Origin of the sequence: Mesorhizobium sp. L48C026A00, assembly GCF_000502375.1 — a bacterium.
Taxonomy (GTDB): Bacteria; Pseudomonadota; Alphaproteobacteria; order Rhizobiales; family Rhizobiaceae; genus Mesorhizobium; species Mesorhizobium muleiense.
In genome coordinates, this window is sequence record NZ_AYWU01000034.1 from 1 (window position 1) to 57,149 (window position 57,149).

54 protein-coding genes and 1 pseudogene (1 of these 55 running past the window's edge) are annotated in these 57,149 nt (G+C 59.7%); 27 read left to right on the plus strand and 28 right to left on the minus strand.

Annotation, left to right across the window (positions count from 1 at the left end; all coding sequences use genetic code 11):
• Positions 1-73 precede the first annotated feature (73 nt).
• The 8 genes from X738_RS75175 to X738_RS75210 all read left to right on the plus strand — a co-directional run bounded on the left by X738_RS75175 (position 74) and on the right by X738_RS75210 (position 4,823).
• Complete coding sequence (locus tag X738_RS75175; protein WP_031256592.1) at positions 74-1,015, plus strand: DUF2493 domain-containing protein; 942 nt, start codon at positions 74-76, stop codon at positions 1,013-1,015.
• A 61-nt stretch (positions 1,016-1,076) separates the two neighbouring features.
• Positions 1,077-1,337 (plus strand): type II toxin-antitoxin system prevent-host-death family antitoxin, encoded by a 261-nt coding sequence (locus X738_RS75180; protein WP_023802997.1) that lies wholly within the window; start codon positions 1,077-1,079, stop codon positions 1,335-1,337.
• Positions 1,327-1,746: a hypothetical protein gene (locus X738_RS75185; RefSeq protein ID WP_031256594.1), complete on the plus strand. Its 420-nt coding sequence runs from the start codon at positions 1,327-1,329 to the stop codon at positions 1,744-1,746. The genes X738_RS75180 and X738_RS75185 overlap by 11 nt, the downstream gene beginning before the upstream one ends.
• A gap of 157 nt (positions 1,747-1,903) precedes the next feature.
• Positions 1,904-2,080: a plasmid mobilization protein gene (locus X738_RS75190; protein ID WP_023802999.1), complete on the plus strand. Its 177-nt coding sequence runs from the start codon at positions 1,904-1,906 to the stop codon at positions 2,078-2,080.
• A 91-nt stretch (positions 2,081-2,171) separates the two neighbouring features.
• Complete coding sequence (locus X738_RS81265) at positions 2,172-2,798, plus strand: hypothetical protein (protein ID WP_023803000.1); 627 nt, start codon at positions 2,172-2,174, stop codon at positions 2,796-2,798.
• Between the two features lie 75 nt (positions 2,799-2,873).
• Entirely contained in the window at positions 2,874-3,407 is a 534-nt protein-coding gene (locus X738_RS75200) for a hypothetical protein (protein WP_023803001.1), read from the plus strand.
• Positions 3,408-4,099: 692 nt separating this feature from the next.
• Positions 4,100-4,423: a DUF736 domain-containing protein gene (locus X738_RS75205; RefSeq protein WP_023803002.1), complete on the plus strand. Its 324-nt coding sequence runs from the start codon at positions 4,100-4,102 to the stop codon at positions 4,421-4,423.
• A gap of 58 nt (positions 4,424-4,481) precedes the next feature.
• On the plus strand, positions 4,482-4,823 hold the full coding sequence (locus X738_RS75210) for a hypothetical protein (RefSeq protein WP_023803003.1): 342 nt from the start codon (positions 4,482-4,484) through the stop codon (positions 4,821-4,823).
• A gap of 80 nt (positions 4,824-4,903) precedes the next feature.
• Here the strand turns inward: X738_RS75210 and X738_RS75215 are convergent, their stop codons facing one another.
• A complete protein-coding gene (locus tag X738_RS75215; RefSeq protein ID WP_156942713.1) occupies positions 4,904-5,266 on the minus strand; it encodes a hypothetical protein in 363 nt (120 codons plus the stop codon).
• 44 nt (positions 5,267-5,310) lie between these two features.
• Positions 5,311-5,991, minus strand: a complete 681-nt coding sequence (locus X738_RS75220; RefSeq protein WP_023803005.1) for a ParA family protein — start codon at positions 5,989-5,991, stop codon at positions 5,311-5,313.
• A gap of 484 nt (positions 5,992-6,475) precedes the next feature.
• On the opposite strand from X738_RS75220, the gene X738_RS75225 reads away from it, so the two are divergent.
• The 4 genes from X738_RS75225 to X738_RS75235 all read left to right on the plus strand — a co-directional run bounded on the left by X738_RS75225 (position 6,476) and on the right by X738_RS75235 (position 12,163).
• Positions 6,476-6,883: a plasmid mobilization relaxosome protein MobC gene (locus tag X738_RS75225; RefSeq protein ID WP_023803006.1), complete on the plus strand. Its 408-nt coding sequence runs from the start codon at positions 6,476-6,478 to the stop codon at positions 6,881-6,883.
• A 323-nt stretch (positions 6,884-7,206) separates the two neighbouring features.
• Positions 7,207-9,120 (plus strand): relaxase/mobilization nuclease domain-containing protein, encoded by a 1,914-nt coding sequence (locus tag X738_RS75230; RefSeq protein ID WP_198032918.1) that lies wholly within the window; start codon positions 7,207-7,209, stop codon positions 9,118-9,120.
• A gap of 327 nt (positions 9,121-9,447) precedes the next feature.
• Complete coding sequence (locus tag X738_RS89355; RefSeq protein WP_031256599.1) at positions 9,448-10,203, plus strand: ribonuclease E inhibitor RraB; 756 nt, start codon at positions 9,448-9,450, stop codon at positions 10,201-10,203.
• A gap of 82 nt (positions 10,204-10,285) precedes the next feature.
• Positions 10,286-12,163 (plus strand): ATP-binding protein, encoded by a 1,878-nt coding sequence (locus tag X738_RS75235; protein ID WP_023803009.1) that lies wholly within the window; start codon positions 10,286-10,288, stop codon positions 12,161-12,163.
• A gap of 490 nt (positions 12,164-12,653) precedes the next feature.
• Here the strand turns inward: X738_RS75235 and X738_RS75240 are convergent, their stop codons facing one another.
• Positions 12,654-15,362 (minus strand): ATP-binding domain-containing protein, encoded by a 2,709-nt coding sequence (locus tag X738_RS75240; RefSeq protein WP_023803010.1) that lies wholly within the window; start codon positions 15,360-15,362, stop codon positions 12,654-12,656.
• Positions 15,363-15,922: 560 nt separating this feature from the next.
• Between X738_RS75240 and X738_RS75245 the strand changes: the two genes are divergently transcribed.
• Positions 15,923-20,044: a hypothetical protein gene (locus tag X738_RS75245; RefSeq protein WP_023803012.1), complete on the plus strand. Its 4,122-nt coding sequence runs from the start codon at positions 15,923-15,925 to the stop codon at positions 20,042-20,044.
• Here X738_RS75245 and X738_RS75250 read toward each other — a convergent pair.
• Together X738_RS75250 and X738_RS83605 are read right to left on the minus strand one after the other, a co-directional pair.
• Entirely contained in the window at positions 20,029-20,562 is a 534-nt protein-coding gene (locus tag X738_RS75250) for an ATP-dependent DNA ligase (protein WP_023803013.1), read from the minus strand. The two genes, X738_RS75245 and X738_RS75250, sit on opposite strands and share 16 nt — an antisense overlap.
• Positions 20,563-20,584: 22 nt before the next feature.
• A complete protein-coding gene (locus X738_RS83605; protein ID WP_245277825.1) occupies positions 20,585-21,007 on the minus strand; it encodes an ATP-dependent DNA ligase in 423 nt (140 codons plus the stop codon).
• A 632-nt stretch (positions 21,008-21,639) separates the two neighbouring features.
• Between X738_RS83605 and X738_RS75260 the strand changes: the two genes are divergently transcribed.
• On the plus strand, positions 21,640-22,341 hold the full coding sequence (locus X738_RS75260) for a Crp/Fnr family transcriptional regulator (RefSeq protein ID WP_031256604.1): 702 nt from the start codon (positions 21,640-21,642) through the stop codon (positions 22,339-22,341).
• Between the two features lie 81 nt (positions 22,342-22,422).
• Positions 22,423-22,782 carry a hypothetical protein gene (locus tag X738_RS83610; protein WP_245277826.1) on the plus strand — a complete coding sequence of 120 codons (360 nt, stop codon included), beginning with the start codon at positions 22,423-22,425 and terminating at the stop codon, positions 22,780-22,782.
• 208 nt (positions 22,783-22,990) lie between these two features.
• On the opposite strand, the gene X738_RS75270 is transcribed toward X738_RS83610, so the two are convergent.
• The 12 genes from X738_RS75270 to X738_RS81270 form a co-directional block, all read right to left on the minus strand.
• Positions 22,991-25,141 (minus strand): type IV secretory system conjugative DNA transfer family protein, encoded by a 2,151-nt coding sequence (locus tag X738_RS75270; protein WP_023803018.1) that lies wholly within the window; start codon positions 25,139-25,141, stop codon positions 22,991-22,993.
• 12 nt (positions 25,142-25,153) lie between these two features.
• Positions 25,154-26,179 carry a P-type DNA transfer ATPase VirB11 gene (gene virB11 / locus X738_RS75275; protein ID WP_023803019.1) on the minus strand — a complete coding sequence of 342 codons (1,026 nt, stop codon included), beginning with the start codon at positions 26,177-26,179 and terminating at the stop codon, positions 25,154-25,156.
• Positions 26,176-27,639 (minus strand): type IV secretion system protein VirB10, encoded by a 1,464-nt coding sequence (gene virB10 / locus X738_RS75280; RefSeq protein ID WP_023803020.1) that lies wholly within the window; start codon positions 27,637-27,639, stop codon positions 26,176-26,178. Before virB10 ends, virB11 begins: the two co-directional genes overlap by 4 nt.
• Entirely contained in the window at positions 27,636-28,436 is an 801-nt protein-coding gene (locus tag X738_RS75285) for a TrbG/VirB9 family P-type conjugative transfer protein (protein WP_023803021.1), read from the minus strand. The genes virB10 and X738_RS75285 overlap by 4 nt, the downstream gene beginning before the upstream one ends.
• The gene (locus tag X738_RS75290; protein ID WP_084833919.1) at positions 28,433-29,152 is read right to left on the minus strand and encodes a virB8 family protein; all 720 of its coding nucleotides are present in this window, start codon (positions 29,150-29,152) and stop codon (positions 28,433-28,435) included. The genes X738_RS75285 and X738_RS75290 overlap by 4 nt, the downstream gene beginning before the upstream one ends.
• A gap of 66 nt (positions 29,153-29,218) precedes the next feature.
• Positions 29,219-30,262, minus strand: coding sequence for a type IV secretion system protein (locus X738_RS75295; protein ID WP_023803023.1), 1,044 nt, complete (start codon positions 30,260-30,262; stop codon positions 29,219-29,221).
• A gap of 182 nt (positions 30,263-30,444) precedes the next feature.
• Positions 30,445-31,179, minus strand: coding sequence for a type IV secretion system protein (locus tag X738_RS75300; protein ID WP_023803025.1), 735 nt, complete (start codon positions 31,177-31,179; stop codon positions 30,445-30,447).
• A 9-nt stretch (positions 31,180-31,188) separates the two neighbouring features.
• On the minus strand, positions 31,189-32,343 hold the full coding sequence (locus X738_RS75305) for a transglycosylase SLT domain-containing protein (protein ID WP_023803026.1): 1,155 nt from the start codon (positions 32,341-32,343) through the stop codon (positions 31,189-31,191).
• Complete coding sequence (locus X738_RS75310) at positions 32,327-34,729, minus strand: VirB4 family type IV secretion system protein (protein WP_023803027.1); 2,403 nt, start codon at positions 34,727-34,729, stop codon at positions 32,327-32,329. Before X738_RS75310 ends, X738_RS75305 begins: the two co-directional genes overlap by 17 nt.
• Positions 34,726-35,019, minus strand: coding sequence for a type IV secretion system protein VirB3 (locus X738_RS75315; protein WP_023803028.1), 294 nt, complete (start codon positions 35,017-35,019; stop codon positions 34,726-34,728). The genes X738_RS75310 and X738_RS75315 overlap by 4 nt, the downstream gene beginning before the upstream one ends.
• Positions 35,020-35,022: 3 nt before the next feature.
• Positions 35,023-35,337, minus strand: a complete 315-nt coding sequence (locus X738_RS75320; RefSeq protein ID WP_023803029.1) for a TrbC/VirB2 family protein — start codon at positions 35,335-35,337, stop codon at positions 35,023-35,025.
• Positions 35,338-35,349: 12 nt separating this feature from the next.
• Positions 35,350-35,931 carry a lytic transglycosylase domain-containing protein gene (locus X738_RS81270; protein WP_051407960.1) on the minus strand — a complete coding sequence of 194 codons (582 nt, stop codon included), beginning with the start codon at positions 35,929-35,931 and terminating at the stop codon, positions 35,350-35,352.
• A gap of 156 nt (positions 35,932-36,087) precedes the next feature.
• On the opposite strand from X738_RS81270, the gene X738_RS75325 reads away from it, so the two are divergent.
• Together X738_RS75325 and X738_RS75330 are read left to right on the plus strand one after the other, a co-directional pair.
• Positions 36,088-36,687 carry a hypothetical protein gene (locus X738_RS75325; RefSeq protein ID WP_023803031.1) on the plus strand — a complete coding sequence of 200 codons (600 nt, stop codon included), beginning with the start codon at positions 36,088-36,090 and terminating at the stop codon, positions 36,685-36,687.
• Positions 36,684-37,223, plus strand: coding sequence for a thermonuclease family protein (locus tag X738_RS75330; RefSeq protein WP_023803032.1), 540 nt, complete (start codon positions 36,684-36,686; stop codon positions 37,221-37,223). Before X738_RS75325 ends, X738_RS75330 begins: the two co-directional genes overlap by 4 nt.
• A 169-nt stretch (positions 37,224-37,392) precedes the next feature.
• Here the strand turns inward: X738_RS75330 and X738_RS75335 are convergent, their stop codons facing one another.
• Positions 37,393-37,737 (minus strand): hypothetical protein, encoded by a 345-nt coding sequence (locus X738_RS75335; RefSeq protein ID WP_023803034.1) that lies wholly within the window; start codon positions 37,735-37,737, stop codon positions 37,393-37,395.
• A 136-nt stretch (positions 37,738-37,873) separates the two neighbouring features.
• Here X738_RS75335 and X738_RS75340 point away from each other — a divergent pair, with 136 nt between their 5' ends.
• The 4 genes from X738_RS75340 to X738_RS75355 are packed head-to-tail and all read left to right on the plus strand — an operon-like array spanning position 37,874 to position 41,058.
• The gene (locus tag X738_RS75340) at positions 37,874-38,503 is read left to right on the plus strand and encodes a response regulator transcription factor (RefSeq protein WP_084833920.1); all 630 of its coding nucleotides are present in this window, start codon (positions 37,874-37,876) and stop codon (positions 38,501-38,503) included.
• A 5-nt stretch (positions 38,504-38,508) separates the two neighbouring features.
• Positions 38,509-39,210 (plus strand): FkbM family methyltransferase, encoded by a 702-nt coding sequence (locus tag X738_RS75345; RefSeq protein ID WP_031256620.1) that lies wholly within the window; start codon positions 38,509-38,511, stop codon positions 39,208-39,210.
• Positions 39,191-39,745 carry a hypothetical protein gene (locus tag X738_RS75350; protein ID WP_031256621.1) on the plus strand — a complete coding sequence of 185 codons (555 nt, stop codon included), beginning with the start codon at positions 39,191-39,193 and terminating at the stop codon, positions 39,743-39,745. Before X738_RS75345 ends, X738_RS75350 begins: the two co-directional genes overlap by 20 nt.
• Complete coding sequence (locus X738_RS75355) at positions 39,742-41,058, plus strand: sensor histidine kinase (protein WP_023803038.1); 1,317 nt, start codon at positions 39,742-39,744, stop codon at positions 41,056-41,058. The genes X738_RS75350 and X738_RS75355 overlap by 4 nt, the downstream gene beginning before the upstream one ends.
• 119 nt (positions 41,059-41,177) lie before the next feature.
• Here the strand turns inward: X738_RS75355 and X738_RS0143895 are convergent, their stop codons facing one another.
• Entirely contained in the window at positions 41,178-41,648 is a 471-nt protein-coding gene (locus tag X738_RS0143895; protein ID WP_023803039.1) for a helix-turn-helix domain-containing protein, read from the minus strand.
• A gap of 199 nt (positions 41,649-41,847) precedes the next feature.
• Here X738_RS0143895 and X738_RS75360 point away from each other — a divergent pair, with 199 nt between their 5' ends.
• The 3 genes from X738_RS75360 (at position 41,848) to X738_RS75365 (ending at position 43,825) form a co-directional block, all read left to right on the plus strand.
• Positions 41,848-42,450: a hypothetical protein gene (locus tag X738_RS75360; protein WP_023803040.1), complete on the plus strand. Its 603-nt coding sequence runs from the start codon at positions 41,848-41,850 to the stop codon at positions 42,448-42,450.
• Positions 42,451-42,678: 228 nt separating this feature from the next.
• Positions 42,679-43,035: a hypothetical protein gene (locus X738_RS0143900; RefSeq protein WP_023803041.1), complete on the plus strand. Its 357-nt coding sequence runs from the start codon at positions 42,679-42,681 to the stop codon at positions 43,033-43,035.
• Between the two features lie 580 nt (positions 43,036-43,615).
• Positions 43,616-43,825: a hypothetical protein gene (locus tag X738_RS75365; protein WP_023803042.1), complete on the plus strand. Its 210-nt coding sequence runs from the start codon at positions 43,616-43,618 to the stop codon at positions 43,823-43,825.
• Positions 43,826-44,145: 320 nt separating this feature from the next.
• On the opposite strand, the gene X738_RS0143905 is transcribed toward X738_RS75365, so the two are convergent.
• Complete coding sequence (locus tag X738_RS0143905; RefSeq protein WP_023803044.1) at positions 44,146-44,445, minus strand: hypothetical protein; 300 nt, start codon at positions 44,443-44,445, stop codon at positions 44,146-44,148.
• A gap of 1,084 nt (positions 44,446-45,529) precedes the next feature.
• On the opposite strand from X738_RS0143905, the gene X738_RS87700 reads away from it, so the two are divergent.
• Positions 45,530-45,718, plus strand: a complete 189-nt coding sequence (locus tag X738_RS87700; RefSeq protein WP_031256625.1) for a hypothetical protein — start codon at positions 45,530-45,532, stop codon at positions 45,716-45,718.
• A 427-nt stretch (positions 45,719-46,145) separates the two neighbouring features.
• Here X738_RS87700 and X738_RS75370 read toward each other — a convergent pair.
• Positions 46,146-46,330: pseudogene (locus tag X738_RS75370) on the minus strand (IS481 family transposase); the annotation flags it as partial.
• 298 nt (positions 46,331-46,628) lie between these two features.
• On the opposite strand from X738_RS75370, the gene X738_RS75375 reads away from it, so the two are divergent.
• Together X738_RS75375 and X738_RS87710 are read left to right on the plus strand one after the other, a co-directional pair.
• Positions 46,629-47,654, plus strand: coding sequence for an IS110 family transposase (locus X738_RS75375; RefSeq protein ID WP_023803048.1), 1,026 nt, complete (start codon positions 46,629-46,631; stop codon positions 47,652-47,654).
• Between the two features lie 804 nt (positions 47,655-48,458).
• Positions 48,459-48,752: a hypothetical protein gene (locus X738_RS87710; protein ID WP_023803049.1), complete on the plus strand. Its 294-nt coding sequence runs from the start codon at positions 48,459-48,461 to the stop codon at positions 48,750-48,752.
• Positions 48,753-49,989: 1,237 nt separating this feature from the next.
• On the opposite strand, the gene X738_RS75385 is transcribed toward X738_RS87710, so the two are convergent.
• From X738_RS75385 to X738_RS75405, 7 genes are all read right to left on the minus strand, one after another.
• Positions 49,990-50,619 (minus strand): LysE family transporter, encoded by a 630-nt coding sequence (locus X738_RS75385; protein WP_023803051.1) that lies wholly within the window; start codon positions 50,617-50,619, stop codon positions 49,990-49,992.
• A 102-nt stretch (positions 50,620-50,721) separates the two neighbouring features.
• Positions 50,722-52,056 (minus strand): chorismate-binding protein, encoded by a 1,335-nt coding sequence (locus tag X738_RS0143945; RefSeq protein WP_023803052.1) that lies wholly within the window; start codon positions 52,054-52,056, stop codon positions 50,722-50,724.
• Complete coding sequence (locus X738_RS81275; protein ID WP_051407961.1) at positions 52,034-52,861, minus strand: ankyrin repeat domain-containing protein; 828 nt, start codon at positions 52,859-52,861, stop codon at positions 52,034-52,036. Before X738_RS81275 ends, X738_RS0143945 begins: the two co-directional genes overlap by 23 nt.
• A gap of 1 nt (position 52,862) precedes the next feature.
• Positions 52,863-54,179, minus strand: a complete 1,317-nt coding sequence (locus X738_RS75390; protein WP_156942716.1) for a ferritin-like domain-containing protein — start codon at positions 54,177-54,179, stop codon at positions 52,863-52,865.
• 11 nt (positions 54,180-54,190) lie between these two features.
• Positions 54,191-55,435: a fatty acid desaturase gene (locus X738_RS75395; protein ID WP_156942717.1), complete on the minus strand. Its 1,245-nt coding sequence runs from the start codon at positions 55,433-55,435 to the stop codon at positions 54,191-54,193.
• A 1-nt stretch (position 55,436) separates the two neighbouring features.
• Positions 55,437-56,780, minus strand: coding sequence for a PLP-dependent transferase (locus tag X738_RS75400; protein ID WP_023803056.1), 1,344 nt, complete (start codon positions 56,778-56,780; stop codon positions 55,437-55,439).
• 67 nt (positions 56,781-56,847) lie between these two features.
• Positions 56,848-57,149: the end of a hypothetical protein gene (locus tag X738_RS75405; RefSeq protein WP_023803057.1), read on the minus strand. 508 nt of this gene lie beyond the right edge of the window; the window shows 302 of its 810 coding nt (coding positions 509-810); its start codon lies off the right edge, out of view; the stop codon is at positions 56,848-56,850.

Genomic DNA, 57,149 nt, shown 5'->3' on the forward strand with positions numbered 1-57,149 from the left:
CCGCGCCCGGGGCGCGGCCGGGATGCGCTGTCAGGCCGCGATGGGCGCGGCCGAAACCGACGGAGACACCGCCATGACTTACGAGCTTCCTTTCGACGATGCCTACGAGCCCTACCACGCCTCTTCGCCGACCGACCGCGTCATCCTCGAACTACAGATGTACGGCCATCGCCCGCAGCAGGACGAACCTGATCCCCGCCCGCTGCCCGATGACGAGGCGATCCGGGCTGGCCTCGCCGGCATCGTCGAGACCTTCGCCGGCATGCTCGGCGACACCAGGCTCGAACCCGATCTCGACGACCTGCTCTGGTCCTTCGCAAACGTCTTCCACCGTGCCGCCGAGCGCGTCGCCCGCAGCCTCGACCGCAACGAGGAGGCGCAGCGTTCGAGCCAACAGGAGCAGGACGGTTCCGAGGTGAAGTCGGTCGAGCTGGAACGGCTCACGGCCGAGGGCATCACCTATATCGAGCGCCGCAACGTGCTCGAAATCATGCGCAATGAGGCCGCCGACCTCTACGAGGCGCAGACCGGATCGGCATGGCGGCCGCGCACCGGCTCCAAGGTTTCCCACCAGGCGATGACCGCGTCGGTAATCGACTCCAGAGACTTCCTCGCCGCCCGCCGTCGCGCCGAAACCGAGGTGCTTGTTCCAGCTGGCACCAAGATTGCCTTCGCAGGCGGCCTCGACTGCAACGATCACGATCGGATCTGGGACGCGCTCGACAAGGCGCGCGAAAAGCATCCCGACATGGTCCTGCTGCACGGCGGCAGCCCGCGCGGCGCCGAACGTATCGCCGCCTGCTGGGCCGAAAACCGGAAGGTCACGCAGATCGCCTTCAAGCCGGATTGGACCCGGCACGCCAAGGCGGCTCCGTTCCGCCGCAACGACCAGCTTCTCTCGGTGGTGCCCTACGGCCTGATCGTCTTTCCCGGTTCCGGCATCACCGAGAACCTGGCCGACAAGGCGCGTCGGCTCGGCATCCCCGTGTGGCGGTTCGCGGAGGACGGCGCGTGAGGCCGTTTTCTTGCAAATCAGGAAAATCCAGATAATATGGAGATCGATAAGGAGTCCAGCCATGCGCCAGTTCACGACGGGGGATCTCAACAAGCAGGTTGGCGACGTCACCGACGTTGCCAGCCGCGAACCCGTTATTCTTACCAAGCACCGCAAACCCCGGTTCGTGTTAATGAGTTACGAGCACTACGAACGGATGCGCATCGGCGGCGATCCCCGCCGCGCATACCATGTTTCCGAGATGCCGGAGGAACACACGGAACTCTTCGTCGCCGAGATCGACCGACTGGCGCGCGGGGAAGGATACGATGATGAGCGGTAGATTTCTGCCTGGTCAGGTGATCTCCTACCCGTATCTTTGGGCATGGCAACACGAGCGCGGCGAAACGGAAGGCCGCAAGAGCCGGCCGACCTGCGTGGTCATCGCTGTCCGCGGCGCAAGAGATGGCCTGACCCATCTCGGGCTCCTGGCGATAACCACCCAGCCACCGCCCGGCGATCGGGTCGGTTTGGAAGTCTCCGCTATCGAGTGCCGCCGCGCCGGTCTGACCGATCTCAAACGCTGCTGGATCGTGGTTGACGAATACAACTACGATATTGCCGAACGCTCCTGGTACATCGAATCCGACGGTAAGCCCCTCGGTCGTTTCAGCAAGGCATTCATGATGAAGATCGCAGGCGCCTTTATCGAAGCGCGCAGCGAGGGCCGCCGCGTCAGCCGTCTGGATTGACGTTCTCTTTTCGCGGCGGGGAGCATACCTCGGATCGAATCAGTCCGTATTTCCGCATGCCTGTACGCCGGTCGCAGGAACAGGAATGGCTTCGTCACGCAAATCCGGTGTCATGCTGCATTGCCCCGACCTATGTCCATCCAGCACGGAACGCACCATGGCCGCCGCCGCAAATAGGAAGATATCCGTCTCGATGCGGTTTCGCGAGAATGATCTCACCATCATCGACCGCGGCGCGCAGCTGCTCGGCCTGTCGCGCACGGAGTTCATGCGACGCGCAGCACTCCACGAGGCCCTCAGCGAAACCGTCATTCGCCTCCCCGCAAACCTATGACGCCTTAGTGCAGGCGATCTCACCCCCCGCCGCTGCGCCCCCGCCGAAGGCGGCCGAGCGGCTGCGCTGGTCCCCGCCCTGGGACCGCTAGGTGGCGCTTTCAGGCATCGAACTCCTCGACGACGCGCACCGCCTCGGCAGCTTCGATTGCAGCAAGGCCGCGCTCGACGCCTGGCTGGCCGGCTTCGCGCGAACGAACCAGGCCCGCGGGTTTACCCGCGTCCTGATCGTTCACGACCAGGACGCAGTCGTCGGCTATTACGGCCTCGCGCCAGGCGTGATCCAGCCAAACAGCGCACCGCGCGCCATCCGCACCGGCCGGCGGCCGCCGCAGGATTCATTCCCGCGCGCGACAATCCGTCGTCCCCGCGCGCGACAATCCGTCATCGATCGCCCGCACCACCACCGCGCGGCCCACCGCGATGTCGGCGCCGGCGACGCAGCGATGCAGCGCGTCCTTGACCGGGCCGCTGCCGACGCCTTGCCCGGCATGGCGGTGGTCGAGGGCGAGTTGTCCGATCAACAGGGTCGATCGTGCCGGAGGCGTTACGCGCGTGGAGCTAGTGGCTTTTGTCGGCCAGCCAGAAGCTCACTCCTGGATCGAGCGCATGAGCACCAGCGGCAGGGTCCGGGCGCGCCGGCCTACGGCCGGCCGGGCTCTAGTCGCGGCGCCTCGCCGCTCCCCGAGCCGGCTTTCGCCGTCTCGGCCTTCGGGTGACGATCCCTCTCGCAGGGGCGAGGGAGAGGGCGGCCGGCGCGGGGCGGGGGGCGCTAGAGAGAAGGGAAAGTCACGATGTCGATGATATTCATAGATGGATCACGCGAGATATTCGAGCTGCCGGAACCTGCCATCGCTCGCATCGGCGCGATCGTCGCTGCAGAGCACGGCGTGCTGATTGGCGACGCGTCTGGAGCCGACGCCGAGGCGCAGGCCCTGCTCGCTGGCTACGGCTACGAACATGTCGGGGTCTTCCATGCGGGCAAGGAACCTCGCAACAATCTGGGCGACTGGGCTGCCTACCATGTCCCGTCTCCTGAAGGCGCTGACGGGGATTGGTTCCACGCTGCCAAAGACCGGGAGATGGCGCGGCGCGCCGACTTTGGGATGATGGTCTGGGACGGCGCATCGCCCGGGACGGCCGTCAACGTGCTTCGGCTCGCCATCGCGAACAAGCCGTGCGTCATTTACGATCTGGCCAAGGGCAGCATGGCGACGACGTACAATGTGCAAGACTGGTGCGCCATGCTCCGCCATGCCGGTCCGGACATTCGCCGCGAAGCCGAAGCCCGAATGATGCCGGACGAGCGTCTGGCCTTGCCAGGATGATGTCGGCGCGGTCCCCCCGACAGCCCGGCGATCCGGCCCCGCGCTACCAACTCCACTTTTATGGACGGCCGGAGCCGGCCCCTTTCGAAACCGCCCCACGCGCGCAGAGCCGCGGGGCGTTGTGCAGAATGATCCTCCTGACCCGTCTCGCATCTGACGCGGGTGCAAGATTGCCGAACATCCTGGATTCTTGGTCATCCAACCTGGTTGCGAGGCATCGCCCAGAGGGCGTGAAGTTCGCTGCCAATCGGCTCCGATCTCGAAATCGATGTGCCGCCATACCGAATGCGCTAGGCGGTTCAAGCGCCATGCTGCTGTTCGATCTGTTGGCGATGCCGACGACATGACCCGAGAGGCCGCAGCCTGTTCCCGCGATCCGGCAGCGTTTCATGGGCGGCCAAGCGATGGCGGCCTGAGTTCTTGTCCATCTGCCGCATCCGGGGCCATTCCCGTTTCATGTCGCCTTTGTAGACGACCGCCTGCTTTGTGCGGTCAACCCCCGTTGGGGGTACACTCGGCGAATATTCAGGAAAATTCGATTTCTGTTTTTGTCCGCGGACAGGCGAAGGGCCTGCCCGCTGTTTTTTCGGCGAATAGAATTTTCCAGAATTTTCGCCGAGATGACCGCAGCAGGACGGCCCTCTCCTTTGGCGCCATCGGGAATGGTCCCGATGCAACCGAGGAGAACTACCATGGCCACCACGATCGCAAACCTCACCACCAAGGCCGACGGCTCGATGGAAGGCGTCTTTGCCACGCTTCGGGTCAACGCCCCGATCACCCTGATCCCGAACACCAACAAGTCGCGCGAGGACGCGCCCGACTACCGGATCGTCAACAAGCGCACGGGCTTCGAGATCGGAGCCGGCTGGCACCGCACCTCCCAGCGTTCGGGCGAGGAATACCTCTCGGTCAAGCTGGAAGCGCCTGAGATCGGCGTCATCTTCGGCAACCTCGCACCCGCCCCGGGCGGCGAGGAGAACAAGAAGGTCATCCTCTGGAACAACCCCCAGTGAGGCATCGGTGGCCGGCTCCGCAAGGGGCCGGCTTCCCCACCGGCAAAAGGAGGTTGCAATGAGCCGCTACACCATCACTGTCACTGGCACCGCCCCCGGACAGGTCCGCTCGGATCCAGACGCTGTCATCGGCTACGACCCACCGCTTCGGACCTACTTCCTCCAGGCGTTCCCCCACCAGGAAACCGACGAGCCCGCGCTCTGGCTTGGCACCCACGATCGCGCGTTCGAAGCGCTTGACGATCTTCGCCATGCAGCCATCTCACACGGCTACGACTTCATGCCGTTGTCGCCCAAACTGGCGGCAAAGCTGGTCGGCGACAAAGCGGCAGCCAGTGCGCTTCCGGATCGGGACGACTTCCTTGGTCAACTGCTGAAACACCTCAACCAACCCGAGTAGCCAAATACATCAAAGGGCCCGCAACGGAACACTCCGTCGCGGGCCCTTTTTTTCGCGTCGCAAAGAGCCACGACCGCCGATTATTCCTTCGGCAATTTGTGCTTATGGATGCGAATGTAATCCTGCACAGCCCTTCGCAGCAGTTCGGTCATGCTGTGCCCGTTGCTGATCGCCAGCAGCTTGAACTGGCGCTGCTCCGCAGCCGTCAGGTAGTAACCGCAGCGGATCATCTCCTCCTCGCGAATCTTCTTCCCGGCGACGGGATCCTTTTTCTGGCCCTGCCGCAGCAGCTTGCGAAAGTCAGGCGTTGCACCCGATGCCGGCTCGAGCGTCTGCGGCATGGCCGATCCGGCATTTGGCTCCAGCTTCTGCCCCTCGTTTTTCGGTGATGAAATGAACATGCTCGGCAGTGCCGGCGGCTGCGTGGAAATCGCCTTCATCATGCGGGCTTTCTTGTCGTCACCGGGTTTCGGTGCGGGTTCTTCGCTCATGCCGCGTTCCTTGTGGCTTCGATGAAGGTTTGCAGAAGGTCGTCAAAGACCCCTTCGCTCTCGGCAACCGCCTTCGCGTCAGGCACCGCCGGGCTGTAAAGGGTCTGCCCGGTCTGAAGGTCGCGGTAGGCAACGCGATTGTGCAGGACGTGTTCTGCAATCGGCGTGCCGTTGGCCTGGATGATGGCGCGCAGTTCGGTCAGGGCTCGCGCCCTGCCATCGATGATGGTCTGCTTGGTCAGCACGAATATCGCAGGCAGCGGTTTACCCCGGCTCTCGACCGCCAGCGGGATGTAGTGGTCAGTGATCTGGATGGCGGCGGTCACATCGTCGAGGGCAAAATAGACCGGCACGACAATAATATCGGCTGCGAAGAGCCCGGCCATGAGGTTGTCATTTGTGGTGCCTTCCGTATCGATCAAGACGACGGAGCGCTCACAGTTGTGAATGGCTGCGGCGTCAAGGATTTCCTGCGGGGTCATCGCGCTCACCAGCTGCAGCCTGTCAGGACGATTGCCAGCTTCACCCAGCATCTGGAACCAGCGGTTCATGTTCTGCCGCCGGTCGCCGTCGACAAGAGTGACCGAATAGCCCCGATGCAGCGCGACGGATGCAAGGGCGCGCAGCATCGTCGATTTGCCAGTGCCGCCCTTGGGGATCGCAGCGGAGATGATCATTGGGGGCCTCCTTCCGGCGTGGGCTCCTTGTGTCCATGTAAACATGGGAACATGGGAACAAGTCATCATGGACACATGGACCAATATTACATCCAAACATGGGTGGCATAGTCAACGGGGCAGACCGGTTTGGCAACCCAGGCGCGCATCGATAAAGGCCCGCTCAGGGTGCAGTCACTAACGCGGCGGTTGCCATCTTCATGCGAGAAATGATCTGCCGGGCTGACCGGAGTGCGGACCGCCCTGATGTTTCCATGTTAACATGGAAACAAGTCTTCAACGCCACATCACAACAAATCACGATGGAGACATTGCGACGCTGCAGTCGGGCTGTGCCGTCGACAACTGCGCTGGTGAGAAGACGCGCCCCCAAACATTTCTACTTCTCCACGTCTTTTATTGGCAGGATAGCCTATTTTGTGATACACACAAAATAAGCGGCGCGGCCCTGGCGGGCCTTAGCGCCCGCAAGCGGGCTTGAGAGATGGATGCAGACGCCCAGAAAGCAGCGGTGAAGAGCGCGTCGCGACGCTATGGCGAGGTGACGCACATCCGGTTTTCGGCTAACGAGCTGGCCAGCCTCAAAGCCATTGCGGAGCGGGACGGCGTAACCGTCAGCGAGGTCGTCCGCCGTCTCGTGAGGGCAGAGGCCGGGCACCTGCCTGTCGCATCAGAGGCGTTGCGGCCGGCGATCGTGGACATGACCGATCAGCTGCGGCGCGTCGGCGTCAATTTCAATCAGGCCGCGCGCGCGATGAATGACGGGCGAGTTGCCCATGATGAGGATCTTGAGCAGGCGCTGATCGCCGTGGGTAACCTCGTGCGGCAGTTCCGCGAGGAACTTAAGGCGATGACCGTCGGGCCCCGCAAGGTGAGGGAGGCCAGGCCATGAGCGGTCGTCTTGCTGGCTACGCCGCCGAAATCGAACGCTATCTGCGGGGCGTGTCCGGAGCGAAGCGTGAGGAGCTAGAAGACGACAAGTCTCTGACGGGCGCCCGACGCACGGCCGCCGAATTCCAGGCGATGAAGAGTCATGAGTGGACCGGTGCCGGCGGACGCCTCGGGCAAGGACAAGCCGGCTCGACGGTTGGTGGCGGCAGGAACGCCCCTCGCTCGTCGCCGGGAGGGACAGGAGTGGCGGGGAGCTCCATGTCCAGCAGGGCACTGAAGTTCGCTGCCGCTGCAAGCTCGCCCAACGCTCCTAGCGCGCCGATCATGGTCTATGGCGCCACGCTCGCCGGTTTCCGGCCGGAAGAGGAGGAGGAAGACTGGAAGCGGCGGGGCGGCGGCGGCGCCCGTGGTGCTGGCCGCTCTGGCGGTACAGGACGAGCGGCGCGGGCGGGCTATCAGGCGCGGGCCGTGGCGGCGCGGGCAGGCTATGCGGCGGGCGCGCAGCCTGCTGTGTTCAAGGTCATGCCCAACCCGCCATCGACCAAAGAAGCCGCCGCTCGGCTGCTCAATTACATCGGGAAGCGCGAGGACGAAAAAGGCGAGAAACACGACATCGAGATTTTCGACGAGGATGGACAGGTCCTTGCGACAGGCGCCGCACGAAAGGCGTTCCTGGAGACGTTTTGCGAGACGTTCGAACCGCCCTTGGAGAATACCAATTTTCTGGAGGTTCGTTTCGAGCTCGCCGGCGAGGTCGCCGATGCCGCCTTGAGCGAGGCGCTGAACGAGGCATTCGGTGCAAAACCGTTCATCTATGCGCAGGACGGACAGGCGGTGCAGGTTTACGCGCACACCGATGAGCGGGCGGGACCGCTTGCGAGAGTCCTGGCCGGCGGCCGGGAAAAGTCGCGCAGCAAGGCACTCGACAAGATCGAGGCACGTTTGTCTGAGGCGATGGGCGCGGCCGGGGTGGTAGCCAATGCAGAGGTGACGGCGGCGGTGAGCCGTGAACCCAAAGCGAAATATTTCCTGCAGAAGTTCATCCGCACCCACAGCCAAGTCCGCCACGCAAATGGCGAGGCTGTGCCCGGGGTGAAGAATTCCACGAAGGCGGCGGCTTCGGTCTATGAACAATGGCGCCCGCAGTTTTCGGGGCGTGAGCGGCGCAATGCCTATCACCTGCTTTTCTCGGCAAGGGCCGGCACCGATGCCAACGCCGTCATGGCCGCGGCGCGCGACGTGCTCGAGGAGCGAGCGGCGGGATACAAGTTCGTCCTGGCGCATCACAAGGACACAAAGCACGTCCATATCCATGCGATGGTGCAAGCAAGGTCAGCCGACGGCGAGCGCCTGAAATTCTATAAGCCGGATCTCGCAGCCTGGCGCGAAGCCTTCGCGGAAAAGGCACGCGAGAACGGTATTGCGATGGTGGCGACGCGGCGCATGGACCATGCGATGACGCGGCCATTCACGAGGGAGCATGCGGGGGCTTATAGCCGCGCCCAGAGCGATCCGCGCTACCAGGTCAGTGCCAGAACGATCGAGCGGGTAGAAGCCAAACAGCAGCGCCGTATAGACGGGCAGTCCCTTGTCGTGAACGGCGATGCAATTGCTGCCGCGTGGCAAAAGACTGTGACGACAATGCGGACCGCGGGCGTAGTCGGTCAGGCTCTCACGGCAGCGGAGTCGATCGGCAACAATTTTCTGCAGTTCCGTCGCGAGCGGGCAGGGGATGGGCAGCCAGGTCCTGCCGCGGATCGCGGAGCTGATCAGGCGGGACAGAAGTCTTTCCTGTCCCATCCCGGTATGAGAGAATTGAATGCACTGATAGGAGATTTGAACATGGCGCAAACCCCCTTGGAAATGCGGCGTCAGATGGCCCGCGTCAATCAGGCTCTAGACAACATGCGCGAGACGCTGCCGCCGGCGCATCAAGGACAGTTCGAACAATATCGTGAAGAGGTGAACGACAAGATGCACGACCGTCTGGCGCGGCTGCAATTCGAGCGGCAGCAGCAGCGTCGTGGCGGTGTCGGCGAGCCGATCCCCGAGCGCGAGGCGCGAGGGCGCGACCTTCCAACTCGGGACGATCCCCGCGAGCCGGAGCAGCCGCGCACAGGCACCGAGCAGGAGCAGGTGAGAGCCAAGCAAAAGGACGCCAACAAACAGAAGGCACGGCAGTCGGAAGAGCAGGACCGTAAGACCCAGCGCTCGAATGATAACGATTACGAGCGCTGAGCAAGGGCCGACCTAGCGTCCTCCCACGGAGGTAGGTCTGCGACGCATTCGTCATACAATGATCAGGAATGGCAGCAATGCGCCCCATGTCGGCCATAGAGACAAACCTTGCCGCGCCCGGAAGCAGACATTACGGCTGACCATGATGGACGTCGCGGTCGCGCCAGCTGCCGACGCTCAGCGCCAGATAATGAGCGTCTTGTTTTGAGGCCGATTGCGGAACGTCGCCATGTGAAGTTATTGATCGGGTGGCATCGGCGTGCGCCCTTGCGCTTCTTCCAGACATGACCTTTTCTGTCGGCGCACTAATTGAGCGAATTCCCCAGCATGCGCTTTCCACCAAGCTCTGAGTCGCCAGACGAACGAAACGCTAGACAACTAGTAGAGCTCGAGGACGAGTGGGGCGAATTAGGCCCGAAAAGGCAAATAGACTTTCATTGCACATTCCCCAATTTCGATCGGAGAAAGACGTTTTCCGGCAAGGCGCAAGACGCCGGTTTCCAGCTTCGTAACTCCAACGAAGAACACGGCTCTCGTTGTTACTTGATAGCCTCTGTGCGGATTGAGCCGACAGCATCGACGATAACTGCCCTTCAGGCGAAGCTTGAGTCGTTTCTCGAGGATGCGGACGATACGTACGGCGAGGGCGATCCGCCCGATGGCCCCTCAAGCGTAGATGGATGGCAGTATCCGCCGAAGACGGAGGTTTCCTTTTGGCCTAATGAGTCGAGCAAGCGGGCGGCTCTTTCAGCGCAAGTTCAGGCAGCTCAAGCCCGGGCGGCGGTCTTGTTCGGAGGTGAACTGGTCAAAGACCTGCTGCTCGATAGACGGTTCTGGTTGCCGCCGAGCGTACGTGATCGCATTGACCAGCCTCGCTCGTCGTTCAACCTTGTGCCCTCGGAGTTCTTGCGGAAAGCCCTGACTATGCAGCCGAAGGCTCCCGAACCCACCGCATCCGCGTTTTCGTGGCTGTCTTCGGGCTGCACCGCAGCGTATCCCCCAGCGCCTGCCGCCCGACGATGGGAGCGACGCCTTCGCACCGCGCCCCTCTCGTGTGGTTGGCATATCGACTCCCTGCCTTAGAGAGTGAAAAGGTGGTTTTCTAGGCCATTGCAGCAATAGCGGCCCACTTGCTTGCCAAGGGCCGCCTCATTAGACAGTCGTCATGGCACGGATTAATCTCAAGAAGTTCATCGCCGAGCATTACAAAGGCGGCGTGACGGCGCGGGACGTGATCCGTGAGGGGATCACCAATTCGATCCACGCCGGTGCGAACGAGATTTCCATCGATCTCTGGTTCGAGAAGCAGCCGGACCTGTTGGGCGATGAGGTGCGCAACGTCCTCGACCGGATCACTGTTTCCGACAATGGCGAGGGGTTCACCCAGGACAATCTCAACTATTTCGATGAGATCTGCACAGGCCACAAAGACGATATCGGTGGTAAGGGTGTCGGCCGCCTCTCCTTTCTGAAATATGCCAACCGCGTCGAGGTTCGCAGCCAACTACCCGTACATCTGGTCGAATTCCGTTACACTCCTGACTTTAAGCCGGAAGATATTAAGCGGACGGCGACTTCGGGAAAGCTGGAGACAACGATAACGATTTCCGAGCTCAGGGAGAAAATCAACACGCAAGTTACCAAGCTCGTCAATTCGATGTGCGACGACCTGCGTCTATTGCTGTTTCTGAACAAGCAGGCCGGACAGACGATCTCGATTACCTTCACCCACAATTCGAAGCAGCCCTTTCCGGATACATTCGTGTTGTCAGGCGAGCAGATCGAGGCGCTGAAGACTCGGTCGTTCGAGGTCAGCGGCGAGACGTTCGACTGCTATCTGTTCCGCGAGGAGGCCCCGCACAAAGGGATCGTCGCGATGCTCTGTGCCGACCAGCTATGCGTCGAGGAGTATCAGATCAGCAAGCGGTTCGACATCTGCCGCTATCTCATCTCGATCACTTCGACCTATCTGAACCGCAGCTCCAATATCGAGCGCCAGAAGCTCGAAATTCCAAAGACGACCTCCGACGCCGATCTCGTGTCGCCGATCAGCCGCGACATGCTCATGCCGCGCATCCACGAAGAATGCCTGGCCATGATCAACGAGACGGCGGAAGGCGACATCGATGCGTTCAAGGCCGCCAATATTGAGAAGCTTCAGAAATATTATCCGTTCATCACCGTTGAATCCCTGAACGGAGATGCTGCTATGTTGGACGCTGACGAGATCGTCAAAACCTATCGGGCGCAGCAGGCGCGGCGAGAAGACCAACTCGTGGAAGACATGGTCGAAGGCCGCAAGGTTGACTTCGACGATATCTCTCATCTCGCCAGCGACGATCTGGCCCGCTTCATCGTCCATCGGGCGCTAGTCATCGACTCACTAGCCAAGATGCCGCGTGAATCTGCGGAGCACGTCCTTCACGACGCGATCCTGAAAAAACACAGCGATGGCAGCAATATCCGCGAGAACAATGTCTGGCTAGTGGACGACAAATTCCTGTCCTACTCCAGCATCTACAGCGACGCGACCCTAGCGAAGATCGTCCGCGAGGTCGGCATCGAGACAGAGTCGAAGCAGCAGCGCAAGCCCGACGTCGCGGCCTTCTTTTCCAAGGATAACGAGGGGCATCCCAACAGGCTAGTCATCATCGAATTCAAGAAGCCTGGCGCCGACATCTTCGACAACAACAAGGCGCTCCTACAGTGCCGCCTCTATGCCAGCGAGCTCGTCGACCGGATCGAGACGGTGCGGGAAGTGTTCGCCTTCTCGGTCGTTGAGATTGATGACGAATTCTATAAAGACTTGAAGCGTACCGGGTTCAAGGACGTGTTCTCGCTAAGCGAACGGGTGGTCTATGACGACTTCGTCATCGGCACAGACGACGATATTCCGCTGCACCTCTATGTAATGCCGGCCGCCTCGCTTATTACCGACGCCAAGGCGCGCAACCGAGTTTTCGAGGAGGTGCTGCGGTTCAACATGGCCCAGGCCTCGTCGGCGGTCGTGGTCCCTGCGCCGGATCCTGTGCCAGCCGAATAGTCGCGCGGCGGCAGTTGCATGATTTCTAGTTACTTCAAAATTTTGGTAGCGGAAGAGCCGTAGCAACGGCCCGAGACGGCGGTCTGTTGTTTCAATGCCTCGAATTTGCCTCTGGACCGGCCGCGGCGGCGACAGTTATTTCGTGATGTCGCGGGTCGGCCGTGAACCGCGGATCACTCGTCGCTGTAGCTGGAAGACAGCAGGATTCCCAATGACAACCAACGACGTGGTTCCCAGAGCCCAAACCTAGAAGCGTTCGAGATTTCGCGAGAAGACCTATACGAGCAGGTCTGGGAAACACCGATCAACCATCTGGCTGAAAACTTCGGAGTGTCAGGCTCCTAGCCCCGTCATTCGAAGGCAAGGTGACGCCGGCACCGCCGTCTAGCCGTGAGAGCACACTCCGGCACGAAGTCCGCAAAGTCAGCTGCGACTGGACGAACGCGGAAGACCGACCAGTCAGGCGGTCCAACACGTCCTGCGCCCAATTCTAAAGCCATTGCTTGCCAAACCGTCCCTCAAGCATAGCCACTTTGGTCGGAAGATGGTCATCGCCAGTGGTGAGACCGAGATACATCGCCGCCCGCGTCGCCCCTACATAAAGGTACTTTTCGAATAGATCGGGTTGGCGCTGTGCGAGTCGGTCGATGCCGAGGAAAAAGACCGCCTCAAATTCCAAACCCTTGATGTGACGCACGTCGAACACGCGCACATCGTTTTCCTGGCCGGCCATTTCACCGAATGGACAAGGGACAGCACGAATGTTGCTCGACATGAGCGCATCGTTCAGCGCCACAGCCATCGGGATAACCTCCTCTTCATCACTCACTAGGATTGCGATACTCGGCACTTCGTCGCTCAGGCGCTCGATCTCGACTATTCGGTCCTTCAGCCAAGACGCGCAGGCGAGGCGATCTCCCAATTTGACACCGAGAACGGGATCGAATCCGTCATTGTTGACGCGCTGCGGCAACTGCGCCTCAGGGACATCGGGCGATGAAAGTAGTGCAATAGCCCGTGCCAACTCATTCAACTGGCGGCTATGGCGATAAGTAATATTGACGGAACGAACGTCGAAATCCGGGAAGACCCACTTCAGTTCCTCATCCGAACGGGTCCCCCATTCGGTGATGCGTTGATTGAAATCGCCGCAGGCAACAAAAGAACGGGCTGCCGGATCGCACAATGCCGCCATGCAGGCGAGTTGTACCGGCGAGAAATCTGTCGCTTCATCCACTAGGATTTGCGTGCGATTCAGCGACGCGATGGGCGCCAAAGCGACATGGCGGCCTTGGGCGTATCCGCGTGCGATCCGCCGATCCGCAAGCAATGTGCGGGCGGAGTTGAGGATAGCGAGCAAAATCAGATCGACCTCCAGCGGGTGCAGGTCGGTCGCCGCAATCGGGTCACGTCGGTACCAGTGGCCTTCCGTCTGACGTTCGCGGCGAAAGCGTCGATACCTTGTACCGACCCCGTCAACAAGACGCCGTTCGGCATTCAGGAAACGCCGCGCTGCAGTTTGCAGAAGGAGATCGGTCCCGATTGTGCGCAAAGCGTTTTGCGTTAGGCTTCGGTCGCCAAACCAATCGGCAAGTCGGCCGTTGCGCGATTGCTTTCCGAGCGATCGTCCGCTGGCCACTGCGCGAGCTTTGGCACGCAAGGCGCGGTACAATGCTTCCACAGCAGCTTCGCGGCCAACCTTGATCTGCCGGCTCTCTTCCTCATCCTCATCATCGAGATCTTCGTTATCATCGCTTTCTGTCAGCGTTCCGATGAACGAGACAAGTGCATCGAGGAAACCAGCGTCTGCCCTAAGCGCCTGTCTCGCCGCCGAGCTTACCGCCTCATCGGTTTTCCTCTTCAATCCGCCGATCAGCGCCTGAAGCTCGTCCGCTAGAGCCGCTATGGAAATCAAGGCGCCCGGATGGGGGCCAGAAACGGAAGACGGTAGTGCTTCCCGGAGACGCGTGCCAAGACGCTTTGTATCTGCCGCACCATCGGCTGCCAGAATATCGGCGTTCGTTTTCAGGTCCCCCCAAAACAGGCCGAGCTGCCAAGCCTCAAAATCCTCGAACCACGCCCGCTGCGCCGCTACCGTTTCCGGCAACAGCGACGACAACGCATCCTTCATTACGAACGAGCCGCCCCCGGCAGCGGAGCGCAAGACACGGAAGCGGTTCCGGGCAAGCTCACGCCGATAGTCGTCCCAAGTCTGAATACGCTCATCAGGTGCCGGGATAAGCTCCTTCGCGAAGGCTTCCTTCACATACCGCCGCAACAACGTGGTCGGTGTGAACATCAGCCAGCTAGTCTCGTGCTGGGCTTCGCCCGACGTTGTCGCGCCGATCACATCCCGCTCTTCCTCAGGAAGGCTTTCCAGATTGATCTTCTGTCCAAGACGCTTGATAAGCGTGGTCGTTTTCCCAGTGCCGGGCGGCCCAAGGATCACAAGGCGCGTATCAATAGGGAGACGGAATATCTCATCCTGATACTCGTCCAGAACCTTAAGATCACGGAGTGCCATCCTGGTAATGACATCGCGTTTGCGGCCCTCAAAAACGACGGCCGCAGCCCTGTCGCTCGCCAACGCGGCCTCAAGAATATCAAGCTCCTCTTCAGTGACACCCAGGCCCCGCAGCAGCTCGCGAAGCGAAACGACCGTAAACGCCGCGAAATCCTCGCCTTCAACGAAGGTGTTGAGCGAGTCCCAGATGCCGCCCGCTTCCTTGGCGTACAGCGTTGACTTCTCGAGCACAGTGAATGTCTGAGATCCAGGACCTAGGATGGTTCCTCCGATGGGAAGCGCGGCGATTCGACCAAAGGGAAGATGATAGCCGACGGCAATACTTCCGTCCGAAGGCGTCCGGTGCGGGATCGCCCGGGAAACAAAGACGAACCTGCGCGCGCCATCTTCGTCCTGTGCCACCACACGGGAAAAAGCTGGCTCTGCCAGCAGCGCAACAAGCGCGCGCCGCAATTGATCAGAGTTCTCACCGACGCGGCGAACAGCAGCGCCGTCTGTAAAGGCGTTTAATGAGGCCAAGGCGTTGGCGGGGGACGGACTTCCCTCAGCAAGTTTCTCCCGAACCCGGAGTGCCGTCTCTTCGAAATGCCGCAGCGTATGTTCTGCAATCGGCACAGCGCGCTCCAACTGGGTGGGCGGTGCCGTTGCCACGGAAACTGTTTTCTTCTTGTTCAAGATCTTGTGCCCCTCATCCAGTCCGTCTTCTTTCCGGACGTGAAAGCATCTTAGACAAATATTGCCCACTCCATGAAGGGAATTTGAAGGTATTTTAGAGTGCAAGCGTTGGCGGGCCGCATCGGCTTTGCCGACCAGGCTGTCGTGAACCGAGGCCGCTTCGCGTTTTTCCCCGCGAAGGCAACCAGTGGCTGCTTTCTCACGAGCAAGCACCGAAGCAGATCGTCAACCTGCGGCCCAAAAATCGACCTCAATGGCTAAGTGTGAGGGAAAGCGGGATTGCGGATTTAGGCAGGCCGGCCTTTGCAGGCCGACCCGCATTTTGATCGACATGATGACCATGTGACGTTGGGTCCCCGGCGTGACGGCCAAAGACCCAGCCCTTTCACATTCAGGCTCAGCGCAAACTCCGCAAGCGCGGACGCACCGCGAAAACCGCCTGAAACATCGAGCCGGCACATCGGAGCCATCGAGCTTCAAAAGATGTACGAAAATCGTGCATGAAACATCCCGGCGCAGTCTCACTAGGACTTCGACTTGATTTCGTGAGATGAAGAAGAATGGCGGATCCGGAATTCAATGACGATGGTTATGACACCAAGACCGACATGGTCCCGGAGTTCTTCAATTTCATCCGAAGCTTACGCGCAGATGATCTTGTGGCCGAGCTCTTGCAGAACGAGATCGACGCGGGCAGCACGCATACGATCCTAGACTTCGGTGCCGACCGGCTCATCGGCAGCGGCAATGGCGCATCGGTCGATGCGGACGGCTGGAAGCGCCTCACTTATCTCCGCGGTGCGGGCGATGAGGTGCCTCAGAAAAAAGGGCTCATCGGCATCAAGAATCACGGCCTCAAGGCGTGCTTCACGATCGGCGATTCGATCCACATCCGCTCGGGCAAGCTTAGGACCGATCAGACGCTCTACAGATATGGGGAGAACAAACCGCCCAAACCCGGTGCGCGCCGCGTGCCAGTTGCGGATCCCGACGGACCGGACGTAGGTTGCGCCATCGAGATTCCATACCGGCGGCGGCAACTGGTTTCGAAATCGGGCGAGCGGACAATCCTCGAAGTGCCGAGCGAGGCGGATATCGACGCCTTGTTCACTGACGCGGCTTCGTCCCTGGCACGGCGGTTCATCGGCACCTTGCGCCCGGACATCCGGCCGCACTATGTCATCGAGCTCAGGCATCACCGGCTCGGCACGAAGCGCTTCTTCTTCTCGACCACCAGGGCGCTCGACAAGGGCAAGTTCCAGGTCTTTTCCCGTAGCTGCGAGATAAGCGGACCTGATGGCGATAGCGTCCTTCGAGAGCGGGTCGCCACGCGCACGATCGGACGCCCCCAAGGGGCCCAGCATGACGTTCCGGCTTTCTATGCCCGCAAGGCGCGCCTCGCCATCGAGGTGGCCTGGGCGGAGACCCTGCGGGGGCGGATTGTTGTCGGCCGGGGCGAGCTCAGATATCCGATCGGCTATGTGCTGGGCGGCCCCTCCTCCTCAAGCGGCTTTGCGGCCCATTATTCCGCGCCGTTCGCCTCCGATACGGAGCGGCATGGCCTCGCCGACCAGTCGAAGGTCTGGAACACACATCTCGTCAATGGCTGCGACGCGCTTCTCGTCGAGGCCATTTCGTGGCTGCTCAGCCGTGCGGATTTGCTGCCACTCGATCTCCTGGGCGCCGATTTCGCGCCGGACGAGCGGCTCGCCCCGCTGGTCGTGGCGCTCGCGCAAAGCCGCGCGCTCCCGAGCATCGCGCCGCGCGCAAGACAGGGCGCAGCCACGAACAAGACGCGCCGCCGCTGGACGCGGATAGTGATCCCGAGCACGCAGACGCGTCCCGGCGTACATTCAGACGCCCTGGCGGATGTGGCGCCTCCCGAAGAATGGCTGCTGGCGGCCGCGACGCCGGAGCGGATCCGCTCGCTCCTGCTCGACCGGAATCTTGCCGGCTGGCTAGAAAACCGGATCAGCTTCGACGAGACCGACGCTGCCGAGCGATTGAGGCCATTTGATGCGGAAGACGGAGGCTATTTTCCTTGGGCGAGCGACGCCGAACGCCGGTGGGGTTTGTCGAACCTTCCTCTGGTGCGGCGCCATCTCGACGCCTTGCTCCAAGGCGATCCGATCCCTTCGCCGGCCCACGACCTCGAGCTCCCCAACACAAATGGCATCGCGACGCCGATGTCGCAGATGAGCCTGGCCTCTGAACTTCCTACCGATCTGCCGGGCGTCAGCCTGCCACCCATCGTTCATCCCGACCTTTCCGCGCATCCGATCTTTAGATCGCACGATTGGCTGCGGCCGCATTTCGGATTTCCGGAACTGGTCGAGACCCTGGCCGCCGCTCCGATCGGCGCGAGGGTCGCCAAAGGGCTTTTCGCGTGGCTGGTTCACAACCCCGCGGGATTCCCGAAAAAGGCTTGGCCCGCGATCAAGAAGCTGCCGATTTGGCCGGATGCCAGCGGCATGCCGGGACCGCTCGGCAGATTGTGCGAGCCCAACAGCGGCGGGCCCGCACGGGTCGTCGCGAGCGCGCTAGCGCGCCCGCATGCTGACATCGCGAAGCTTCGGACTGCGCTGGCGCACAGGCGGCTGGGCCTTACCGTTCGCAACGAGCCCAGCGAGGCGGAAGTCTCGAACTGGCTGGCCGCCACCCTCACTGATTTGCCAGAGGGACTGGTGCTCGATGCTGAGGAAATGTTGCGCTTTCGCAAGCTCGAGCGTGATCTGGAAACCATCGCCAAATCAACAAGCGCGCGACTCCTGGCCGCGAGCGACGCACCGTCGGCCTTGGCGCTCGATGGTACGCTTAGAGCACGATCGGACCTGGTCTCACCGACGCCGGCGGTGGGGCGGTTGTCCCTAGTGGGCGAGCATGTCGCCGCTAGCCGCTCCGACGCACTCGCGAAGATTTGGCCGATGCGCGCCGCCCCGAACGCGGCGATGTTGCGCGCGGCGCTTGGCGCGGACCTGGCCAACCAGCCTGCTTTGCTGGGCCGGCTCAAGGCGCTCGCCGACGTTGCCGATGGCTATGATCTCGGGATCGGCCAGCTTGCGTGCATTCCGCTGGGCGGCGACTTTGCCGCGCCTGTGGAGCTAGCCTTCAAGGGTAACAGAGGCGACTATTGGGGCGATTGCCGGCGCCAGATCAGCGGCAAGAATCTCGCGCCAAACGACCAGGCCCTTTATCGCCGCGCCGGCGTGTTGCCGGCCGAACCCAGTACGGAGAGCTCACGCGCGTTCTTCGCCTGGCTGCGCGAGGACGAGCGGCAAATCGAACCGCACTTGCCGCAGATCGTACGCCATTTCGCGCATGAGCGTGGGCCGACGAGCTGGTGGGGCATTTATGAGAACGAGCCCTGCCTTCCCGTCGACAGCGCGCGCGGCCTCGAGCTTGTCAGCTACCGTACAGCTACGAGGGGCCGCTCGGTTTTCGTGAAGGATTTCCCAGCGCTTGCGCGGACCATCCTGGAGGATCCAGGATCGCTCATGCTCGCGATCGACAAGCATGAGCAGGTGATTTCCTCGATCACTCAAATCCTGCTGGGCCAGGGTGTGCGATCACTTCGACATGTCGCGGGCGAGCCCGCCAAGGTGACGGGGACCGATTCCGTGCCGGCACCGACTTGGGTTCAGGAGATCGTCACGACGCTTAAATCCAGGCGTATCGCCAGGACGCTCGAAAAGAGGCTGGACCATTACCAGGTCGACAGGAAGTATATTCATGCGCACTGGCCCAGCCGTCTTTCCGGCATCGCGAGCGTCATGTGCGCGAGGAGGGTTCTTGCGACCTACAAGATCGGTCAGCGCGAAATCGCGACCGAGATCGACCATGCATTCGACGAGGCTGCGGGCATACTGTGGCTCAAGCTTGAGCCTGACGACCGACGCAGCAGCGTCGAGAGCGCCCTTTTTGTGGCGATCGCCGAACGAATTTTCGTGCAAAGCGCTCCTCTTTGGTGCGGCCCAACCCTGGCCGCGGCGCTCAATACCGACATCGTCGAGGCCAAGGCCGCAGCCGAGCAAAAGCTCGACTTCGAGGAGCCGCTGGAAGCGGATGAAAAACCGCTGGATGAGGACGAGTCGATCGGCGAGGTCGAGCCGGATGAAGCGCCGATCGGCCATTATGACTGGACGCCGGACCCGACCCGGAACGTTCCCCATCCCGCTCCCCTGACGGAAAATCACGGCAAGTCCGAACCTGAAAAGCCCGCCGAGCGCGACAAGAACAGGAAGCGCGAACGCGCGGCGGTGCCGGGGGAGGAAGACCAGATCAGGGATCTGAAGCAGAACCATTATGCGTTTCACTGCCAAATCTCGCTGGCATCGCACGCGCCGGCCAGGCTGGCGCCTGCCGGAAGCTATGTGGAGCTGGCTGAAAATCGCGCCAAGATGATCGACGCCCATCATGCCGATTATGCCGGGGCGTCTGGCGCACGCCATGCCGGCAATCTGCTCATCCTGTCCCACGTCGAGCATCACAAGGTTGGACGGCAGCTGAGCCGCGAGCAAGTACGCGCGGCGCTAAGGGATGCGCGCCCTCGTCAGGTGGTCTTCGGCAAAGGCAGGCAGCGCAAAACGGTCGAAGGCGTCGTGGCCGATGTTCTTGTCGCTGCGACTGGGGAGATCATCTCGATCTTCTTCACTTTGGACCACAGGGACTACTGGCTTCGATAGTCCCAACCGAACAATGCGCCGCGCACTTCGGCGCGTGGTGCGTCGGAGGTGGCGGCCTTCTGCTCAAGCGGCGCCATGATCTTCAAGAGACGAAGAAGTTCAGCGGTATCGAAGCCGGTGCCGACTTTCCCGGCGTAACGCAGCTTGCCGCCGTCATGAACGCCAAGGATCAAGGACCGAAACGCGCGGACCTTGTCGGACGGCGTCCAGCCGACAATCACAAATTCCTGCCGCCTGATGCATTTGATCTTCAGCCAGCTTGCGCCGCGGGCCGCCACATAACTCGAATCCGCGAGCTTTGAGATGACGCCCTCAAGGCCGGCTGCGCAGAAGCGATCGAGCAGCTCTTCTCCGCGGCCGAGGATATGGTCGGAGTAACGAAGGACCGGATTTTTCGCAGGCAAGATCGCCTCCAGCTTCGCCTTGCGGCCAAGAAGAGGAAGCCTTGTCAGATCTTCGCCGTCGAGCTGCAGCAGATCGAACGCATAAAAGTCGATAGTCGCCGGGGCACCCTTCAATGCATTCTGAAGCGCCTGGAAGTTAGATCTTCCTTCCNCGGCCGAGGATATGGTCGGAGTAACGAAGGACCGGATTTTTCGCAGGCAAGATCGCCTCCAGCTTCGCCTTGCGCTCAAGAAGAGGAAGCCTTGTCAGATCTTCGCCGTCGAGCTGCAGCAGATCGAACGCATAAAAGTCGATAGTCGCCGGGGCACCCTTCAATGCATTCTGAAGCGCCTGGAAGTTAGATCTTCCTTCCACATCGACAATCACGGCCTCGCCGTCAATCAGGGCGGAGCGCACCTTGAGCTTGCGAGCCTCGGAGAGGATCGAGGGAAAACGGCTAGACCAGTCCAGACCAGATCGTGTGTAGGCTCGCGCCTCGCCACCGCCNCTCGGAGAGGATCGAGGGAAAACGGCTAGACCAGTCCAGACCAGATCGTGTGTAGGCTCGCGCCTCGCCACCGCCGACGGCAACGAGAATACGATAGCCGTCGTATTTCATCTCATGGATCCAACGATCGCCGGCAGGGACCGTGTCAACGAGCGTTGCGAGCTGGACCGGCCGGAAAGCGGGCGGCGTTAAAGTGACCTGGTCACGAGCGGGCGACTTCGCTTGACCAGCGCTCGACGCATTGATTGCCTTACGCGACGTTGGCTTGACCACTCTGGCCTAAACCATACTCAGAGACGAAATAGCGTTATCCGCGTCCAACGCGCGACTACTTCTTTAGTTTCGCTGGCGGCCGTGTTGAGCTTTTCGCGATCATTGCCGAAACGCTTGATTAGCGCCTCGGCCTGAGGCCGTGCTTCCTGCCTCCGGCCCTTCCATTCCCGATTTGCGCGCACAGCTCACAGGCAATAATCAAGAGCAGGAACGTGCCCTCAAATGCCGCCACAGCGTGTCCGGTTTCTGCCATCAGCTTTAGAAGCCCGGTTGGGCCTCCACCGAGGGAGACGTTCCCCCGCCTTTCGCCAGGCTTGGATTCTTTGCCAACCACGCATTTGAAGCCTATGTTTCCCACATCGGCCGCCAGCGCTTCGGACGCAGCCGACAGTAAGAGGTACGTGCTCTTGCCCGTATGGGAGAGAGAGCCATGCCCCAATCCCTTCTTCGCAACCATGTATTGAAAACCCTCTCCTCGGAGGATTTCGCGCTTTTGAAGCCCTCACTGCATCACGTCGAACTGGGCATCAAAGACCAGCTGGAAGTCTCTTATCAGCCGATCGAGCATGTGTATTTCCCAGAGATGGGCATCGCGTCAGTGGTCGCTACGATGACCGGTGGGCGGCAAAGCGAAGTCGGCATCGTCGGCCATGACGGCATGACAGGAGTTGCCGTTATTCTCGGCCAGGACAAGTCGCCCAATGAAACCTATATCCAAGTCGCAGGTAATGGCTGGATCCTCCCGGTTGAAGCTCTTCGCTCTGCGATTGCAGAGAGCCAATCCCTTCGCGAGTCACTGCTTCGCTATGCCCACGCGTTCCTCATCCAGTCGTCCCGGACGGCACTGGTCAACGGCCACTCCAAAATCGAGGAGCGGCTGGCCCGCTGGTTGCTGATGGTCCAAGACCGCGTCGAAGGAAACAAGATTTACCTGACGCATGAGTTTCTGGCGACCATGCTTGGCGCTCGGCGCCCGGGCGTTACGACCGCCCTCCAAATGCTTGAGTATCGGGGGCTGGTTCACGCCAGGCGCGGCGAGATCACAATTGTCGACCGCGTTGGAATGATACAACTCACACATGGTGCCTACGGGGAGGAGGAGCAAAGTCACTTCAGCCTAGCCTCCGTCTAATTGTCCTGAATCAGACAAACCCTTGCAGGCTACCGAATTCGTGCCGTAAATCGTGTTGAGGGTTCTAGGGAGGCATTCTCGATGAGCAGCACTTTTCACACAGTCACGGTTGAAAAGGCGGCAGAGGCCTATGTCCTTTCCAGAGGCAAGGCCCAGTTCCTGTCCATCGCACAGGCGATCCGCGCTATCAGAACTCTCATGCCCGCATGCAAGGCTACCGACCACGAGTTGGAGGAGTTGCTGGCAGCGGCATCCATCATTCACGGTGTGCCCGTCGCTTTCGATGCAAAAACAGCCGATGGCGTAGAGCCACGGCTCCATTCGTGGGCCATAGATGCCTGCGCTCGCGCAGAGGCCTACCTTGTCGGACGTTCGCCAGGCGATTGTCCGCTACCTTATCGACGGTGTCGTCAGGCCGTACATTTCGATATCCGAGGTTAGCCACGCCGTAAGGGGAATATTTCCGCTTTGCGAACTCACGGATTGGGAACTTGGCTATCTCAGTGCGCGAAGCGCGATCGACGCGGGATTTGCGGTTGAATTCGACGCCGCGGATTCTTGAGACACCTGTTGAGGCATGTGTCGTCGACGATTTCGTGCGACAAGGGCACGATAGACAATGACCTCTCCGCCGCATCGGGATGCTAGCCTACCCATCGACTACATCAGGCAAAGTATCTTCGACGATGCTCAAATTTCGATCGAAAGCCTCGGTGTCGGATGCGTGAGCTCGGAGAGATCGCACCTTGTTTAGGATAGCCGCAACCGCCGCCTCTTTTTCGGGCGCTATGCGTGTTCTTACCGCTTTGGCCGCCAACGCGGAAAAATCTATGGCGGCATAGACTGGTACGGCTACAGCGTCTGTTGCTTTCAGCCGTTCTTTTACGATTGCGCGCCGGCCCTGCGGCAGAGCTATACGACCTGCTTTTGCGGCAAATGTCGCGCCGCGCCGCAGGCGGGTCTGCAAGAGGCCTGAGCGGTACGCCGGTGCTGTCGGCACAATCGTCGGGAGCGCAGGAGATGGAACCGCCGCAGAGGAGTCCGACGCACGGCTTTTCGTGCGCGAAGCGTCGGTAGAGGCGGGCAGGGGCATGAACGCGCGTTTGGCGAGCGGACCGTCGGCGAAATAGAAATTGCGTGTGCCGAGGATTGGCAGTTCGCCACGCGGCAAAATGATGACCTTGTTCTTGTCGAGCGTGCGGATTTCGTCCGGCCGCATGAGGGGCCGCCGCACTTCCTTGCGGTGCTCCGACCGCGTGTAATACGTGTCGAACAACGTCGCCCTGGTGCGCGTCACGTCCTTTTGCACGTCCGACGTTTCGCCGAGCTGCTCGGAAACGTAGCGCAGATCGTCGGCGTCCTGCGCACCGAAAAAGATCTGCACGCGAGCGGCGTTGATGAGCGTCTTGCGCCCTTCCTGGCGATAGATCTCGTCTACAGCCTTCAGCGACTGTACAAAAAACCACATCGAAACACCGTTACCGCCGAGCACGCTCGCCATTTCGGTCACATTCTCGAGCTTGCCGAGGTTTTGGAACTCGTCGAGCAGCACAAGTACCGGATGCTCGCCCGGCTGCGGCAGGCTTTCCGACATGAAGTTCATCATCTGCGTGATCAGGACGTTGAACAACGGTCCAAGCGACGTAATCTGCTCGCGCCGCACGTCGAGATAGAGAGAAATTCGATCCCGCTTGAGCTTGCGAATATCGAACGTGCTGCGCGAGGTGGCTCGCATCAGGCGCTCGTTGAGGAAGGGCGCCATGCCGGTGCGCACGCCAGCATAGATTCCGGAGAACTGCCGCTCAGACATTTCGAAATATGGCAGCAGGGTCTGCAGCGTAAAATGCGAGCATTCGCGGCGGCGTTCCTCGCGTAACGAGCCGATGAACTCCAGGAGCGGCTGCTCGGCGCCGTTCATGATCTCGAGGATGGTGGCGAAGGTCTTCTTCTCGTTTGGGATCGCGGACGATTCCATGACGAAGGACGCGATGCCGGTAAAAAGGAGGCGGGCATCGTTGACCCAGTACGGGTCTGCGTTGGACGGGGGCCGCGGAAACAATGCCGCAGCGATGTTGCGAAGGTCGATGTCGCGCTGCGCCGAGTCCAGCGAGATGAAGTCCATCGGATTGTAGTATGCGGTGTTGCCGTCCGGATCAGCCGGCGCGAATCGCACCACACGGCTCATGGTGGAACGGTAACCGGCGGTCGCCGCATAGGTCTCGCCCCGCAGGTCGAGAACCACGAGCGAATGCGGCCAGGTCAACGCATTCGGGATGATGAGAGACGTGCCTTTACCGGAGCGCGGCGGCCCTATGACGAAGCCGCCGACATCATCGCCATTAATCCACAGTTTCTTGCCACCGATCAGCTTGCGCTGCGTCAAGCGGATCTTGCCGGAGCGCTGATCGCGGCCGGGCGACAGAATTTCGGCAAGCCTGCCGCCGGCTCGACCGATGAAGACGCCACCAACTTTCGTCAGGCCAGTTTTTGCTACGTCGCTCATCGTCATGAAGCGAGAGTCATTGCGCTTTCTCGGGCGCATGAGAAACAGGCTGACCAGGGGCGCAAGAAACCCTAATGCTCCCGCTGCAATGGCGAATTGGACCCGGCCAAAATTCCTCGCCATCGTGTCGCCCCAGGCCTGACGAACGACCGGCAATGGATTGGCGTTCAGCTGATCGAACAGGATGTGGGAGCCGGTCCGGTACCAATCCGTCGCGGCATAGGCGACCGTGAAGAGCAGGACACCCAGGGCGATCGCCATGAGCATCATGAAAATTGCTGTTGCGATTTTCTGCATGGATGTGGTCCGCTAGATCGTCTCCGCCTTGGTGAACTTGATCTCGCTGATGCCGCGCCGTCCGCCTTCGGTGCGGACCATCTGGACGACCACCGGGATGACCTCGCGCAGGTAGTCGAGGATTTCGCTTCGTGAGAGGCCGGAGCTGCCCTGCATGACCATGAGCGCCAGCCGATCGTAGGCGGACCGGGCGGAATTGGCATGAACGGTCGTGAGCGAACCCGGGTGGCCGGTGTTGATCGCCTGGAGGAACGCGAAGGTTTCAGCGCCGCGCAACTCGCCCAAAAGCAGACGGTCGGGCCGCATGCGAAGGGAGGCTTCGAGCAGCTGTTGCGCCGAGACTTTGGCAAGGCCCTGGTCGCCCTTCGAAGCTATCAGCGTGAGGTTGTTGGGAGCAGGCAGCCTCAGTTCGCGGGTGTCTTCGATCGTGATGACCCGTTCATGGGCCGGGATCTCCTTTAAGAGCGCATTCAAGAACGTCGTCTTGCCGGTCGACGTGCCGCCTGAAACGACGATCGAGACGCGGTTGCGCACCGCGTATTGCAGAAACTCCATCGGCGACGTGTCGTGCAACATCTCGACAAGTCGCTTTTCTTCGGTTGAAAGCGCCAGGCCGCTGCCCATCGCCGTGTTCTCGAAGGCGCCGAGATCCTTGTAGGCAGCAAGGCTCATATCCATGATGACCTGCTTGCGGAGCGAAATCGCCCCGCCTTCCGGAGCCGCGGGCGGCAAGATGCATTGGATGCGCTCACCCGATGGTAGAGCAGCCGACAGGACAGGCTTTTCTTCGTTGATGACCTGATTTGTCGCCGAGGCGACGCCAGTCGAGATGTGCCTAATCCAGCCGGGGGTGACCTCGCGCTGGACGATATGCTCCATTTCCTTCGCGCCGAGGCGTTCGATGAACAATTCACCCGGCCTGTTGATCGCAATCTCGGAAACCGCATCTTCGTTCAAATAGGGCCATATCGGTTCCAGATGAGCGCGCAGGACCGGGGCTCTCGCCCAAGGGTCGGGGAGGGGATTCACGGCATTCATTTCACCGGGCTCCCGTAGCCGGGATAAAAATGATCCTTCGGCGTGCCGTAGAGAGGCGTCGGATCGATCGCCGCCTTCGGCCGCCCGCCTGCCTTCAGGCGCGCCACTTCTTCCTGAACGGGGTCGGCGTACAAATCCGAGAAATCGAGGTCTCGCCGCACCAGCACAACAACCGATGTGCCTTGGTCGACATAGACTGTCGGGCCAATGTTCTGCGTGTCGCGAAACGCCTCCTGCGCGAGTTGCTGCAGGGCGGTCGATGACTTATCGAACGCGATGCTGCGGGCATCGCCCTGCGAGCCATTGCCACCATAATTTACGGTCGTGGTCTCGCCGGTTAAGGGATCGATCGTCGACACCTGGCGCTGTTGTCCATCCTGGCTGCGATCTCCAAGCGAGGACAGATATTCAGAGACACCGCCAATGACGGAAAGCATGATGGCGTTGCCGTACCGTTCAACCCAGTGCGTATCGACACGGCCGCCCATGCCACCGCGGCCGAGCGCGTCTGCCCCGGGCGACTTGATATCGACGGAAATGCCGTCCGAGCGGATAAGCCTGCTCCAGACGATGAAAACACGCTTTTGACCGCGCGCAAGCCCCGAGCGGTATTCTCCGGTCAGGCGCGAGCCCTTCGGAATGAGGATCCGCCTGCCGTCGAGCGAGAAGACATCCTCACGCACGACTGCGCGCACGGCGCCGGGAAGGTCCGTGTTGATCGCGGTTTCCAAATAGCCGCGAATGATCGTTCCTTCGGGGATCAACGCATCGGTACGCCGGAAGACCTTGGCTTTGACGATCCCGGAAGAACTTGCCTCAGACTGTGCCAGGAATGCCTTGTTGGGATCACTGTCGGCGCCGGGGACCGGGATGATCTGACCGTCGGGCGCGATTTCGACCTGTGCCGCCTGGGCGCCGGCATCCGTCGATCCGGTTTGATCATTCGTCACCATTTGGTTCGACCGCAGGCGTTCCCACACCGCCTTTTCGCGCTCGGCGGCTTCCGCCTTACGACGAGCCTCTTCGTCAGCCGCGGCCTTGCGGCGGGCTTCTTCCGCCTCGGCCTTGCGGCGAGCTTCCTCGGCCGCCATTTGCGCCTCCAGCGCGCGCCGCTGCGCATCAAGATCCGCGCCCTCCTGCACGGTCTGATCGACATTATCGGCTTGTTGCGTGCCGTTCTGGTCGGCGGCCGGTGGCGGCACCACGATCTGGTCGATCGTGCCGTCGGCAGGTTGCGGCGGTTCGTTCAACGCCGGCGGGCGAAACTCTGGCGGGTTGAAGTTTTCCTCGCCATCGCTGCGAACATCGCGTGATACAGGCTCCCGGGGCCAGTTCAGCCATATCAGCGCGCCTACCAGCACCACGCCGAGGCCGACAAGGGCGATCCTGGTACCCACGCCCGCACCACGGCGCGCGACCGTCGGGCTGCCGTCCAGTTGGTTATAATCGATCTGGGTCACCACCGCCCTCCGCTGGATCCGAACAGGGTGGAACCGCCTGTCAGTTTCGTTGGACCGTAGACTTGCTCGACCGGGTCGATTGCGTTGGGTCGCGCCCGGTTGTAGAGGCAGAGCGTCTTGCCATCGGCTCGCAAGGTGAATTGCCGGGCGACCTTATCGATGACTGTGTATTTGCCCTGCGTGCGAACGTTGACCAGCGACTCCTGACGCTTGTCGTCGACAACGAAAATCGCCGGAATGTCACCCTTGAACTCCAGAAACACCTTGGTGCCGTCGTCGAATACGGTGCGCGGCTTCAGGCTGTCGTCGCCCTTGTAGGCGTAGTCGTAATTGAGGTCGGCATAATTTAGATCCTTCAAATCCGGATCGGCGGCGCTCTCCTTGGCCTGTGAAAGCAGGCGCGCGTTGATATCCTCGTCCGGGTATTTGAACCGGACCTGGAAGGATGCCCGGTCCTGGTCATTGTCAGTCGCCTGCAGCAGCAAGGAATAGACGCGCCGGTTGGTGACGACGTTGACGTTGGTCCAAGCATCGCGCTCCAGCGGCTTGACGAACAGAAATCGCGATCCCCGTTTGGGGATGATCGACCAGCCTTTCGTGTCGCCAGCCGACACGGTTTCGATGATTTCGGTCGGGCTGAGCTCGACCATCGTCGAAATGCCAAGAGCTGCGCGCACCGACGTCACGTCGTCGTTGTTGAAGGTGACGTATCGGATGCGGCCGTCGCGTGCGGTCGCGTTGTGGGTAATGCCGAGGAAAAGGGCGGCCGACAGGGCGAGGCTCACGCGCCATCTCATTGCAGGCTCCCCGCGGCCGGCGCCGATTCCTGGTCGCGGCGGTAATCCGTAACCTGAAATCCCAACGGGTTGTCGAAACGCCATTCGTTCTTGAGCGGCGTCGAGGTGTAGCGGAATTTTATCACCGCCACCCAATTGTCGGCCGTGGACGAATTGTCCCGGCGCGTCGTCGTGGCAAAGCGCACCGAGGCTGTGTTGCGATTGAGCAGGGAAACGGACTTGATCTCGACCGAGACAGTGACATTGCGGCCAAAAATCTTGTCCAGCGATTGTGGATTTGCAGGCGTATAAAGCCACGTCAAATCCTTGGACGCGGCGTCGGTGGAGTAGAGCTGCGCCAGGTCGTAATTCTGTTTCAGTTCACGCGAATCATAGGTTTCGCGGGCCCTGATATAGCGCACCAGATTGGCCGCCGTGACGGCCTCGTTCTGGGACAAATCTCCAGGCTTCAGCGCGCGCATGATCTCGAGGTAGCCCGTCGTTTTGTCGACCTCGACAACATACGGTTCGAACTGCCGGAGCGGCAGGATAAGCACGAGCGCCAGCAGCGACAGCACCGCCACCAGTCCAGAAACGCCGCTGACGATCCAGGCCAATGTACGCGATCGACGCATTGACCTGTGCGTGTCGTCTTCCCAGGTCGCACCCGCTCTGTAATAGCGCTTGTCGACGAGTTCGCTGCTGCGGTCAGCAGCTGTTTCCACTGAAATTGACACTTTACTATTGCCTCGTTTGCGCGATGCATCCTGATGCAGGCCGCGATCGGTGACCGTTCTTGTGTTCTAGGCCAGAGGCCTGGAGTTATCGCGCGCACCTTGCTGGATGGCGGACCGAGCTGCCTCGCCTGCCCTCGCTGCTCGCGAAGATCGAAAACTGTTTGCGGCGAGCTGCCGGGCGCCCCGAGCGGCGCGGCCGGCGGCCCATCGCGCGCCGGAGTAGCGCACGGCATTCCTGCCGAACCTCCCATATGAGTAGCGAGCTCCCACGGTGCTGAGATAACCGCCGCCATTCAGGATCGAAGCAATCGAGGGTATCTGCATGAGAACGTAGATCCCGATGATCGTCACCAGCACCAGCGGCAGCACCAGGGACATTTTGCTGTCCATGGTCGCTCCGCCGGACGTGGCGGTGTTCAGTGCCGCATTGACGAGCGAGAAGTAGAAGCCGAGGAAGCCGTAGATCAGAACTTGCTGAATCATCAGAAAGGTGGTGAGCGAAAGGAAGCCTTCGCTCATGCGCGAGGACCAGCGGTAAAGCCAAAGAATGATCCATATCGGCGCCAAGGCGAGCGTGATGAACAACATCACTTTGGCGGCAATGATCGCGGCAATGGCAAGCGCTGCGAAGATGATGGCTGACAGCAGAACGAGCAGCGACAGCAGCGCGCCAAAAATGTCATAGAAGGATCCGCTATAGACCTGATTGGCGACGTCCTGCGCCCCTTGGTAGAGATTGTCGATAAGCGCTGGAATTGCCGCCTGATCGCTTAGCTGATTGCCGGTGGCTCGCGACACGGCGCCGACAATCACCTTACCGACCTCATCTGGAATGCTTTGCACAAGCTGGTAGATCGTCGCGAAAAATGTCCCCCATCCGGTCAGCAGCAGATAGATGATGACCGCGCGGCCGAGGCGATAGGCTGCTTCGATCGGCGAGATCGACTCTCGCCCGCTCAAGATCGCATAGCCCCACCAGACGATATAGAGGGTCAGCATGAGGGTGAAGACGTTGCCCATCGCATTGCCCAACTGCATGTAGACGGTGCGGACGAAGTCCTCACCGATGTTGTCAATGCCACCGAGAATGCTTTCGGCGAGACCGTTCATGGATCCTCGTCAATGATCCTGGTGAAGGGCGTTGAATTGACCGGCTTCAGCGGGCCACATTCGTCGGCGTGGGCATACGCCAAAGGCCCGCACGGCGCTTTCAGTTCGCGATTTGCGCATCCGAAAAGCCCCGCGCTGAGCCCAACCACAACGCATATGCGCAACACCCGCCTCGACAAGTGCTAGCCTCCGCTCTTGCCGAAGTCGGCGAACGGATTGACGTTGCGCGGTGTCATCATCTTCTGGACCTGGCTCTGGCGAAGAAGGTCTGTCTTCAGCTTCTCATTCAGGGCCGCGACCGCACCGTTCTGGACGCCGATCAATTCGTTGACCGCGCGCGCGTTTTCCAGCTGCATTCGCGTGTTCTGGTCCACGGAACCCTTGACGTCCTGCGACTGCCCGATCTGCCCGCTCGCGGACTGCAGTGACTGTTGGCGCTGGGTCACGCCCTGCGAGGCCTGCGAGGTCAACGCGCTTAGCAGCGAGGCCACGTTGACGCTGCCGCCATAGGCGGTGTTCACGGCGCTCGTCTCTTTGCCGGTAATCTGCTGGAGCTGCTTCACCAGCTGGAGCCCGTTGATGACGGCGCCGGCGATTTTCTGGATTTCGGGTGACAGGCCACCAAACGAAAGCGCACCGCCGTTCAGGATCGATCCGAACGACGGCGCCTGGGCAATCGACATATTGCCGCCGAGGCCCATTTGTCCGATGCCGAGCGAACCATCACGACTGCCGCTGAGAGCCTGCAGGATCTCCTCGCTCTTTTTCAGGATATCCTTGTTCGAGGCCATGATGGAGTTGGTGTTTTCCGCGTTCTTGCGGGCTACATCGAGATTGGCTCCATCGATGACGGCAATCTGTGCATGGGCCGTGCTTGCCCAAAGCGCCAGACTGGCCGCAATCGCGAATTTCTTCATGTCAGCCTCCTATTGCTGCAAGGAATCGATCACGCTGGCAGCGCCGGCAGGATCAGGGGTGATGATCATCGAGCGGCCTTCGGTTTGACTGGATCGCGCGTTCTCAACCGCGCAGGGCAGCCACCGCCTACGGTCGATCTTCAGCCGTGCCAGTTCGGCAGGATCGCAAGAGAACGGGTTCGGAGAGCCGCTCGTCGGCCGTTGCACCAGTTTGGCGGACTGCGATGCCTGAACGTTTTGCATCGATAGAAGCTGGGCTAGCAACGCCGTGAAGTCCCCCGCCTGGGCAAGGTATTGGTTGGTGACACCGGCGTTGATCCCACGAGCCGACGAGTTCAGCTCCCAAGCGTCCTTGTATTCGGTCACCTGGCCAACGTTGCCCGCTAGCGCGTCGATTGCCGAATCATTGGCGCCCATCTGCGATGAGCTTACGTCAAGCCCGCCCGCCGCCTTCCTGACCGTACCCATAGCCGCGTCCTGGGCCATGCCGCCTGAACCGTCCGCCGTTACGATCGAGAATGGTGGCGGCGCGGCGGCCGGAGCCTTGCCGCTCGATACATATTCGTTGAAGTAGCTGTTCCAACGGCCGACACCGCCGGCCCACTGGTTTTGCTCGCCAGCATTCGATCCGTTGTAGAAGGAAGCGAGACAGCCATAATTCGTCGCCCCGCATTGCTTCACGCCCATTCCGAGATACTTGACACCACCTTCGGCGTTCTGCTCGTTCACGTCACGGTCAAGTCCCATGGACTTGCCGGTGCCCTTGGTCAGCTGCATGACGCCTTTGACGCCGGTGTGGCTCCCGGCGCATGTGTCGAAGCGCGATTCCTGATAGGCAACGGAGAGTGCCAGGCCTTCGGGCACGCCGTATTTTTGCGCATAATAGCGGATCATCTTCACGTTGCCCGCGTCGCGCTGCAACGCTTCGGCCGGCGACCGGCGAAACATCTGTGAGCGGTATTTGTTCGAGTAGGTGCAGACGACGCTTTTCTTCTTGTCGGTTTCGTCCTTCTTCGCTTCATCCGACTTTTCGCTGTGCTGCTCGTCCTCTTGCCGCTTGTCGAGGTTCGAATCGTCGATGACCGCGATTTGCGCGACGGCCACGCTCATGCTTCCCGTCGCGAGAGCCACGGCCAGACAAGCGCTGCTAAGCCGCTTCGTCATGCTCGTTCTCCCATCCGCAGAAGTATGGCAGCCACGCCTCCGGCTCGTCGCCGAAGGTCTCCCGGAGCCGTGCACATTCCTTGCTGTTGGCTTCGTTCGAGGACAAGACCTTGATGAGATCGGGCATCGCCGACAAATCGAGCTTGGCTACGATCGAGTCGCTGTCGTGCTTGACCAGGAAGGTGCGTGTTTCCTTGGCGGTTCGGCGTACGAACTCGAATTCCTTCGCCGTCAGCGAGAAGCGCTCCATATAGGATTCCTTGCTGGCCTTCGGGTTGGGGAAGAAAATGTTGGTCTTCGTTTGCTCGATCAGCGACGACGAGATGGAGGAATTGACGACGTCTTCGGCTGTCTGCGTGCCAAAGCCGACAACGCCGTTGCGGCGACGTATGGTCTTTAGCGTCTCGTTGATGAAGGCGGCGAAAACCTCGTCGTCCAACAGCTTCCAGCCTTCATCGAGGAAGAGCATGATCGGCGAGCCGTCGATGACGTCCTCAAGCCGGTGGAAGATGTAGAGCAAGGCCGCCGAGCGCAGCTTTCTGTCACCCAGGATCTTGGTCATGTCGAACCCGACAACCGGCTTCGAGAAATCGACCAGATCGACGGGATTGTTGAAAAGCCAGCCCTTGTCCTTCGGATCGAGCCAGGGCTGTATCCGCGCGGCCAGATCGTTCATGCCGGGCATGAGCGAGCCCCGCAGCACTTCCGGCAGCAGGTCGAAGGTCCGCTGTTCGCACGAAATCTTGTAGATCATGTCAACGGCGGCGTTGATGACGCGCATCTCCGCCACGTCCAGCGCGCCACCTTCCGGCGTCAAGATGTAGATGAGCAGATCTTCCAGGAAAGAACGGTTTTCTGCCGTGTCCTCGAGCTGCAATGGCGCGAACCCGGTCGGCTGAGAAGGCTCCATCACCTCGTATCGACCGCCGAGCGCCCGAACGAAAATTTCAGCGCCGCGCATATAGTCGAAATAGATACATCGTGGCCGCGGCATGATGCGCATGGCTTGCGCCATCAGGAATGACAGCACCACGGTCTTGCCCGAGCCGGTCGGGCCGAACACCGTGAAGTGCCCGACATCGTGAACGTGGAAATTGAAATAATAGGCCGTCTGGCTGGTCGTTTCGAGCAAGGCGATGGGCCGGTTCCAGTGCAGCCGCTCACGTTGGCCGGACGGGAAATTGTGTCCTGAAAACAGCCCGGCGAAGTTAAGAGACGAGATCAACGCGCGTCGCGCGATGTAGCTGAAATTTCCAGGCAACTGCGCCCAAAAGGCCAGTTCCGTGTTCAGGGTCTCGCGGACCGGCACGATCGACATGCGCGAAAGCTCGGCCGTAATGTCGGACAGGGCTCGGTTGAGACCAGTCATGTCCGATGCCAAGGCCATGACGCACATATGATGTTGTCCGAAGACGACTTCGCCGCCGGCAAGCTTGTCGGCGCCATCGTGGACGGACTCCTCGACCGTCGTGCCCGCCTCGTCGGAGCCCTCAACCTGGTTCGCGATGGTGTTGATCCTGCGCATCGCCGTTACACGATCTTCGATCGCGAAACTCTGCGTCAGGACGAACTCATGTGGCAGGCGCAAGAGACCGTCCAATGAGCCCGGCGCGGTGAACGGTGGGTATTCCTTGATCGACACCATGGCGCCGAGCTTGCCAGCGTCCGGTCCGCGAAGTTCCAGCGCGGACTTTCCGAAAAACAGCTGCCGCGTCGCCAGCACATCGCCAAGGCTCATGCGCGGCAAAGGCATTTCCACGTCGACGCCGCCGGCGAGGATCTTCGCCAAGAATTCCGCAGGCTCGGAAAAGAAGCTATTGCGGCGCTTCACGACACCGAGAAGACGCGCACCATAGGCGGTAAAATCCTTGGCGACGCCGTCGAGAACGTCATGCAGTTCGGCTATCGCCTCTTCGCGGGTTTCTTCGCCTGCGGTACTGATGCGGAACGCATTGAGCGCCTTGTCCACCCAGCCGACGCGGCCGACCATCGGTCGGCGTATGACCGCCAGATACGCCTCGTTGACGAAAAGGTTTTTCGCCCCAAGCTCATCCATGTAGCGGGCGTCGAGCTCGGCCACGAAAGGATTGTCAAAGTCGCCTTCGATCTCGGGCGTCACGTGGCGGCGGATGATCGTTGTGTAGACCGCAAATCGAGAGGTCGATAGGTTGCGGAACGTGGTGTTGCGGTTGAACATTCGGCTGTTCAACTCGGACTGGTCCATCGTCTGGAACGGCAGGCCACTGAGCTGGATGACGCCGACGAGAAAGCCGCTCTTCGTCACGATCAGATTGTCATCGACATGGCGAAGGTAGGGGATGTGCATCGCCGCGGGCTTTTCACGCCGCCGCTCACGGCCAAATTTCAGGTCGGCGTCAAGGCTCATGGCGAATAGCTCCTCGCCCCCCAAAAAGTGAGGTTCGCCACCGCTCCACGTTTGGAGATGCGCCGCTCGAAAATATGAAACATGTAGGGGTCCCGCTGGCACAGATACGCGCTGACAAGATGCATCACGCCGAACACGCCAAGGCCGAGCATGAAGCTGCTCGTTGCGATAAAACCGATCACCGCCAGGATCCCGTTCAGCGCAAAAACCTCATAGCGCACCCCCCATTTCATTGGGGGGCGTGTCAGTGGCAGGCTGACCGGCTCGACATAGACTTCCTCGTCGTCCATGCGTCAGCCGCCTCCCGCCGTTGCGCGAACCGCATCCACCAGTTGGGCGGCGCCGAAGATCAGAGCGATGCCGATGATGATGGAAAATGCCATCATCCATGCCAACCGGCCCGTCATGGCGAGGAAGCCAAGAAAACAGACCGCGATGATGGCGAATGAGCGCGCGATGTTGCCCTGCAGAACGCCGACGAACCACTCCAGCACATTTTCGACCGGTGCCGCCGACTGCGCATATGCACTGGCCGGCGCGAGAGCTATTCCGACCGCCGAGGCCAAGGCCAGTTTCAGGGCAAATTTGCCCGCTTTCCTGTATTCCACCCTTGGCTCCTTTCAGTTGCCGAAATCCATGACATGACCATCCTGCCAAGCGTCCTCGCTTGCTGGCGGAGCGGCCGCGAGCATTTCGGATTTGGTCAGGGCGGACTTCTTCACGACACCGCCGAACTTCCAGCGATTCAGTATTTTCACGATGTATTCTGCCGTCTCCGGATTCACCGGAATGCCGTGCGCCTTGTAGACGCTGTTGGGCCCGGCGTTGTAAGCCGCCAGCATCAGCAGCGGATCCCCGAACTCGTCATAGAGTGACTTCAGATACCGGATACCAGCCCGGACATTTGCCCGTGTATCGCAGGGGTTTGTCACGCCGAGATCGGAGGCCGTTCCTGGCATCAGTTGCATGATTCCCAAGGCCCCGGCTTTTGACGGACCCTGGTTGGCACCAAGATCGCTTTCGGCCCATGCAATTGCTTCGGCTAGATCGGCGTCAAATCCTTGTTCAGCCGCTATTGAGCGCACAAGGCTCGCGATCTGTGCACGGTTGCCACCCTCACAAGCCCCGGAGCGATCTATACCGGTTGCCGCCACAGCTTTCGCCGGCGTTGCAAAGGCGACCGCAACGCGCTCTGATGCCATGTCCTGAGCCAGCGCCGTGAAAGGCGCTATGACACCGCAAAGCGATATTATCAGGAGAGGTCGAATCATTGGCTTGCCACAATTTGACACTTTACTATGGCTACACTCTGCCCTAGTAAAGTGTCAATCGATAAGCGTGACGAGAACGGAAATCCGATGAAACAGACAGCCATATTCGTGGCCTTGCTGCTCCACAGCACCGTGGGTTTCGCAGCCGGCGCGAGCGCCCCGAATGCCTTCGAACCGCCATCGAAGGACTACTTGCTTCAGTTCTCGAAGCTTGGCGAGAAGGTCTTTGTCTATGAGCGCTACGACGCCAAGGGCGCGCTTTATCGGCGTGACGTTACCGCCTTGAAGATGCCGGTGAAGGTGCAGTCGGCTACTGAGCGCGTTATCAACGGCGCGACGTATCGGCTGCGCGGCCTCACAGCGTGCCCAAAGCCAAAAATCACTTATAAAACCGAAGAATGGGACTGCACGAAAGCCGCGCAAGATTACGAAGAGGGGATCTACAACCACCGTGCATCTGTCGTTCTTTGCAAGACGCTTGTTTTGCAAAGCAAGAAGGATGAACCCGACGCTGTGTCGTGCTTCTCCCTCGTTGGTGCAGGCGATGCAAACGACCCGTACACCGTCGCCTATGATGATGACGAAATGGTCTTTTTCGACATGGCGGCGATTGGTAACAAGGATGGCAAATCTCTGCGCCCCGATCTGGGACATTCGGGCGAACTGGGCGAGCAGTTCCAAAAATGAGACGTTTCAGCCTCGCAGCCATTGCCGTTGCACTATCCGCACCGGCTCACACCCAGGAGAGCAATGCTTCCACCGAACCGACTCCGTTCCAAGTATCGAAGTCGGTTCAACTGCTAACCGGCGATACATGGCGCGATGGAGACCGCCTGTTCCATCTCTATGGGGTCCAATCGTGTTTACGAGGGACAATCGCAGAGGAGGCCGGCGGTAGGAAAATTGATTGCGGCAACGCATCGCTGGCGCACTTGGCCGCGCTGTTTGACGGCACGGCAATCACCTGCCAGCCAATCGGCTACGCGCTCGACGAGGCGGCTTTTGTCATATGCGGAGCGCAGTTGAAAGGCGAAACAATCGACGTCGGAACGGCCCTCATCTCGACGGGATATGCTTTTGCGGCGACGACAGTAAAAGGCAAGGCAGTCAACGGCAATTACCTAGTTGCCGAACTGGATGCGAAGTCGAAGCGCAGAGGATTGTGGAACACAACGTTTCAGCACCCAGTACAACTTCTGCTGAAACGCATATCGGAGAGATAATGATGAGCCGTGATGACAACGCCCACAACCATTACCATGGATATCCTGTGCAAGGACGCACCGACCGCTCAATTGGCGATGCCGTCGCATTCATCGCTATTATCTTGGTCCCCGCGGGAGTTTATGCCGCCTGGCATGCCATCACAGCATGGCTTTCGACACTCTTCTCTTAGGATTGCAGTTTCGTGAAAGAACCGAGCACCGCCTGCAAATCGTCAACGTCAATTTCGCACCAGCCATGGCCCATCAACCGTTGGAAATAAGCTGCCTTCATTTTCATATCCGCGACAGTGGCTACTGGAGCGATGGCGGCTCTCCTTCGTGCCGCGGCCTCTTGCGCCATAACGGCGTCCATCCTCTGACCCAGCAAGGTCGCGTCCGCCCCTTCAGCTTCCATCAATCGCTTGCCGAGATATTCGAGCATGGCCAGGCTCTGACGATGTGCCGCAATAAGATTCGCGACACCTTCAGCCGGTTCCATTTGTCCGTTGCTGCAGACCAGTTGAATAGCCATCGTCCTCCTCCTGGCGTACATTGGTCACATACTGATACCTCGGGAGGTAAGGAAAAATAGGGATGGCATCATCCCTATTTTGAAGCGACAATTCTAAGACCGGGCGGGGGTGCCTGCGTAGAAGGATGGGCTTCTAATGTTTCGTGCCCTAGTGGTTGAAGACCAGACGCTTATGCGTCTGGCATTAATGAATGAAGTGCAAGCAAGCTTCCATGACTGCATCGTCGTAGGTGCCGAAACCTTGGAGATTGCGTCCAGAGAGCTTCAAAACATCCAATTTGATCTCATCGTAATTGATCCCGGCTTGCCCGGATTTGATCCCACGTCAGAAACTGCTCGGGTTGCTGTCGTCGACAAAATCATGGAAGCCTCTGCGAGCGCCATCCATATCGTCGTCACCGGCTCTGACAATCGAATCGAGGCCGAAGGCTTCCAGCAGATCGGCGCCGCAGCTTATCTCGGCAAAACCGGCCTTGCGCCCGGCGTTTTCAGCGACGTGCTCGAGGACATTTCATCCAAGGGCTTCTCCCTGCGCCTTTCGCGAGTCGCCATGACAAGGCCCGACTATCGTTTTTCCGTTCTGACGCCTCGCGAGCATGAAATCATCGACATGATGGCCCGCCGCGCGCCTGGTGTGAAACGGAAAGAGATTTTCGCCCTCATGTCAGAGCGGCTGGGCATCGATGCCGGCTCTGCCGAAAGGTACTACAAACAGGCCCGGGCCAAACTCATGAGGCAAGGTCATCCGCTACCACAGGGGCTGTGATCGCGATGGCTTCTCTAACCGTACATGGGATCAAGGTTCCCGTGGAACCGCAGGATGTCTCGCCGGTCATCTGGCGAGCGCTTCAAAGCCAGAGCTATGAGGCGAAGGAAGCGAAGTGGATTTTCAGGGCAGTCAAGGCGCGCGATCGCGTACTGGAGCTAGGGTCCGGTATCGGCATCATCACCGCACTGATCGCCAAAATCCCCGGCGTTCAGGTGTGGGCTTTTGAAGCAAATCCCGCAACAGCGGAACTAGCGAAGCGCGTGATAGCGGCCAACGATCTCGACAATGTCACATATTCCCAGGGTATCCTCACAGCAGGCCCGCCGCGGTCCTTCACCTTCTACGTTCGCCGGGACCTTTGGATGTCTTCCACGGACAAAGACCAAGGACCATATGAGCGCGAACTTTCGATCGTCTCGGCCGACGTCGATCGTTTCATCACCGGTCATCGAATAAACGCCCTCGTCATGGACATTGAAGGTGCTGAAAAAGAACTTCTGCAGGATGCCGAGCTGCCCGGCGTCGAGCGCATCTTTCTTGAGCTGCACGACCACCTCTATGGCCTTGACGGCATCCGCAACATCACGCTTGCCCTAGCAGAAAAGGGGTTTGCCTACGATCCGCGGGGCTCCCGAGGACCTTGCGTGCTCTTCGCCAAGAACGATGGACCCCGCGAATACGAGGATGTGGAAGATGTTGCGTAATGCTCTCGCCGTCATATTTGCCCTGGCCCTTCCGCTCGCCAGCGCCGCCGAGGAAATTCCCCTCGATCCCAACGAAGTGTCGGTTCAAGACGCCAGCGGCAAGACCGTCGCCGTCTTTTCGGTAAAGCAGCTGCGGGCAGAGTTTCCGCAACAGACCTATGACACGCGTACGCCTTGGACGAGCGACAACGAGAAGATCGAATATCGTGGGCCGCTGCTTGCAAATGTGCTTGCCAAGGCCGGAATAACCGCCGTTCAGGAAGTCAAAGTCGTCGCCTATGACAACTTCGTTGCCGACATTCATATGGACGAAATCCGGTCTTATAATCCGATCCTGGCGATCGAACGTCGTTGCAACGAGAGTGACAAGGCCGGCTCGCATTGCCCGCCGGGCCAGGATTTCCGCCCGATCAGCATGGTAGAGAAAGGCCCCATCTTCATTGTTTGGCCCTTGGACCGGTTGCCCGCTTCATATGTTCCCGCAAGAAACTCGATCTGGGTGTTTTTCCCAGTCATCCTGCGCGCCACGCAATGAAGTTCTTAAACGGCCGCTTGCTCACTGTTCTGCCGTATCTCGGTATGGCTGCAGCGCTTGGGCTGAGTGCGTGGACATTCATCCAATCGAACCGCTACCGTCAGGAGACGGATGCCATCCTCAGTCAGACTTTCGAGATTCAGTGGCGGGCGGCACAGATTCGCGAGCGCCTTATACGAGTCTATGGCTATCTTCGCATTGCCGACGAGACGGGCAAGCTTGATGCGGACATCGATCGACAAATGGCGTTGGTGAACGTCAACGTCGCGCAGTTGGAAAACCTGCCCTATCTGAACCGCTTTTTTCCCGACCACGATGCCGAACTCCTGGGCCGGATTCGCCTGACCCTCGAACAGAAAATTGCACCTCTTGTGTCAGCGCGTAGAAACTACACCCAAGCCATTGCCGACATGGCCAAGCTGGAACAGTCAATTTACGAGATTTCCAGCTCTACCGTTGATCACAGCGCCACCTTGCAGCAGACCGCCAGCATCGACATTGCGGCCTCGCGCAACTGGTTCATCTTCGCCATCGCACTTGGCCTGGGTGCCACCTTCTATCTCGTTATCCATCAGCGCTATGCTTTAGCCAATCGCCGTGACCAGCATATGCGCTCATTCGCTTCGCTCTTTGCGCATATGACCCGATCGCGGGTTACAGCCTTGAGGCTGTTCCTTGAGCACGCACAACCAGACAAGCAGCCGAGCGGCGAAATGCTTGAGGCTGCGCGCAGTGCTGCGACCGAACTGGAATCGATCACCAACAGTGTGCTTCAGATCGCCTATGCACCACAAGATTCCAGCACTATGTCGCTCGGCCGACTGCTCGAGGATCTTACGCAGGATCGCGGCAGTTTGGTGCAAGTCTCGGTCGATTCCAAAGCGCGCTTGCTACCCGTCCCGGCGACGCCGTTACGGTTGGTGGTGAATGAGCTGATAGAAAACGCTGTGGCCGCTTCGTCGAGCGCCAAAAACGCCCGAGTTCTCATCTCCGCGACAGTCAAGCGGCGCCCCTTTTTCCCGCGCACTTACCTCGTGCTTGAAGTGGCCGACGAGGGCTCAGGCATGCCACCTGCAATCGTTGCAAAAGCAACTACTCCCTTCTTTTCAACGCGAGCTGGAAATCATACTGGCCTTGGCCTGACCGCATGTTCTCAGATGGTCTCGACGCTGAACGGAATGCTCATCATCAAGAGTGCTCATGGTGTCGGCACAACTGTACAGGTCAGAATTCCCCTGGCTTCCGCCGCAGCCACTTTTTGGCAATCGTGCCGCAGGTACGGGCGAACAAAGGAACACTCGTGGGGCGGCTAGCTGTGAGCCTCTCAGCTCTGCTCCATTTTCACCTGAATTGCACCGGTATGCGCTATCACGGCGAAAACCTGCCAGCCATTCGGTGTAGCCCAGCTTAGACGGATGATGACGCTGGAAGCTTACGGCTCTCTGAAATGAGAATCTACGCCTCCGGGTGCGTCAGAAACAGGTAGATCAGTTGATGGCGGGACCTTATCGGAAAAGAGGAAGGTCGCTGGATCAAGTTTCAACGCCTTGGCGATCGCCGCAATTGTGTCGACGCTGATATTACCGCTTGCGCGTTCCAATTTCATGAATGTCGCCTCCGCCACGCCTATGAGCTCGGCCATCTCATAGCGGAGCAAAGTGCGTCGTTTTCGCTCAATGTCGATGATGTGCGCCAGACGCTTGCGGATCGCATTTTCGTCCAACTGATGCGCCCATTCGGGAAGTTTTTTTCCGCCCGCGAGCAGGTCCGCAACTGACACATGCAAGCCGCTTGCCATGATGTGCAACGTCGTCAGGGTGACATTGTTTTTCTGTCGCACGGTCTGGATGTAGGTCCGGTAGGCGAGCCTTTCGCCCTCGACAGTCCGGAACAGCTCGGCCATGTGCATATGGGATAGGCCACGCCTGGCTCTCTCCCGCTCCAGCCTTGTCGCAATGTTGACACGCAACGGGTTGTCGACCACGCCCGCGATGTCTCGTTTCATAAATCGATGTAGTCGCACAAACCTGCCTTCTCGATCTGTCCTTTTTCGCGCGGATGATCCATAGTAAAGTATCAGAATCCGCAGCGAGGAAAAGGCTATGACCGTACTGAAATATCTCTTGGTGGGTGCCGCCGCCGTCGCGGGCGCCGCGGCTCTTCCATCCCAATCACAGGCATCGGAATGGGGCTGTCAGGTCCTCCTCTGTCTGTCCGGTGACTGGCAGGGCACTCCTTCTTGCCACCCGCCAATCTACAAGTTGATTGCGGCGATGAAAGCTCCGGGTTTTAACTGGCCGACCTGTCCGCAAGCCAACTCCAGCGCCGCGAGATTCGAGAAGTATGAGGATTGTCCTTCTGGCTGGCAAGCAGCTGGCAGCTACGACTCCGATCGGCCAGGAATGAGGCAAGAACGGAACATCTGCCGCATCAGCTCCGACAGGCTCACGCTGCCCGTCACTTTCACGAATAGTCGTCTCGGCCAAGACCATGACAACGGATCTCGACAGGCCCAAATCGAAATGAACGGTAAGTTGGTGACGGCAAAAATCCAGATCACGGGCAACGATAGAGGGCATTCCCTTGGTGCCGGCTCCACCTACTACACCATCTCTCAGCCGATGCGCGGAAAGCCCTGGTTCATCGAGTATGACGACGCGAACGGCCTACGCCAGAAAAGCTGGTTCAATCTCAATGTGCCATAAGCCAGGTGATCACGCAGGACGAGTCGCCATGAGGATCACAAAACGTCTCTGTCCGGTTCATTCACGCCGACGACAGCGATGGCTTCGAAAGGTCAATGCGAATACTGGATCAGGGAAGGGTAATAAGTGTTGAAGGCGCTTCTCCTATCGACTGCGATAATGAGCCCATGGGCAGTCTCGACGGCGGCTGGTCAGAGCAACAAGCCGCGATCGAGCGCGGACAATCCGATGTGGCCCGCTTCACTGAAATGGGACTGCAAGACCGCCGCCAAAATCGTGTGTGAGCGTGACGGCAGTTGCACAGTGGCCGAGGACCACACTGGATTTATGCTGAACTATGGCAGCAACGAAGCTGAGTTCCCGGCCAGCAATGTCAGGATCAAACGGCATTATCAACAGACCGTGCAGGCAAGCCCTTTGCAGCAGGAAGTTAAAGTCGAATTGGCTGACAATCGCGTTCTTTGGCTGACGGCCGTGGATGCCAGCGGCACTTATTCGGAAGCCTGGGTCGGCGCAATGAGCGAGTTAAAGGGCGGCGCGGTGCTCATGGAATCCGAGGGCATCTATTGCATGCCGCACAAGTGAGTGAGCCGAGAGGGAAGGGGTGAGTGAGCCGAGAAGGGAAGGCGAGCGAAAACCGATATGGTCTGACCTCGAGCGCCAGCCACCGGCGTTTCAGAAAAGTCCGGCATAACCGTCTTCCCGTTCTAGGTGTTTCATCAGAGATCAGGCGTGATCAAAGTAACATTGACCTGAGCGATAAGCTTTGACAAGACCTCGATGCGGTGCAACTGCATTCCCTCAATAAAGACAGTGCCCAATGCTTACTAAGTTGCATAACGCATATTATGGAACTCGGCGGCGATTTTCTAGCTGTTGCTTTTTTCTCTCCTGCCGCAGCTTACGAAGTTGTGGATTCTTTCAGTAAACTGCGGTTATCGGATTTTGAACTATGGTTCAGAGTCGGAAACGACAGCACATCGCGATGCCGTTCGGGGGGCGTCCATCGCATCGATTAGGACTGAGCATGAGGGGAAGGCGGATAGCCGAAGCGTGACAGTGCGATGAACCGAAGGCCCTCGCCAACAGGGCGGCCGTAGGAGCACCAGCATAGCGCCGCCGTCAGGCGCGATGCGGGCCGACAGCCCCCGGCGGAGGGCGCTGATTGATATCGAAATTGAATCGGGTCATTTTATCAGCTGTCATAATCCAAATCGAATTTCTCACGATTTTCAGCGCGCGCCTGGATTTTCTGCATTTGGCTGCGGCAAAGATCCCGGTGGTGCGGTGGAAGCGCACCACCGGGCATCTTGGACTTGTTTTCATCAGCGACCAGGACTGCTGCATTGCGGCAGGGATGGTTCCAACCTGCTAGGCGTCGCCAAACCGCGCATCTTTGGTTGGATGCCGAATTCCGTGTGCGACGTTGCCGGATCGACACCAGCCATGGCCGCGACCCAGAGTTGCTACGTCGGAATGGCTAAGCACCTTGCCGTCGCCGGACTTGATAGTTTCGACGACATTGCCCGGCGAACAGTCATTGACCGACCCTTGTCCGTGGTGCCCAGTACGAGAAGACGAGGTTATTGCCCTGTTGGGCAAACCACAGCTCGTTGGCGTCGATACCGGTCCCGAAGTCCAGCTCGTCATTGTCGGTGAAGGAGCTGGATTCGACAATCGTATCCGACCCGTCGTTTATACGTTCCAACTTCGAGTGCCTGTTTTGTGCGGTCTCCGGCCCTCGTTTGTCGACGACGAGAGTTCTATGTACCGGCCAATCGAGCGAAGATAGGCAACGATCTCCGGTAGCAGGTGATCACGATCGCCAAACTCTTCTACGATTCTTCTTACCTTGCGCCAGGGCACCTTCCGGTCAACATCACCTGCCGAATAGCCTAAGTGACCGATCGCGCAGATGTCGCAGCCAGCCTCGATCATCTCGTCGACGAAGGCGGGAATATCGCTCGCTTTCATTAGTCGAATGTTGTTGGTCATCGCAGAAATCTCCGTTGGTGGTCGGCATGGAAATTGCGCCGACACTCAAACGTGCTTGAATGCGCTCACCTTCGCTACCTGTGCACTTGCACAGGTTGTAGGGTCTCAGGCCTGCCGATGGCGCCGGATCGAACGTTCCTGCGCATTTGTTCATTGTTGGCACCCAGGGCACTCAACCGTGTTGCTAGAACAGCCCACCTGCTCCGTTCCAGCAAGGCAGCACTGGCCACCGGAACGCTCCCCTTGCGCGCACTGAAAGGCGATGCCGGCGCTCAGGCAGTCGGAGTCAGTCATGCCGAGGCGCCATTTCCTTTNCCCTTGCGCGCACTGAAAGGCGATGCCGGCGCTCAGGCAGTCGGAGTCAGTCATGCCGAGGCGCCATTTCCTTTTCCTCGCAAGTCGCTCGAGCCGCACGCCTCTTTTCGCTCTGGAGTCCAATAAGTTGGGCCGAGGTTTGCTCAATCGAGGGGATCGGCGCCTTTCCATTTAGCTATAGGCTAAGAAAAGCTCCTTAGATCCCGCAGTCAGGAGTCCACCAATCGGTCGAGATGGCTGCGAACCGCGTTGCGGGCGGGATTGGGTGCTCTGACGATCGATACCCCACACCTGCGCCATTTCTTCTTCGATGGCATTATCGCCCCCCGTATAGCTAAGTGGTGTGGACAAACCTGATCCACACGACCTAGCGCGATTTGGAGCCACCCGGCCTGGGACCTGGCGGCCGCCTCTGGCTCTACGCCGCCAAAATCGGGGCCGGTTCCGCGCGTCCGCATCGAATGACGCCGGTCAGAGGTGATCTCGGAACGGGGTGTGCTCGGCATTTATGATCCGACCGAGCGCTAGCGAGTGATCGCCGGCGGGCTGGACGGCGGCATCATGTCAGGGGACTTCGGCTCCANTCGGCTCCAGCCGCGCGAGGAATGCCGAGACCTCGGCGTCGATGTCGACCGGTTCAGTCACCGTGGGGGGAAATCCTCGCTACTCCCCCGATCATCCCCGATTTAATTCAAATTTGTCTGTAGTTATTGACGATTGCGCGACCTTCACCTCGTAGACGGCAATGCGGGTGGTTAGAGAGGGTCCTATGACAAGCAATTTTTCCGCCGCCCGAGTGCATTTAGATCGAGCGTATGACTACCTTTGTGGCGATGACCCGATGAGTCGAAGGGGACGCGAAGCCTTGGACCTGTTGATTGAGGCGGTTGCCGTCGAAGAGTTCAAGCAGCCACGCCAAAACGCGGAGGTGCTAAGGTTTCCGATTGNTGTTGATTGAGGCGGTTGCCGTCGAAGAGTTCAAGCAGCCACGCCAAAACGCGGAGGTGCTAAGGTTTCCGATTGGGCGCCGCTTCTGAGGCAATCTCCACGGCCGCCATGTAGCCTCAGGTGAGGCGCTCGCCGGACGATTGCGCCGCCACTATGAACCATGGTGAACAAATCCTCCCAAAACGCCAAGAAGCCCGCCCCGCATGAGCCGAGGCGGGCAATAGAAAATGGGGGGCCCAAGCGCGCGTCCATGAAACAGCGCCGCAGGTAAAATTCAGCAGAATGTCCATCCTGGCGCAACATCACTCCGAACCGGAGAAATTGACCGATGCCGTGGATTCGATTGCGATCGCCTGTCTGCCTGGAGGCGTAACGGGGGTCGGTTGAATGGCGGTTGTATCTTGGCGTGACGAGAATTCTACGGATGGCTCCATCATGTTGGTGCCGGCGCCGTTGGCGCTTGTCCTGACATGCTTGAGGCCGAGATCGCGGAAAGCCCTTGGCGAAGGCTTCCGATCTGTAGCAGGACGTTCTCGGTCATGACGCGCGCTATCGCGACGCCGAGGCTGTCGTAGTTGGCGACCGCCTTGAGGAAGGCGATGGCGCTCTCCTTTTTCTCGTCGTAGCGGTGGATTTTTGGCGGTGAACAATTCGCCAGCGCGTATGCGCAGGACCTCATGGCAAAATCAACGTTCGACGCTTCAGGTGCGTAGAGCACGTCCTTGACGATCCCGACATCTGCGAACTGCGGCTTAGCAGCGAGGGGATCGCCTCGGGAAGGAGGTCAAGGACCAATGTGGCAGGAACAGTAGCGGCGCGGCTTTTCCCGGCTCTGACCTGATGTGGTGGACGGCCTCCGCTCCCGGCATCGCAATGTGCCAAAGTGTGGCTGTCGAAGGTCACATGAGGGAGAACCGTCCATGGAGAAGGTTAGCACAATCGGTCTGGATGTCGCCAAGCACGTCTTTCAGGTGCACGGCGTGGACGCGGAGGGCGCGGTGGTTATGCGCCGGAAGTTGCGTCGTGACGATGTCGTCGCATTCTTTGCGTCTTTGCCGGCATGCCTGATCGGCATTGAAGCCTGCGCAACGAGCCATCACTGGGGCCGCGTTCTCATGGGGCTGGGTCATAAGATCCGGCTGATGCCAGCCTCCTATGTGAAGCCATATGTGAAGCGGCAGAAGAATGACGCGACGGACGCGGAGGCGATCTGCGAGGCGGTGACGCGGCCGTCGATGCGCTTCGTTCCGGTGAAGAGCGAGGAACAGCAAAGTGTGCTGATGTTGCATCGAGTTCGTGAGCTTCTGGTCCGACAGCGGACCATGCTGGTGAACGCGCTGCGCGGCCACCTGGCCGAGTTCGGGATTGTGACGCGCCAGGGCATTGCCGGCGTCGGGATGCTGATCGGGCTCGCCGAAGACGAGAATAACGAGCTTATCCCGCCGCTTGCCCGAGATGCGCTTGTTCCCTTGGTCGAGCAGCTACGGGCGGCGCACGAGAAGGTCCGTGAGCTCGATCATCAGATTCACGCCTGGCACCGCTCGAATGAACTGAGCCGGCGACTGGAAACGATCCCCGGCATCGGTCCAATCACCGCCAGCGCGATCGTTGCAACCGTGACAGACGCCTCCCTGTTCAAATCCGGCCGGCAACTCGCGGCTTGGCTTGGCCTCGTGCCGCGACAGAACTCGTCCGGAGGAAAGGATAGGCTCGGCCGGATCAGCAAGCAGGGCGATCCCTATATCCGTCGACTGCTTGTCGTTGGCGCACATGCCGTCCTCAGATTCAGCCACAAGGGCAAAACAGCGCCTACCCGCTGGGCTGCCGAGCTTCTGACGAAGAAGCCCTATAATGTCGTCGCCGTTGCTCTTGCGAACAAGATGGCGCGGATCGTCTGGGCGCTGATGACTACGGGCAAGCGCTTCGCAACTTCGCCGGCAGCGTGACGTAGTCGCAAGGGATACGCAGAGATTGGTGAGGTGCTGATGGTGTGATGGTGAACGGTCGAACCGGGATCGGACAAACCCGCTCAGTGGGTGCCGCTCAAAAAGCGCGTTGACCTGTCTGGGATCCGATCCGCGGACTTCATCAGGGCCAGCGGCATGAACAGGCCGCACTCAAAGGCCGAATACATGCCTGCACCCGACCGACCTGCCATCAATGTCAGAAAGCCCTTGCCACGCGGAGGCCGTCCATACATGCCACTGAACTGTCATTCCATTGGCGATTAGAGCCTTGGCCGTTTCTGTTCCGCCTCTTGGCGCGGGTTGAGCAACGGGCGGAGGCGCGGAGCCTTCCATCAGCACAGCGTCGGAGCCGGTTGCGGTGATGACCTCGGCATAGGCTGTCGGGTCTGGTAGCCGAGAGAGGAATGGGGCCTTGCGGTGTTGAACAACACGACGAGAGAACGCCCCACGGGACCGAGGAACGCGAGTTTCTTTATCCATGGCATCCCTGGGCCGGGCGTTGTGTTCACGTTCATGAGGTGATCGAGAAGGCTGACCGGGAGGTTTTCCGCTGCCGTCTCTCTGGCCACGCCTCCGATCGGTGGCTGGAGGTCCCGGCCTGGATGTTTGATCGCGCGGTCTGCGCCGTGTGGCGCATTGCCGCTGCCCTACATGTCGATCCCAGAACGCTTGGCGTCTTGGTGACACTGCTGCAGGACGCGACAGCCAATTCCCCCACCCCATCGCCATTGGAGGATTCGGGCGCAGCATCGGGTCCTCACGACGCGAATCGGGGAGAGGTCCATGCCGCGCCAGCCCAAGCCATATCAGTCCGATCTGTTCTCCAACCCGCACGATGCGGAGACCGCGCAGATGCCACCATGGCAGGCGCTGCCGGAAGAGACGCGCCTGACGCTGACAAAGCTGATGGTGCGCCTGATCCTCGATCACGTCGACGGCGCGCGCGCCGTTCAACGGGAGGAAGCGCGCCATATGCATGAGAAGATCCGGCCCCACCATCTGGAGCGCAAGGCGATCCTGTATGGGGTAGCTACAAGAGAAGTGCGTACGTGTCCGAAATCCGTGAACGAAATGTGAACCCACCACATGAAACCATCGTTGCATCAGGCCAGATCGTTCTTGGTCAAACCTGCCAGATGTTCTCTGTTTGCGGCCCAGCCGACCATCGATATGCTGCTCTCTGGCGTTGTTCATAGTGACGTCGCGCAGGGGTACACGAGTTGGCAGGCACCGCGCGGTCGTCCCGCATCGGCTGAGCAAGCAGAGGCGCGATCTGTATCAGTGCGGCGCTGAGATCGTTCGGGTTGCCCACCTAGGCAAGAATGAATTCCGCTCTGACCCGCTTTCCGCTGACAAGAGCGCGGGCTCGATGACCAATATCCGGTCCTCACGCGCAGCACTTGCAAAGGCGGCCGCTGCAGAACGGCGCATCGGGAGGAATTTGTTGAACCCTTTGCCAATCCAGGCCTCGGTTATCGATGCGAAGATCGAAGCAGTTGGCTCGATTCGAACAACCGCTTCCAAATAGGTCAACGCAGGAGAGCACCCCAATCCGCTAATCCTACCCATTGCCGCATACGGGCGTCGTGATCGCCCTCCTCGGCCGGCAGCCCGGCTTCCTTCTCAACCGGCAACGGAGCGCATTCAGCTTGCCGATACTGAGGGGGCACGAAGACCTTCGATGCCCTGCGCAGATCGAATGCGCATCGGGCGCAGACGTGCTGCGGCATCAGTTCGGCCTGGTCGAAGGATGCAATCCCGCTTCGACAGGCGGAACATCGATCACGCAGACCGCAACCATGCACGAAGCACGAGATCCGCGTCGCCAGTCGAAAGTACGGAGCGTCGTCGCGAGGCCGGTAATTTCTCTGGGGTCGAATATGGTTGTTAGGTCCGAGCAGTCCATCAGCGGGGAACGCCGCCGAGCGACCACAGGGCATTCTGCAGACCTTCCGCCAAAGCCACGAAACTCTCACCGCCAAGCACGACATGGGCATGCTCGAATCCGGGAATAGGCGAGCTGCATCGTCAATCTTCTGATGCTCACTTCCCCATTATTCATGCTTCAGGTCTATGATCGAGTTCTCGCGAGCCGCAGCGTTTCTACGCTAGTGCTGCTTGCGACCCTCGCCGCTCTCCTCTACGGCTTTCAGTGCCTACTCGACATTCTTCGCGCACGCGTCATGCTGCGCAACCCGTCCCTTCGGAATAACAGGGCGTTAGGTTGGACCATCCGGGAATTTCGATGACGACGCCGTTCCCAGACGACCCGGGAGCCGGAGAGTCTGGGCGACCGAGCGGTCTGAAGCCGTTTTCAACCTATCCAAGCAGAAGCGGCCAGTCTGACACCGAGCGCTGCTAGGATTGCTCCGGCGATTCGGTTGATCAAGCCGCTATGCCTCAGATACGGGTCACGAAAGGCGTTGGCCGAAAAGGTCGTTGCAAGCACTACGTGCCAGGCTATCGACATCAGGAAGAGCAACCATATCATAATGGTCAGTGCAACAACCGGCACCTCCTTGGTCAGAAAGGCAGCGAAGATACTTCCAAAATAGGCCGCAGATTTCGGATTAGTCAGATTGGCAATCAGACCGCGGCGGAAGCAATTCCCTTGGGATGATCCGTTGCCTTTGCCGAGCGCACCAGGCTTCAGCTTATCCGCCTTCCAGAGCCTTACCCCAAGATAGATCAGGTATCCGCCGCCCACGATTTTGAGCGCCAGGCCCAATGCCGGAAGCGCCTCTAGAATCACCGACACGCCAACCATCGCACCCACCATCCACACCAAAGTTCCGACTGCAATTCCCAAAGCTGCGCGCATCGCGTTGCTTCGCCCGCTCGACAGTGCCGTTGTCAGGAGCAGTACCGAGTTTGGACCCGGGCTTACCATCACAGCAAAATGGATAGGCAGGATGGCGAGGAGCAGATCGACGCTAATCTTCATGGGACGAACTGTTCCTCGCAACAATCAATCGTGAACCGATAGGATCATCGGCGTAACAAGAGAGCCGCGGGCGATCCGCGCGGCAGATCTGACCAGGCCCGTTCAGGCTCGGTTCTCCGCCTGGCAGCATCGGAAAACCGCTTCCATGAGACCCGATATCTTGTCTTCGGTTTCGGTCAGTTCACTCGCCGCGTCGGATTCGCGCAACACGCCCATGCCGACCTTAGCATGGATAGTGTCGCCCTTAATCAATGCGTTGCGCAGATTCAGGAAGCTACCCGCATAGCCCTCTTCCCAATGGCCGACTATACCCCCGTAAAAGCGATGTGGGCTCTTTTCGGAATCCGACAGAGATAACAACTCGGCAGGCTTCGCCCCCATGATCGGGAAGAGCGTGGGGATGATGTCGAAGATCGTGATCTGCGGGCGCAGCGATCCAACCGCCAGACTATGCAGATGACAGACATTGCGAAGCCGTTTGATCTGCATGGGCTTGATAAGCGTCATGCCCTCGGCCTCGCAGAAGGGGGCGTAGCGCGCCGACCGGCTCGCAATAGTCGCCAAATGCTCTTTTTGCTGTTTGGGATTTTCGATGAGCTCGCGCCTTTCAAAAGCCTCCCCCTGTCCCGCTTTGCATGTCGAGGCCACCACGTCGACGTGAAGATCGCCTCCGACGATTTCGAAGGTATTTTCTGGGCTGCATCCAAATGAGAAGGTTGTCTCATCAAGGCAATAAAAATGGCTGCATGCATATTCGCCGTTGTTTCGGGCATGCTGCCGATAAATATCGAATCGATCGACGTTGCAAGGAATGGCCCTGGAGAACGATCGCATCATCGTCATTTTGCCATCAGGGTGGTCCTGCAGCGCGAGGATGCCGGCTTCCAAGCGCGCCAGAAATGCTCCATCGCTTTCGGCGCGCTCCCAGCCAGCCGAGGCTTCCGCAAAGGACAACGGCGCGGGTGAGATAGCAGTGCCAAGCGGCACGGTGATATCGTCCAGCAGTTCCGAAAGCATTTGCCGGGCCTCGCACGCGCCAGAACTATCCGGCGCATAGCTGACCTCCCCATGTGGCGCCGCCGCGGAAAATCGAAACTCGAGCCGGGGCTGCTCGAAAAGCGCAAAGGGTAAGCGCGCGTCGCGAAAGGCTCTTTTGAAATCGGGGCTGACGAGAAAGAAACAAGGGGCGTCTGCATCCACACTGGCATTCACCACATCAAACAGCCCCGTATCCTGGCCGTCCTGGGCAGTATGTCTAGACGGCGATTGCGTCGCTGAAGGAAGGGAAACCCGCCGTCCCCCGCCAACCCCAACCTTGACAATCCCCCGGTTCTTGTTGTCGACTAGATAGCTTCCTGGCAACGAGACGAGGCCCGAACGCCGAAAGAACTGGCAAGCCAATTCGAAATAGGTCTCATGCGCGGACAAATTGCCCATTCTTCATACTCCCGAATATCTGCGCTTTGCTATCATCAGGCTCCATGATCTTTAGGCCCTGCGCCGTCGAGGCGCCGGCATGGCCGCGGGCGGCGTTGCGCTCGAGGATGTTGGCTGTAGCCTCGCCCCCTTGTGAGGCGGAAAGCGCCGTGCGCCCGAAGTTGTCCACGGCATCGCGTCTGGCCCCGAGTTCGAGAAGTCGGAAAACAACGTCCGCCTCGTCGCTTTGGGCAGCGACGATAAGAGGAGTCCAGCCGAGAACCGCTCGGGCTTCGAGGCTGGCGCCTAGCTTCGCAAGGGCATTAACGGCTTCAAGATTGCCATTGGCGCTCGCCGAGATGAGCGGCGTCCAACCTAGATCGTTCCGGTGCTCGAGATTGGAGCCATGCGCAATCAGCAATTCCAAAAGGGCAGCAGAGCCGGTTTCAGCAGCTGCGCACAGCGCCGTGGTGCCGAAATCGTCGACGGCATGAACGTCCGCGCCGGCCTCGAGCAAAAACGTCACCATCTGGGCCGAGCCCTGATATCCGGCAATGATGAGCGGCGTGCGCCACAATGCCGGGTCGCGCGCTTCGAGATTTGCACCACGATGCACGAGGCGTTGGCTCGCGGCCGACGCATCGCACTGTACAGCGAAGAGCAACGCCCTGTTCAGTCTCTCCGCCGGCGCTGGAGATGAGTCTTCAATGGCCGAAATGGCTGCGCTTAGAGCCACGTCAGCGCCGGAATCAATCGCCCTGAAAAGACGCTTCTCATCGTTTGAAAGACGGTTGGCTGCACAAATGTCGGAAGCGATTTTAGTCATGTCACTCCCCCATCAAGTCGCCGACCTGTTTACGAGTTAGCGCTAGCGCATAATCTTCCCCAAGCACACCTTCCTCGCCCAAACGCCGGGCGGCGAGGCGGCGCGCATTTTCCTCGACATCGGCCGGGTTCTCGCCGGGTGCCATCTCGATCAGCAGTTTGCGGCCGCGACGGACATGGGTCAGCTCATCGGCGTGGACAAAGTCAAAGGCCTTCCCGATAAGGTCGTCGTCGCGCGCATATGCTTGCTGCGCCAGGACATTCAGACGACCCACGATATTTAGCTCGCCAAAGATATTTAGCTGCGCAAAGGCCAGAACCGGGGGCATCGGAGCTCGCACATTGATGCCGATGATGGAGCATGGAAGCTCGAAGGGATCATAGCCGAGATTGGCCAGCATTGCGTGACCGGCCTCGACATGCCGCGCCTCGTCTTCGACGAAACGCGCGAGTTGTTCTACCAGCTCGAAAGGAGCGTTATCGAGGTCGAACAAGACGTTTGCGAATGTTTCGATGGCATCGATCTCGTCGCGCTGCACCCGAGCCAGCTCCAGACGGTCGGCACCATATTGGTCATCGGGGACCTTCTGCAGCCCGTCTGATGTCGAATACAGGCGGGACTGGTGGAATAGGGCAAATCGGCCATCGCGCGCGCATTCGTTTGTCCGCTGATAGGGCCCTCGGCTGCTCTGCCTCGACAGCGGCGATGGTCTGCTGTCCAAGGCCCGGGTCTTTAGCATCGCAGCGATATGCGTCTCAAAAAGATGGCTTTCGGGCTCAATAGCGACATAGGCCGCTCGAGCCGTTTCAAGCCAGTCTGCAACCTCTTCGAGATCGGGAGTAAAACGCCGCATGATCGCCACGCTCGGGCGGTCCAGAAGGCGGCTGGTTCTCTCGGCATACCGTGTCTGGCGTTCGACAAGATCGGCCACCAAGACGCTGTAGCCGAAAACAAACTCGGCGGCGGAATCGGAATACAACAATTCATTACTGACAACCGAGATTGCATGCGGGATTTCGCGCAGCTTCGCGTCGCGTACCCGTAGTTCGATCAGCCTCCGGCGCGTTGCACCCGCGATCTCTGCATGCAGATAGAGGCTGTGCGCCAAAAATACTTTGGTCTCGATCTCCGGGATGCGAATGATGGTTCCCGCTACCACACGCATTAAGCCCCAGTGGCTGAAGAACAGATCCTTGAGCGCTTCCACCGCCTGATCGAAGGTGAGCGCGGAATCGAGATCGACGGATAAAGGAGGTAATTTAGGCAGGGGTGCGGTGTAATCCGCCGCCCGCGACCTAGTGGTCTTTGGGACGTTCATTCTGAAACCTCTCAGAAACGGCGCTCAAATGCACCAAGCAGTGTCAGGCAACGCGGAACAAAGTTGCGAGGAAGCTGCGACCAGGTGGCGAAGAACGCGCCGAGGGCGGCCGAGTTGCCGTAGATGTCGCGGTAATCCGAGGCACCCCCGTCGATCTCATGCTGGCGTAGATAGTGCTCGACCGGCCATTCCATGATCCGCGCATGGCGGTGGTGAAAATCGTGCGCCGGCATGACGGACACGCAGACGAAGCCACGTTCCAGCATCGGCCCCAGCATCGCGAAAGACCAGTATCCCCAAGCAAGAAGAGCTTCGCCCCAGCTCAGGTCGCGGCGCGGTGCGGCAACTAGAAAGAACCTGCCGTGCGAAATGCGACGCACGAAATCACGCGGAGCCTCATTGCTTGCCCGAGGCGACAACCAAAGATGTTCGGCCGGAACCTGTAGCCCGATGCTGATCGCGAGAAGCGGGCCGACCGGCACGAGCCAGGCCAGGAACCAGACGTTCCAAGCGCCGAACCATGCAACCAGCCCAAGTGTCACGCCATGCATGGACCACGCTATAAGGCGCCGCGTCATCGACCCGGTAATGAAATTCGATCGCAACCTATCCCAGAGAAACAGCAGATGATAGCGGGGGGAAATCAGCGACAGCAGCAAGCGTTTTTTGTACCAGCTGATCTCCCGGCCGGTTTCGAACCCCATCATGAACAGAAGGCCCATATCGGGATCGTCCGCTGTGCCTATCCCGTCCATCCCGTGGTGTTTCATGGTGTGGCCATGCGCATACTCGTCCATATTCGAGGCCAGGACGAACGCTGTCAGCACTTCGCCGATCCAGTTGTCCAAACGTTTGTTTCCCGTAACGCAGGCATGGGCCGCATAGTGCGAGATGAGCTTGAGCGAACTCGCACCGTTGACCGTCAGAATCCAGGCAAACGGCAGCGCCAGAAGCCAGACGCCTCCCACCAAAAGGAACGTCACGGCAAGCCCGACACCAGCCGCAAATTTCGCAAGGTCGATCGCCAGCCGCCCAACCGGCGGAACCGTGAACAAGGGGCCCTGCCTCGACAGGGGCTTTCCGCTTACCGCCGTGATCAACGGCTGAAGCCAGTTTGGAAACCTGTCGAAGGTTTCCCGCGGCGGCCGCGACATATCGAGGAGATAGCGCAATTCCCCCTGCATGGTTTGGGGGGCCGCACCTTGCTCATCAAGACGTGTCCTTGCGGTCGAAGTGGCTCCTTTGGTCAGTGTCACCTTAGTTCCTCCCAAACTCTGCGGGTTCCAGCGCCGGCTGTCGGCCAGCTAGGATCTCCTTCGCGGCGTCAGACAAGCATTTGGCGCTAGCTCCAACCGCCTCAGTGTCTTCTAATCCGAGAGAAATCCGGAAATATGAGGGCCCGTCAGCGCGGTTCAGCCGCGTCGTCTCGTAAACCCGCGCGCTGGATTTCAGCCAACCAAATCCTGCCCGGACATCGGGCACAACCGCATCGCCATGGGCGCGCGCCTTCTGCCGCCACCGCGTCAGTAGCTGTTTGTAATGCGACCCCTCGCAGTCTCCGAAAACGAGGTATATGAGCGAACCGACCCCTTTTGCGAAGACCCCGGCATTGCCCTCGTCGGCGAAACTGTCGAGCACTGTAAGCTTAAGATCAGTTATGCCGGAACGACACAGCTCCGTCGCGAAAGTCCTGACATTTCGGCTGTGTGTCGCCATTCTCAGCGGCAGCAATCGGATGAGCGAAGCGTCGAGATATGATAGGGCCCGGGCCTGTAGGGATTGCCCAGTGTCGCGCGCATAATTGCGTGTCGATCCGATGAGATCCCCTGCACCGTAAATAACACCGCACATAGCATCGTTTGTGATGTATTTTGTGCCGCTTTCCACGACGAGAAGACGGTCTGAAAAGTCGAGCAGATCGAACCACCGTGTAAGCGCACTCTGCACCGAATTGTCGAGAATGAAGATCGGTGCCGACGGGCTCGCTGACCACGCAGCGATATCGCGCACCGGATCGACGCTTGGCATATTGGCTATCGTCTCTAGTAGAACGACCTCAGGACGGAAGGCCGCGAGCGCATCTCGCAAGGCGTTCGGCCGCGCCACATCGACCGCACGAATCTCGACGCCAAGCGGCAGGAGATGCCGCTCGATCAATCCCGATGTCTCGAAGTACCGAGACTTGCCGACAAGCAGGCGCGTGCCAGCCTTCACCTTGCAGGCGCCGAGCGCAACGGCAATCGCCGACATGCCGCAATTCACGAGAACGCTCTGCTCCGAGCCATAGATCTCGGCCAGGACGCGCTCCAACTGAAGGCGCCGGCCGTTTTCGAACGTGTCCCAATAAGTCAGATTTGTGATTCCGGCATCGGTCTGGTTCGCCAGAGTCCAAAAGGCGTCCATATCCTCGACAGGCTCGGCGATATTCACGGCGTTGTTAAGCTCGGTTGCGCGCTGGAGCATCGCCGCATGCAGCCGATCCGCCTGCCACTGCCATTGGTCGAGCGAGCGGACGGGGTCGTTTTCGGCGCCGTCCAGATCGTAGACGCGTAGCGCTTCAGTCAGATAGTCGAGGGGACTGTCCTGCGTTTGTCTTAGCATTTCCGGAAAACTCCTAAATCTCGCCGTGTCGCGGCTCTTATTGGCTAAGCGAAGGTTGCGCGCGTCATCAGCGACTGACCTCAGCAACCAGGAGGTGATGGCTGAGGAGGATGCCTGGGATCGAGTCGCGTCGGTCGGTGAAGATCACGCGTCCGCGCCCGTTGAGCATCTTGCTCCATTCATCGGCCGAGCGATGCGCCGCAGGGCAAGGTAGCGGCGTTTTGTTCAGCCCGTAGTTGAAGAAATCGTCGACTAGAATGTGCAGATCGTTCGACAGGTCGGGCTCGACGCAATTCTCGACGATGATCACCCGCTTGGATGCGAGCTTCACGGCGAATTGCAGAAGCCCTTCCGAATCCGCTTCGTGGT

What these genes read in the sequence shown, in the direction of transcription:
- X738_RS75175 (WP_031256592.1), top strand. Translation starts at nt 74, where the DNA reads ATGACTTACGAGCTTCCTTTCGACGATGCCTACGAGCCCTACCACGCC.
- X738_RS75180 (WP_023802997.1), top strand. Translation starts at nt 1,077, where the DNA reads ATGCGCCAGTTCACGACGGGGGATCTCAACAAGCAGGTTGGCGACGTC.
- X738_RS75185 (WP_031256594.1), top strand. Translation starts at nt 1,327, where the DNA reads ATGAGCGGTAGATTTCTGCCTGGTCAGGTGATCTCCTACCCGTATCTT.
- X738_RS75190 (WP_023802999.1), top strand. Translation starts at nt 1,904, where the DNA reads ATGGCCGCCGCCGCAAATAGGAAGATATCCGTCTCGATGCGGTTTCGC.
- X738_RS75200 (WP_023803001.1), top strand. Translation starts at nt 2,874, where the DNA reads ATGTCGATGATATTCATAGATGGATCACGCGAGATATTCGAGCTGCCG.
- X738_RS75205 (WP_023803002.1), top strand. Translation starts at nt 4,100, where the DNA reads ATGGCCACCACGATCGCAAACCTCACCACCAAGGCCGACGGCTCGATG.
- X738_RS75210 (WP_023803003.1), top strand. Translation starts at nt 4,482, where the DNA reads ATGAGCCGCTACACCATCACTGTCACTGGCACCGCCCCCGGACAGGTC.
- X738_RS75215 (WP_156942713.1), bottom strand. Translation starts at nt 5,266, where the DNA reads ATGATGAAGGCGATTTCCACGCAGCCGCCGGCACTGCCGAGCATGTTC.
- X738_RS75220 (WP_023803005.1), bottom strand. Translation starts at nt 5,991, where the DNA reads ATGATCATCTCCGCTGCGATCCCCAAGGGCGGCACTGGCAAATCGACG.
- X738_RS75225 (WP_023803006.1), top strand. Translation starts at nt 6,476, where the DNA reads ATGGATGCAGACGCCCAGAAAGCAGCGGTGAAGAGCGCGTCGCGACGC.
- X738_RS75230 (WP_198032918.1), top strand. Translation starts at nt 7,207, where the DNA reads ATGGTCTATGGCGCCACGCTCGCCGGTTTCCGGCCGGAAGAGGAGGAG.
- X738_RS89355 (WP_031256599.1), top strand. Translation starts at nt 9,448, where the DNA reads ATGCGCTTTCCACCAAGCTCTGAGTCGCCAGACGAACGAAACGCTAGA.
- X738_RS75235 (WP_023803009.1), top strand. Translation starts at nt 10,286, where the DNA reads ATGGCACGGATTAATCTCAAGAAGTTCATCGCCGAGCATTACAAAGGC.
- X738_RS75245 (WP_023803012.1), top strand. Translation starts at nt 15,923, where the DNA reads ATGGCGGATCCGGAATTCAATGACGATGGTTATGACACCAAGACCGAC.
- X738_RS75260 (WP_031256604.1), top strand. Translation starts at nt 21,640, where the DNA reads ATGCCCCAATCCCTTCTTCGCAACCATGTATTGAAAACCCTCTCCTCG.
- X738_RS83610 (WP_245277826.1), top strand. Translation starts at nt 22,423, where the DNA reads ATGAGCAGCACTTTTCACACAGTCACGGTTGAAAAGGCGGCAGAGGCC.
- X738_RS75270 (WP_023803018.1), bottom strand. Translation starts at nt 25,141, where the DNA reads ATGCAGAAAATCGCAACAGCAATTTTCATGATGCTCATGGCGATCGCC.
- virB11 (WP_023803019.1), bottom strand. Translation starts at nt 26,179, where the DNA reads ATGAATGCCGTGAATCCCCTCCCCGACCCTTGGGCGAGAGCCCCGGTC.
- X738_RS75285 (WP_023803021.1), bottom strand. Translation starts at nt 28,436, where the DNA reads ATGAGATGGCGCGTGAGCCTCGCCCTGTCGGCCGCCCTTTTCCTCGGC.
- X738_RS75295 (WP_023803023.1), bottom strand. Translation starts at nt 30,262, where the DNA reads ATGAACGGTCTCGCCGAAAGCATTCTCGGTGGCATTGACAACATCGGT.
- X738_RS75300 (WP_023803025.1), bottom strand. Translation starts at nt 31,179, where the DNA reads ATGAAGAAATTCGCGATTGCGGCCAGTCTGGCGCTTTGGGCAAGCACG.
- X738_RS75305 (WP_023803026.1), bottom strand. Translation starts at nt 32,343, where the DNA reads ATGACGAAGCGGCTTAGCAGCGCTTGTCTGGCCGTGGCTCTCGCGACG.
- X738_RS75310 (WP_023803027.1), bottom strand. Translation starts at nt 34,729, where the DNA reads ATGAGCCTTGACGCCGACCTGAAATTTGGCCGTGAGCGGCGGCGTGAA.
- X738_RS75315 (WP_023803028.1), bottom strand. Translation starts at nt 35,019, where the DNA reads ATGGACGACGAGGAAGTCTATGTCGAGCCGGTCAGCCTGCCACTGACA.
- X738_RS81270 (WP_051407960.1), bottom strand. Translation starts at nt 35,931, where the DNA reads ATGGCATCAGAGCGCGTTGCGGTCGCCTTTGCAACGCCGGCGAAAGCT.
- X738_RS75325 (WP_023803031.1), top strand. Translation starts at nt 36,088, where the DNA reads ATGAAACAGACAGCCATATTCGTGGCCTTGCTGCTCCACAGCACCGTG.
- X738_RS75330 (WP_023803032.1), top strand. Translation starts at nt 36,684, where the DNA reads ATGAGACGTTTCAGCCTCGCAGCCATTGCCGTTGCACTATCCGCACCG.
- X738_RS75335 (WP_023803034.1), bottom strand. Translation starts at nt 37,737, where the DNA reads ATGGCTATTCAACTGGTCTGCAGCAACGGACAAATGGAACCGGCTGAA.
- X738_RS75340 (WP_084833920.1), top strand. Translation starts at nt 37,874, where the DNA reads ATGTTTCGTGCCCTAGTGGTTGAAGACCAGACGCTTATGCGTCTGGCA.
- X738_RS75345 (WP_031256620.1), top strand. Translation starts at nt 38,509, where the DNA reads ATGGCTTCTCTAACCGTACATGGGATCAAGGTTCCCGTGGAACCGCAG.
- X738_RS75350 (WP_031256621.1), top strand. Translation starts at nt 39,191, where the DNA reads ATGTGGAAGATGTTGCGTAATGCTCTCGCCGTCATATTTGCCCTGGCC.
- X738_RS75355 (WP_023803038.1), top strand. Translation starts at nt 39,742, where the DNA reads ATGAAGTTCTTAAACGGCCGCTTGCTCACTGTTCTGCCGTATCTCGGT.
- X738_RS0143895 (WP_023803039.1), bottom strand. Translation starts at nt 41,648, where the DNA reads ATGGCCGAGCTGTTCCGGACTGTCGAGGGCGAAAGGCTCGCCTACCGG.
- X738_RS75360 (WP_023803040.1), top strand. Translation starts at nt 41,848, where the DNA reads ATGACCGTACTGAAATATCTCTTGGTGGGTGCCGCCGCCGTCGCGGGC.
- X738_RS0143900 (WP_023803041.1), top strand. Translation starts at nt 42,679, where the DNA reads ATGTGGCCCGCTTCACTGAAATGGGACTGCAAGACCGCCGCCAAAATC.
- X738_RS0143905 (WP_023803044.1), bottom strand. Translation starts at nt 44,445, where the DNA reads ATGACCAACAACATTCGACTAATGAAAGCGAGCGATATTCCCGCCTTC.
- X738_RS75375 (WP_023803048.1), top strand. Translation starts at nt 46,629, where the DNA reads ATGGAGAAGGTTAGCACAATCGGTCTGGATGTCGCCAAGCACGTCTTT.
- X738_RS87710 (WP_023803049.1), top strand. Translation starts at nt 48,459, where the DNA reads ATGCCGCGCCAGCCCAAGCCATATCAGTCCGATCTGTTCTCCAACCCG.
- X738_RS75385 (WP_023803051.1), bottom strand. Translation starts at nt 50,619, where the DNA reads ATGAAGATTAGCGTCGATCTGCTCCTCGCCATCCTGCCTATCCATTTT.
- X738_RS0143945 (WP_023803052.1), bottom strand. Translation starts at nt 52,056, where the DNA reads ATGGGCAATTTGTCCGCGCATGAGACCTATTTCGAATTGGCTTGCCAG.
- X738_RS81275 (WP_051407961.1), bottom strand. Translation starts at nt 52,861, where the DNA reads ATGACTAAAATCGCTTCCGACATTTGTGCAGCCAACCGTCTTTCAAAC.
- X738_RS75390 (WP_156942716.1), bottom strand. Translation starts at nt 54,179, where the DNA reads ATGAACGTCCCAAAGACCACTAGGTCGCGGGCGGCGGATTACACCGCA.
- X738_RS75400 (WP_023803056.1), bottom strand. Translation starts at nt 56,780, where the DNA reads ATGCTAAGACAAACGCAGGACAGTCCCCTCGACTATCTGACTGAAGCG.